We start from the raw sequence: 56,206 nt of genomic DNA on the forward strand, positions 1-56,206 counted from the left end.
GCGGCGCCCATGAGCACCCCGACCACGATGAACAGTCCTGCTGCGTCGGCTGTAGCGAGCTGCGCACGGCGGATCTGGCCCGCAGCGAAGAGGAGAGCAAGGGCGGCAAGCCCTGCCTCGAACGGCGTGACGACCGCGAACGAGTTCCAGGATGTCGGGGCCTCGGCCAGCATCGGCAACGGAACCGCAGCCAGGACCCCCACGGCAGCTATTGACGCGGCGGCCGGCACCCACGCGGGTGGCCTGGGCTCGGTAGCTGCCACTGGCCGCGGGCTGTGCTCGGGCTCGCGCGCGACGGCGGCTTCGGCTTCGGCTGCCGGTGCGGGTGTGTCTGGTGGGGGCGGCACGACTGTCGGCTGCTCCGGGGCGGCCGGTGGGGCCGGTGACGGTTGGGGCGAGGCCTCGGCGGGCCTACTAGCTCGTTCGGCCGACCCTCGTACGACACGCTGTGGGTCATGCTCAGCCATGTCGTCCAGCGCCATGCGGGCCGCGGCGCCGCGAGGGGAGTCCGCGTCGTCCAGCAACGCGGCCAGCTCCTCCACTGCACCGAGACGCACATTGGTGAATGGACTCGAGATGGCACCACGCAAGTCGGCCAACAGGTCCACCGGTTCAGGTGGGCGGTTGCTGCGGGCGAGGTAGAGGTCTCCCTGCACGTCGAAGACCCACTTGCCCGGAGTCTGCGACGGCGTGACGGCCCGCACCCGGTCGAAGGCGAAGTCGTACAACTCGTCGACCGACACGAAACCGTCACCATCCCGGTCCGCCTCGCCGGTGGCCAGACCCTCGACCAGAGCCGATGTGAACACCGACGGCTTGCCCTGGCCGGCAAGCTGGTCGCCCTCGAATGAGTACTCCATCGCGCTCGACGCCGTCAGCACGATCCGCCCGCGGCCATCGAATCGCTCCATGATGTCCATGCGCTCATCGCCGCGAGTCATCATCCCGCGCGCGAACGCGCCGCTGTAGCAGCAGTCCAGGAGCAGCACGATGCGCCGGGATCGGCTCTTCGTCATCTGCCTGTTCACGTAGTCGGCGGGCAGCGACGTGGCATCCAGGTGGCCGATCTCGGTGTCCGGCGTAGCGAAGTAGAGCCTCCCGTCCTCGTCCTTCACCCCGTGGCACGAAAGATGCAGCAGGAGAAGATCGTCAGGGCTGCGGTCATCGAAGAAGCTGGAGACCTTGCGCCGGACCACATGCTCCGGCTCGTTGAGTGACACCTCGACCTCAAAGCCTCCGATCTCGGCGTTCCGGAGCACGCCTGCCAGTTGCTCGGCGTCGGTGGCGGGCGCGCGAAGCCTGCTCAACCGCTGGTCGAGGTACGTGTCGTTCGCCACCACCAGCGCGCTGCGCCGTCCCGCGGTCATGGCACCGGTGAGGAAGCAGGTGGGTCCGGCTCCGCTGACCCGTGCAGGGCTGCGACGAACTCATCGATGAGTCGATCCTGCTGCTCCCGCGACGCCGAGTCGATCTTGAGTGTCTGGTCGCCGATGGTGAGCTCGACCGCGTTGGCCCCGCGAGTAGAGGACATCCACCCCCGTATCACCCCCACGATGGCGGTCACGGCGACCAGCGGCTCCTGGAAGGCGACAAGCAGAACCCCGATCGCCGCGACGTCGATGCCACGGGTGCCAGCAGGCGCCTCGCCCGCGCTCGCGCGTTCGACATCATCGACGCCGAGGTCCAGCAGCTCCCGGCGCAGGACCGAGCTGAGCTCATCGAGACGCTCCACATCAGGATCGTGGATCGTGATGGTCATCTGGCGACTCATCCGCGGCTCCTCGCTTCATCAAAACTCCCCCTAGGGTCAGTGTCCTCCCAGACCGGGGGCTCGTCAGCGGATTCACCGACACGGTGGCCGAGCCCGGCCACGGCGGGCTCGGCGAAGTCGTGGACGTCAGGCCATCTCGGGGACGTGCAGGTGCGCGTACGCGAGGTCGAACTCGTGCACGTCGGCGATCTCGCCGCCCGCGTCGCTCGCGGCCCGGCTGCGCATGTCGTCGGCCGCCGAGCGGCTGGCTTCCATCGCGGCGCGGGACTCCCAGGCGGTGGTGGCGCAACCCAGGCCGGACGACCGGTTCACCAGCAGGCTGGCGCTGCAGAATCCATCGGTTTGCTCGAGCTCGGGAAGGATCCCTACCCGGAAGGTCTCGGCCATGGCGTCCAGGTCACCCTGCAGCCAGCTGACTCGGGCGCACTCGCCGTGATGGCTACGGTGCATGACGACGATCTCCCACTCGTCGATCTGCATGGAGCCGCCGAGGATGTCCTTCCCTCGATCGCGTAGCGGGCGAAGCTGGTCATCGCTGGCGCGCATGGCCGCCTCGTCTTCCCACGAACTTGTTGCGATGCACTGCCCGGTCTCGCGGTCGACCAGCATCGAGAGGCCGCGACAGCCCTCGACGCTGTCGAGCATGGGCCCGACCTCGTCCTTGACGAATGCGATGCCCGCGTCGATGTTGCCGGGGTTCCCGTGGAACGTACTGGAACGTGCGTACACGGCCCGCTCCTTTCTAGAACAGGGCAGTGCCCGGACCGGCACCGCCGGTAGTTTCCTGTCTACTCCTCTGGGCGCAGGGACGCCATAGCCAAGCTCTGCGGTTCTCTCGATTCGTCAGGGGACCTCTATGCCTGGAGGGCGCGACCAGCAGCACGGGGGCTGATGTGGCCGGCCTCGACGAGCCAACGAACGGTGTCCCGCATGGATTCAGCCAGAGATCGTCCGCTGACCCCGAGTTCGTCGGACGTCGCCGAGTAGTCGACACGGGTACGTTGCGCGACGAGCCGGCAACCCTCCAACGCGTGCGGAAGGAACGACCAATCGGTGCTGTAGCCGAGCTGCAGCACCGGAAGCGCGGCCCGGAGCGGCAGGCGTACCGCGGGGAGTCGGCGTCCCGTCACGGTGCGAAGCGTCTCGTGCGGCGTTGCGACGTTCTCCCCGGGAACGAGGTAGCGCCGGCCAGGCCGCGTGAGTGCGGCGACCACCACCTCGGCGGTGTCTCGTACGTCCACCCACTGCATTTCGCCTCGTGGCCATGTGGGAAGTCGACCGAGAAGGATGTCACGGATGACCTGGTCGCTCTCGCCGAGGTAAGGGTCGTGGGGGCCCAAGATGCCGCCCGGGTAAACGATGGCGACCGGGGCGCCAGCCTGCTGTCGCTCCCGGGCCGTACGCTCGGACTCCACCTTGCTCTGGGTGTAGGGGCCGAGGATGACACCCATTGGGCTCTGGTGGTCCAGAGTCGCATCGGGTTGCAGGAGCGCAGCGATCGAGGACACGTGGACGATGCTGCGGCAACCGGCGTCGATCGCCGCGTCCAGGACCGTGGACGTGCCGATGTGGTTCTCGCGGACCATCCGGTCGGCGTCTCTGCGCCGGTACGAGAACGTGGCGGCCGCATGGATGGCTTGGTCGCAGCCGCTGACCGCTTCCTTCACGGCTCCGGCTTCGGTCATGTCGCCGCGGACCACCTGGATGCGCGGGTCGTCCGGGTCCACGCCGAGCGCCGCTAGGTTCTGGCGCAGCTTCGCGGGGGTCCGTACGAATGCACGGACCTGCTGGCCCTGATCGAGGAGGCGTTGGAGGATGTGGAGACCGAGGAACCCTGACGCTCCCGTGAGCATGACAACGCTCATGAACCGCAGTCTAAGTCCGTCCTGGCACCGCCAGCATCGCTCATGCGGGGGATCAATCGGGGGCGAACTAGCGCGGTCGCTGTGACCAGCGCGCCCGCTCGAGGACTTCGTGCGTCCGCTCGGGAGGAACCCGGTGGCTGGCGATGTCCTCGGGCCAATTGGCGACCTCGGCTTCGGCCCATTCGGCCCAGGATGCAACGAGGGCGTAGAAGTCCGTGAGGAAGGCGCCGAAGAGGAGGGTCGTGGCGCGGCGCTGGTCATGCAGCCCGTCTCCATCGGCGAACTTCTCGCCGCCCTCGATGTTGCCGACATTCATCTCCACGGCCCAGGCGCGGGCGCGGGCGATGGTGGCGAGAGCGTCGTTGCGGGTGCCGTGGTCCGCAAAGACGAGCTTGACCAGGCCTTCGAACTCGAGCGCTGGGCCGTCCCCGGGGTCGGCGAGCCACGCGGCGAGCGCGCGTCGGCCGGACGTTGTGATCGTGTACACGGTGCGTGGACGGCGGCCGACGGCGTCTTCGCGAGCGCTGGCGTACCCGTGCAGGGCGAGCTTCTTGGGCTCTTCGAACAGCTTGCTCTGCGCGCGTGGCCAGGCTCGGCCGACGCTGCGGTCCATTGCCTTGGCGAGCTCGTACGTCGAGTGCGGGCGGACAGCAAGGAGGCCGAGTACGCCGTACGTCGTGGTGGTGAGCCGTGGAAGTGCAGTTGACATGATGCTCCCTTCGGGACTAAAAGTAGCGTATAGTCTCTTTGGGACTATCCAGTGGGGGCGACGATGAATGACATGACGCTGGAGATCGACCCGCGGAACGCGGGCGCACTCCGTGAGTGGGACGGTGAGCACGGGGCCTACTGGGCCGAACATGCGGCGACGTACAACGCATCCGTGGCGCGCTATCAGCCGGTTCTGCTGGCTGCGATCGGTGCTGAGTCTGGCGAGCGGATCCTCGATGTCGGGTGCGGTTCCGGTGAGCTCGCGATCGACCTGGTGCGTGGCACGCCGGGCGTGACCGCGGTGGGGGTCGACCTGTCGACGGCCCAGCTCGAGGTGGCGCGACATCAGACGGGCGAGCTGCCGGTGACGTTCGCGCAGGCCGACGCCGAGACGCATGACTTCGGAGCAGATTCCTTCGACGTGATCGCCAGCCGTACAGGGACCATGTTCTTCAGTGACATGGCGCTGGCCTTCGCCAACCTTGGCAAGGCGACCCGACCCGGCGGTCGCCTGGTGATGCTCGTATGGCGGGGGATCGAGGACAACGAGTGGCTTCGCGAGTTCTTTGGCGCGATCGGGCGGGTTCTGCCCATGGCTCCACCGCCGGCTGATGCCCCGGGTCCGTTCTCGCTGAGCGACCCGGATCGCGTGCGCGACCTGCTCCACGGCGCAGGCTGGGACCATGTGACCTTCGCCGCCCAGGACGAGCTGATGTTCTTCGGGCCCGACGCGAAGACGGCCACCACGTTCGTGGTCGGTCAGATGAAGTGGCTGTTCGACAAGCTCGACGCCGAGGACAGGCGGCGAGCCGAGGCGAACCTGCACGAGGTGATGGCGGCACATGCCGGCGACGACGGCGTGCTCCTGGGGTCCGGTGCCTGGATCGTCAACGCCGTGTCCGGGGCCCGCACATGAAGGTCAGGGCCACCACGGCGATCGACCAGCCGGTCAGCGATGTGTTCCCCCTCATGGCCGACAACCGGAACGAGCCGCGGTGGAACAGCAACCTCAGCGACTCCGAGCTGCTCACAGCGGAGCCCATCGGCGTGGGCAGCCGCTTCAGGGCCGTCTATCGGGGCCAGGAGTGCATAGCGGTCATCGCTGAGCACGAGCCTGACCGCGTCGTGACCTTCGAGGTCGACACGAAGCAGATAGACATCACCGGCAAGATGAGCTTCTCGCCCGCGGGCTCCGGCACCCAGCTGGACGGCGAGTTCGATCTCCGCCCGAAGGGTGTGATGAGGGCGATGCTGCCCCTGTTGGCGCCGCTCGTCCGTCGGGATTTCCCCAGACAGTTCACCAACTTCAAGGCCTTCGCAGAGCAGCGCTAGCGAGTCGGTCCGTCGGCTCCCACCTCACGTTCGGGAGGTCGGAGTTCGAACATCGACGCGGTCGGTGCCCACATTATGGAGACGGTTTCGAACAGCTATAACTTCCGTCCCATGATCCTTTCGGCGAGTTCTTTCCGTTCCGGATCGTCCCGTAGATAGTCCGCGCCTTCGATGGCCTTGCCCAGCCGTAGCTGGTCCTGTGTTGAGAGGTTTGCCCAGCGCTGCTGGGTCACGAGCAGCGCCTGGTATTGCTCGTTTCCGGACTTCGAGCGGGCAATACCCTCCTCCAACCGTTCGGCTGTCGCCAGGTCGGGGTAGCCCAGCAAGAATCCGTACGCCAGCACCCTTTCGGCTGGCGACCCCCTGGTCAGCGCACGATTGACTTCAGCCTCGTCGATCGGCTGATTGAACGCGTTGCGCCGCACCAGCTCAATCAGTTGATCTTGAAGTAGCACCTTTGTCTTGTGCGACCCCTCGTCGTCGGCTAGCTGGTTGTGAACGAACGTGTATGTCGCGGCGACGCCAGCCAGTCCGGTGTCATTCAGCTCGGCGACCACCCCCGGCTTGAGCTCGCTGTCCATTGTGATGTTGATGCTCGGGGCACCCTTGTCAATCGAGAGGTCGATGTTAGTGATCCGGTCGCCAAAGAGCCCGAACACCAGGCAGGCTAGACCTACGGCGAACAGCACGCCGTAGCGGATCGTTGCCCAGTCGTACGCAACTCCGATCACGCCGGTCGCCAAGATCGCCAGGGCGACCACGATCGCGACCCACTGATAGGCCGTGATCCGCTTGCTTGCACTCATGCGGTCCCTCATCCCCGAACCGCGGCGCGTAACGCCTGTCCGTGTGGCTCCGGATGCAATGGCGACTCGCTGGTCAGGCAGTTGTGGATGAAGCCGCGCAACGCTTCTTCCGCCACCTCCGGGAGTTCCTCCCACACGAGCTCACGTCGGATATGCAGCCAGGCAGCGTCGACCGCCGGCGGCTCGCCGGGTAGCCATCCGACCCGAGACTGCCCCTGCACGACGTTCACCAACACCAGGGGCGCGATGTCGAGGGCCGTCAGGTCTCGCAGCCACCACGTCCGGTCCACGAGGGGAAGTAGGTGCAGGTCGACAAGTCGTCGAGCTCGATGGTCGAAGCCGGCCCAGCGGGGGAGGGGCACGGCGGCGAGGTGGGACCTCGACCAGGTGCCGCCGACGGTTTCCAGCGGCGAGAACGCTCGGAGCTCGGGCAACTCCTCGCGGACCAGGCTCGTCGCTTCCTGGAGGAACGGGCCCCCGTGGTGGTCGGCCAAATCGTGCAGCCAATCGCCCGACCAGACCACGCCGTTGCGGCGCCCGCCGTCGATCACGCCGCTGCACATGAGTCTGGACGCCCAGCCGACCATCGCGCGCACCTCCGCGGGAGAGTTGCCCGTCCAGGAAAGCCGGCTCTCCCACTCCAGCACGGTGGCGAATGCCAGGAACATCACCGCACGAGCTAGCTCGGTCGGCTCCTCAACGAGCTCCAGCGGACCTTCAGCCGACCAGACCTGGAACGCGGGCTGCTCCTCCAGGTAGGCGCCGCCGGGGCCGCCTTCTGCTGGCGGTCCGCCGAGGGCACCAGCGATCGCTCCCGGCGCCTCCGGCCCCATGCCGCCCGCCAGGTAGGCGAGCCGAACGAGCTCGCGGACCTGGCGGAGACTGCCGAACGCGACGTCTTGCTCATCGCGATCCAGCAACCCGGCCTGAAACCCGCTCCGAGTCGCTCGCAGAGCCGTGGAGATGCGACCCACCGGGACCGGCTCGAGGTCCGGCACGGCCATAAAGACCGTGGCGGCAGCGTTCATCGAGCCGGGGCGCCGCCTGGACGCGAAGACCTTGCCGTCATGAACCGCCCACGCATCGATGCACCAAGGGAGGTTCTCGAGGTCGCCGTCTACTTCCATTGGTAACCCCTTCCATGCTGGGTCACGACGCGCGACGGCAACCGGGTGCGGCCGATCGCTCGAGCGACACACTCCCGTCGCAACAGCCACTCGAACTCCACCGCCGAGAGGTACTCGCCGTCCTCGTCGCGGTCGCGAAGCCGGGATGCGACCGCCACCTCGTCCGGCGACTCACGCACCTCCTCAATGTCCTCCGGTCCGAACCCTCCGACCTCGGAGTTCGTCGGATCGGGCCGTAGGTGCACCTCGATGAACTCCTGGTCTTTCAGCACCGCCTCGGAGACCGTGCCAGCGGTGACCAGGCGCGCTTGGCGGGCGAGCTGAGGTAGCACGCGCATCTCCACCATCGAGTGGCGATCGTCCCGCCACACGCCCTTAAGCATCGCCACAATCGCGGCGCGGTCATCCAGTTCGCTGATCGGCGCCAGCAAGATGTCGTAGGAGTCGCGATCGAACAGGCCTGGATTCGGATCGATCTGCTCAACCTTGAGCACTAGGCAGTACTCCCCGTAGAACCGCAGCCCGACGCCCCCCAGGCCCAGGGCAGCGAAGTAAACGCCCTCCGCCGTCAACCCCCGTTCGGCGTCCTCCAGCCCCAGCGCCAGGTCGACCTCTCGTCGATCCTCCGACGGCTCAACGCGTTTCGCGCCGATGGCCGGGCGCTCGTAGAGGTTCAGGTAGCGGCCGTTCGGCAGCAGTCCGAGTAGAGCATGTGCACCGAGATTGACGAACACCCGCAGTCCGGCGTCATCATCCGAGATGGCCTGTCGCACGATCGTCCGGTTGCCCTCGGCGAACTCATCACTCGCCTCGCGGTCCATCCACTCGACGACCCGCTCGTCCCATGTCCTCGTGCTGAAGTAGACGGGGTCGTAGTCCGCGAGGCCCGCAGGGACCCCTAGATCGTCGTGCATCCGACTCTCCCGTCTCACGTATCCCTTGCAGCCAACGTTGTCGTCCGCCGTTGAACGCCAATCCCAACAGAGCCTCCGCACTGTTGGTCCCAGGTCGAGCGGTCGTCGGGAGGTGCCGGGTGGTGTGCGCCCCAACGCCAGGTGGTCGTCGTGTCGACGCAGGTACAGGCGCCTATCGCGGTGGCGGGTCCCAATGCGACCGAAGCGTCTGGCCTATCGCCAGCCGTCCTTCTCGGTATGGTCGCGAGCGGCCACGCCCTGCGTTAACCAAGGCCGCCAGAAATACGCCATTCCGGGTACTTGGTCGATCGTCTCATTCGGTCATTCGGCCGGCACGGTTTCGGAGAATGTGCCGCACTCAAGCGGCGGAAAGGCCCACCTATACCCGGGCATCACATTGGCGGCACACTTTGACCATGCCGCGTTACGTGAAACTTACGATCCAGGACGACATGACAGACGACGCGTATGCCAATCTGGCAAACACCGTTTGGATGATGCTTCGCAACACGCAATACGACTTCCACGTCGAACACGATGGGAGGACGCCCGTGGGCCGACTCAATGCTTCCTGGGCGAAATATGGCGACGACGCTGCTTGGGAGTAGCTGTTCATTCTTCGACTCCATGCGGAATGCTGCGCCCGTCGGAGCCCGTCGGTTCATTGCGGATCCGACGGGCTCCCGTCGCCTTGGGTCAGTAGTGTGCCAGGATCTGACGAACCGGATGGCCCAAGAGTTCGCCGACCTGACGAAGTTCTGACTCATCGAGCTCGTAGCGCGCGCGTGTGCCATTTAGGACACCGATTTCGAACCGCGCGAAGCCCATGGCCCAGTCGTACGCCAGTTCGTTCAGGCTGCTTGTGACACCGCAGCACGGCAGAACAACGTCCAGGTCGCTGAGGTCGCTCGATCGTTCGCCGACTACCTCGAAGACCCAGCTCACGTCGGTGACCGACGAGCAGATCGTGCATTTGAACGACGATGTGTTCACGCCCGAGTCAATCAAGGCGACGTCGTTGTGAAGCACAGCCGAAACTTCGTCCGCCGAATCTCCGGGGCGGGAGAAGAGACTAACGACGTAGGCGACTGCCAAATCGACGGACGACTGTGCAGGCTCCCACGAGGCGTCGGTCGGGATCAGTCGGATCCAGTTGTCGCTCACGACGACAGCATGACGCATGTCGGCCGGGCGGCAGCGCTCATCGCGGTGAGAGAACCAGCCGCGGCGGGATGCTGCACGGTTTGCGGAATGACCCCAGGCAATCGGGGAGCGACTACGATCACCGAGTGGATGACGTCCCGCACCCGAGTCGACTCGCGGCCTGGGTGCGAGCAACAGGTGTTCTTGCCTTGTCTGCGGATCAGCAAGCAGCCTGGCTCGACTCGCTGGGGCCCGTTGCCTCTTGGAACGTCGGTGAGCTTGGTCTGGAGTTCGACGATGGCCATCGGCTGCTGGCTCAATGGGTCGAGGCCGGTTGGGTTGACCAGAAGTCCCTCGCACCGATCGCCGCTCTGAACACACAGCTCGATGAGATGAGCGGCGAGCCCAACCCCTCCCTGTGGACCCGTGAGGCACTCGCTCAGCATCAGGCTTGGCGCGAAGTACGAGAGTTGGCGACGGCCGTCCTCATCGCGCTTGTCTAATCCTGGTCACGCCTGTAAGCGGCGGTGTGACGCAGGTTCCGCCGGCGTGGGATGCGGCAGATCCGGGGTGCGTGCACGCTCGGAGACGCCTTGTCCTGAGCGTCACCGCAAGTCACTTCGCTAGCTGTAGCTCCTCGACCCGCAGTGTCGATCCTTCCCGCAGCGGCTCCCACACACCGGTCGACTTGAAGCCGTGGACGAGATAGAGCCGGCGCGCGACCTGGTTGCCCTCGGTCACGTGCAGACGTACGCCGAGATCGCGGTCGCGGCACCAGTTCACCAGATCGGTGAGGAGTCCGGCGGCGTACCCACGGCCGCGTGCCTCGGGCGCCGTCCACATGCCCCAGACATAGGCGACGGCGCTGTCCGGGGGAGTGAAGATGCCACCCATCGCTACTCCTCGGCCGTCTTCGAGCACCACCAGGATCGGTGCTGACCCCTCGGCCCGCTGCCGCCAGAAGTCATCCGTGCGAGCCTGGGCCTCGGCGAGCGTCGTTCTGAAGGCGTCGGGCGAGTCGGCCAGCGCCCGTAGGCTGACGTTGCGAAGGAGAGACCAGTCATCAGCGGTGATGGTGCGTACCTCGACGTTCATGGCACCGAGTTGACAGCAAACCTGTCGGTACTGCCACTAGATATCGACTCGGCTCCTGGCCAGGTGGGCTTCCTGCATCTCGCGGGGGAAGCCGGCACCGCCAATGCGCCTGTGGAAGTGGCCTGAGTAGCGATGTCAGCGGCAGAGCGGCGGGCGTCGGAGTCCTGAACTTCAATCCAGGGGGAACTTGGCATCCGGCCCTGATGCCGGCACGACGAACGGCGCGAACCCGGGTGGGATCGTTGTGACCTCGAGGCCTGCGAACACGAGGGAGATGTTGTGCCCGTTCGTCTCGATCAAGGCTTCATGGAACTGCCGTCCCATCTCGGCTGACCACTCATGAGCCTCGGGGGACCCCTCGATGAGTTGCATGCCGGGGTACAACGCCTGCCACTTGACGCCCCAGACATACGCTTCACGTTCACCAGCCTGGATCCAGCTGTCGTAGTCGATCAGGTCGTCGTCCTGCGAGTAGAGCCAGACATCACGCCGGACGGCCGTGTTCACTGTGGCGCGGACACAGTGGGTGAACCGATACCTCAGGTGCTCGGGCTCGATCCCAGTGCGGGGATCTGCCGTTGCGTAGATGTACATCTCGTAATCTCGCATGTAGTCGGCGAAGCCGTGAAAGACCAATGCCTGGTCGAGCACATCATCAAACGCTTGCCGGATCTGCTGTTCGTCCACGCGGATACCCTGCACCAACCGGCGTGTCACTGCCGCAGGACTGACCGTTGCGAGAGGGTCGAGGAGGCGTCGAAGCCCTCCACGCGGCGAACTGACGCGGCGAGGTTGAGCGCGAGGTCGCCTTCATGGTTCTCGCGCTGCCGTGATGGGAAGCGGCGGTGGTTGTCGGCGCCGCGCCTGTACGAAACTGTCGGTGCGCACGCCTAGAGTTCGTCAGGTGATTACACAATGAGCAAGGACGCCGCAATGCGGGCGATGCGCGAGGCCCGGTATCGCGAAAGGCAAGATGCGTCGACCGCCGACTCGACGCCGACCAGATCGGCGGTTCGACCTGCGAAGGCCCAGGCCGCCAGGTCGGCTGCTCCGCCTTCGCCTGCCGAGGCGCTGTGTGGGCACCGTTCGATGAATGGACGCACCTGCACACGCGAGCAAGGCCACGCGGCGAAGAGCCACCGCTACTCCTAACGCGCAGCCGACTTACCACGTCAAGGAAACGCGCCCGCCCATCGATAGGAGCCGGCGCATCGGGCTCGCCGACAGGCGGCGGTATGACGCGGGACCCTTTCTGTCAGCCGGGGTTGCACGCCAGATCAAAGTTCGATGCGTAATGGCAAGATGACTACATGGCATCGGACTCCCGGATGGTGGCATTGGGTTTCGGAAAGTTCGCGCGCGCCGACCGTATCTTCGCCCTGGAGCGCATCACCGGGGAGGAACGCGGCGATGGCCGCCGCACTCGAGTCTGGATCGACGGGGTCACCGACCCCTTGATCGCGTCCAGGACCGAGATCACAATCCTTCGCGATATGGGCCAGGAGTCCGCGGTCACCGCACCCGAGCTCGACGAGGCAATGGACCTCGCCGCGCGTCTGGCGGCCGCGGCTGAGGAGGGTCGGGTGGATCTGAGCGATCTGGGTCGTCGTGCGCGACGCCTCCTCGCCACGACGACGCCATAGGAAGGGAGACCTCGACAGCCCGCCCCTTCGGTGAGTGACCCATCGCGGCGATGTAGCGCGCTCGCGGCGGTGTGACACACCTTCGACTGTCGCTGGCCGGTGGACCTTCAGAGCTCGACGTACACGTCGTCGCCCTCGATCATGACGTCGTACGTGGTCAGCGGCGATGGCTTCCTGCCGAGTGCGATCATCCTGCGCGACCAGCGCGGCATTTCCCTCCCGGCGAAACCGGGTGTCCAGTCGAGGTTCTCGCCCGATGCGAGGTCGAAGCGGGAGTTGTGCCATGGGCAGACGACCTGGCCGTCGGCGTACCTCACCCCACCTGGCCCCTTGGTGAGGGAGAGGTGTCTGGTTCCGTTCTACCAGCAGGCCGCGGCTGACGTGGCTGTCGTGTGAGGCATCAAGCCCTGTGAACAAGAGCGCAATCGCGCCGGAGTGACACACGATGCGGCGCTCACGTCAGATGTGTTGTCCTACCCCGCGTCGATGATCTCGCCGTTGCGGGGTAGACGGCCACCGAAGGTGATGGGCACAGCAGAGGCGTGCAGCACGTCCAGGCGGTCGATGGCCTGAAGGTGGACGTGCGGTTCGGTGCTGTTGCCCGAGTTGCCGCAACGTCCTAGCGTCTCGCCGACCCGAACGCGTTGCCCCTGCCGCACCTGGACACTGCCGCGTTGCAGGTGGCAAATGGCAATCACCGGTCCGTCACCCGCTTCGATCATCACGTGGTTGCCAGCCAACTGTGGCCAGCCTGCTGCTGCCCGTCGGCCCTGAGTCAGGGCATACACCACGGACGGGAGCCCACGGAAGGACGGGTGATCAGGCGCCGTGTGATGCACCCCGGCGACCACGCCATCGACAGGTGCGAGGATGGGGCGGCCGAATCCAGGAAACCGTTCTGCCGGTTCGGGGCGCAGAAGCGACCCCAACGTGATCGGTGCAGTGCGCCCGGCCTCGTCGACCGGGACGAAGTCGATCGCGAATGACGTCGCGAACAGGGCGGTGCCGTGACTGGGCACTCGATTCGCGGGACTGTTCTGGGTCAGCCAGCGGCCCTGAAACGGGTATGCGAGGTCGGCGGTCGACGTCATTCCGACTGACCGTACTCGCCTTCCGGGTGACTTGCAGCCCAGTTCCGGATCCGGAAACCGAGGTGTGATTCCCGGGGGAGGCGCAGGCCACTGGGCCTTCGCTGCCGGGCCGATTCGGCGTGCCTCGCATGCGTCATCGTGGGCGCTCAGACGCGACGGTATGACGCGGGCACAGACGCCGATGTGGGGCGGGCATTCTGGCGTGCAGCGGAGGACCTTCGACTCTGATTGCCTCGGTGGGACTGACCGATGGTGAAGGAATGGATGAGGACCTGGTAGGCGCATCGGTGGACCTGTTCTGGCTTCCGCTTGGGGCGGGAGGGCACTTCGTACGCTGGAACGGCCGCGTCTACGAATGGTGGTCAGCGCGACGCCAACATCGTGCAGCAGCGGACCTGTACCACTGCGGGCTGTTGCTCTCTCTCGACAACATCACGTACGCCGTGGAGATGGGTCCGGTGTGGAACGTCTCCGGCGCTGATCGTGGTGTCCTGGCCGAAGGGCCGGTCGGGTCGAAGTGGCTTGGCCGGTTCCGCGCATTTCGCTATGAGATGCGGTGCTGGCCCGGCGGCTGCATCCCGGACATCGCCGAAGCTGTGGACAGCCCGCTGCGGACCACTGAAGATCCGACGAGAGTTGCTGCCGTGCTCAACGTTCTTCCAGAGATACCGGTGCTGACGTGGGGGAGAGACGAGCTCGGCGCGGGCGAGATGTGGAACTCCAACTCTGCAGTCGCCTGGGCGCTGGCGCGCACGGGCCACGACATGGTCGCCATCGGGCCGCCCCGAGGAGGACGCGCACCGGGGTGGACTGCGGGGCTCGTGCTCGCGAGTCGACAGGCGGGAGCGATGCGCTCGGACTGCGAATCGCCGGCCGAAGGTCAGGGAGCAAAGGGACCCCGGGGGAGGGCGACGTAGATCTCCTCGTGACGGGGGCAACCCACTCCTTGGTCCCGCAGTCTGGGCGTCTGCACGCGGCGGAATGCCGCGCCACCTCTGCACGGGTATCTCCACGGTGCCGGTGTGCCTTGCATGAGCCGAGAGGTCAGGCGTCGACCTCGGTCAGGGTGGCGGAGGGAAGCCAGTCGGCGCCGAGGAGCTGGGCGATGGCGGTGAGGCCGGTGGTGTCGCTTCCCACCGTGGCAGAGGCCGCAGCGATCCGCTCGACCATCACCCTGCCGACCTGCTCCTCGACGGTGCCCTCGGCGTACGCGATGTGCCACGGCGAGAGCTGGTGGTCGCGGTGGGTGCGGCCGGTCACCTGCCGTCCTGCGATACCCGAGAAGCGGGCCTGGTGGAAGACGCCGACCCGCGGCTCGCTGCTAGCCCGGCGACCATCGGCGAGGGTTTCGCCGGCGTGCAGGCTGATCGAGGCGACCGTGGTGAAGACGCAGACCTTCGCCTGCCCGGTCTGGAACCGGAGCCGCTCGGCCTCTGCGTCGAACCGGTCGCGGCCGTAGATCGTGGCGACTTCGAGGCCGGAGTCACGCAGCCGGTCGGCGATCGGGTCGGCGGCGGTCGCGACGAACTCGACCGAGCATGCCACCTGTCGCTCGGCCTCGACCTGCTGGGCGATCCAGGCGACCGTGGAGTCGACGCGTATCAGCCCGGCCTTCTGCCGGAAGCGCAGCAGCGCTGCCCGCCCTTTCGCGACATTGCGGCCACGCCGGGCGATGTCCATCTCGCGGCAGAACTCTCCCCATTCGGCCTCGTACGCCGTCCGCTCCGACGGCGTGAGTGCCACCGGCATGCCGGAGATCGGCACCGGCCCCCACGGTGCCGCGCGGTGCAGCATCGCGGGCGGCCGCTCGTCCTCGAGCCAGCCGCGTACCAGCTTGAGGTCCGCGGCGCGCCGCGCCGGGTCGGCGGTCCACGTTGCGCCGTAGCGTCCGCGCTCGACCCCGACGCCGTTGCGCTCGAGCGCGGTGGCGAACGTGGCGTCGGGCTGGGTCGCCGAGGTCCACTCCTGCATCGGCTCGCCGAGGACCTGCGCATAGGCCGGGGCGAGATATGGCAGGTCGAGCGGCGTGTGTCCGGGCGTCGCGGTCGTCGCGATGACGAAGGGTGCCTTGTCGTGCGGCCGCCCGTGGCCCGAGATCCGCGCCCAGAGCTTCCACCGCTTCGTCGTCGTACGTCGCAGCGCGTGGGCCTCGTCCGCGATGATCACGTCCCACGCGTGATCCCTGACCTTCTCCAGGCGGTCCCATGTGATCACGACCCATTCGAGACCGCCGTCGCCCAGCGCCGTGATCGTGCGGCACCAGTGGCCGATCGTGATCGCGGCGGGACGGTCGGCGACGACCAGCACCCGTCGCGCACCGCGGAGGTCGCCCACCGCTGCCGCCCCGAGGACCGCGGAGATCGTCTTGCCCACGCCGGGCTCATCGGCCAGCAGGAACTGCCGCCCGCCCGCCGCAGCGCGCGCCGCGATAGCGTCAGCAGCCTCGTACTGGATCCGCCGCGGCTCGAGCGGGTCGGTCGCCTCGAGGCTCTGCGTCGGAAGGTCGGGATTGAGGGTGCTCTCGATGAACCGACCGAGCGTGTACGGACCCGGAGCGTAGGGCGCGAGGTGCGCCGGCACAGCGTGCCCGACGTACAGGTGGGTCTTGACTCCCGGGTGCCACGTGGCGCCCTCGACCTGGGTGCCGTAAGGGACGTCGAGCACCCACAGCCGCTCGCCCGGGCCGACGGCCGGCAACGGCCGCTTCGGTTGTCGCGTCCCGCTCCGGCGCGGACGCCCGCCGCGGCGACGAGCACTGGATCGGCGAGAACTGGCCACCCCCAGACGCTATCGCCTGTCGGCGAGCTGGATGTGCCAGCTGCTGTCGATGGGCGGGGCGCGCCGCTCACCTTCGGCGGCGGGGATCGTTCGTGCGCGCGGTGGCTTGTGCGCTGCGGGGGTCCTCCGGCCAGGCGTGCTTGGGATAGCGCCCGCGCAGATCAGCACGAACGCCGGGGTAGCCGTTGTCCCAGAAGGACTCCAGGTCTGCCGTGACGGCTGCTGGGCGCCGCGCGGGGGAGAGCAGATGCAGCAGGAGCGGGACCTGGCCGTTCGCGAGGACCGGCGCTGCGGTCCAGCCGAAGACCTCTTGGATTCGCACAGCGAGCACCGGTTGTTCGGCGGAGTAGTCGATCCGCACGCTCGACCCACTGGGGACCTGCACTCGCTCGGGAGCCAGATCGTCGAGCCTGCCTGCCTGCGGCCACGGCACCATCGCCCGCAGCGCGGCAGCGACGTCGACGCGACGAAGATCCTGGGCCGAGCGAACCCGCGCCAGCTGGGGCCCGAGCCACGACTGGAGGTTCTGCGTCAGTGCCACGTCGCTGACATCGGGCCACGGGTCACCGAGCGCACGGTGCAGGAAGTCGAGGCGGGCGCGCAGCGCGGTGGCCGCCTCTGACCAGGCAAAGAGAGCGATTCCCTCCCTCGCCACCGCCTCTCGGATCGCGTCGGTCACCGCGTGGGCAGGTGGATCGTTGAGCGGGACGGAGCGGAGCTCGATCGCGCCCAGCAGCGTACGTCGGCGAGCCAGCACCCGCCCTCCGGTCCAGGTGACCTCGTCCACCTCGGTCCACAGGGACCCGGCCGCCTCCAGCGCGAGGTCCTCGGTGAGCGGGGCCGCCGCCCGGATCCGGGCTTCACGTTGCCCGGGCCGCCGCTCCGCGTCTCCGACCGCGAGCCACTCCAGTCCGCCCAAGGGCCCCGAAGCACGCGGATCCAGCGCCGCGCCCGTCCCGGACACCATCAGGTAGCTCGCGGAGCTCGAACGCTTGCGCGCAATCCGGTCCGGATGCGCCAGGGCCACCACCAGCCCCACAGCCACGTCATCGGTGAGTGCTCGGCCGTCGGTGCCCTGCTTCCCGACGACCTTCTCCAACCGGGCGACCTGGCCGCGCCACGATCCTGCCCCCTGTACGGCGCGCAGCGACCGGAGCGCGGCAACCAGGTCCCCGCCGGGAGCGCGCACGTCCTCGCTCAACATCGCGACCACCTCTGAGGCGCGCCTGGCCCCGACGAGATCAGCCCCGTCGATGAGGGCACGCGCCAGCCTGGGATCGGCCGGTACGCCAGCGATCACCCGGCCCCGCGAGGTGGCTCTCCCTTCCTCGGTCATCGCCCCCAGATCCACCAGCACCTCCTTGGCTGCCGACATCGCATGCGCCGGTGGCTGGTCGAGGAGCGCCAGGTCCTGCACGTCGTCACTGCCCCAGCACGCCACCTCCAGGGCGAAGGCCGTCAGGTCGGCGGTCGCGATCTCGGGCTCCGGGTGAGCGGTCAGATGCGCGTGCTCCGCCTCGGACCAACAACGCAGCACGGCGCCCGGCCCCAGCCGTCCGGCCCGACCCGCCCGCTGCTCGGCCGCTGCCCGGCTCACCGCGACGGTGACCAGAGAAGCCAGTCCGCGACGGTGGTCAGTGCGCGGCTCGCGCGAGAATCCGGCATCCACCACGACACGTACCCCAGGTACCGTCAGCGACGACTCGGCGACCGCGGTCGAGACGATCACACGTCGACGCGGGCCTTCGCTGAGCGCACGATCCTGCTCGGCGCCGGACAGACGTCCGTGCAGGGCGTGGACGGACGCGTCCACGCCGGCAAGGCGACGTACGGTCGCCTCGACCTCCGCGACGCCCGGCACGAAGACCAGGACGTCACCCTCGTGCTCGACGAGCGCACGACTTACGGTCGCTGCGACATGGTCGTGGAAGGCCGGGGTGATGCCCCGGTCGTCGGTGCGGCGCACCCCGGCAGGTAGCGGGCACCAGACCGGTCGGACCGGGTGCAGAGCACCCAGGACGCGGATCACCGGAGCGGTGTCGTCCCCACCGAGCAGGGAGGCGGTCCGTTCGGCCTCGATGGTGGCCGACATCGCCACCAGGGACAGGTCCTCACGCAGGTGGGCCCGGACGTCGATGAGCAGCGCCAAGGTCAGGTCGGCGTCGAGGTGGCGCTCGTGCACTTCGTCGAGCACGACGGCCCCGACGCCGACCAGTTCGGGATCGTGCTGGATCCGCCGGAGCAGCAGGCCGGTCGTGACGATCTCGACACGTGTACGCCGACTGGTGCGTCGGTCTCCGCGCACGGAGTATCCGACCGTCTCGCCAACCGGTTCGCCCAGCAGGTGCGCCAGCCGACGGGCAGCAGCACGGGCTGCGATGCGGCTGGGCTGCGTGACGACGACCCGTCCGGCGACAACCTCGGCGACCGCGGGCGGGACCAAGGTCGTCTTGCCGGTGCCCGGCGGTGCGTGGACCACCGCGACTCGGCGGGCACGAAGCGCCTGGTCGAGAGCGGCCAAGCCGGCGGTGACCGGGAGATCGGGCGGCGCGGCGAGCAGATTGCGCAGAGGGTCGGACACTCCTGCAGTGTGCCTGACGTGCCTCGGCCGGTGTCGCGTCGGCGCCGAGGGCTGTCACCACGACGACGCCCGAGCAGACGAGCCCATCGTCCGACGCATCGCATCGGAGGTGACGATCTGGGACTGGTGGATGTGGGAAGCAGTACTGAAAGGGCCATGTGTCTCAGGCCCGTCGCGTCCGCAGCCGGTCGCTAACCGGTGTCCACAGCGCTCCAGCCGATCGGTGCAGCATCGGCCACTCGCACTTCCGTCCACCACCGCCTAAAACTCGACACAGTTGGTGCGCCCCACTGGCGGCGGAAGGACGCATCCTCGACCGACGTCGCGACGGCGCGAGCCCTGCGATCTCCCGAGCCTGCAGGCTCAATGCATTCCCGCACGGCGCGTCAGCCGATGACCTGGCGACCTGTGGCTGACTCCACTGAGCATGCTCAGTGGATGTACGAGCTCGCTTTCGACCACGCGTTTCGGGTGGCGGTATCCAGGTCCGGGCCCGTTGCGGAGAAGTGGTCGGTCTCATGATCTCGTCGCCGGATCGTCACCTCATAACGATCTTCATTGGCGTGGGGGCCTCGATCGCCAATCTCCACGATGAGTTCGACATCGCCCACTGTCGTGTGGACCATTGTTACGACCAGCGTGTCGTCTGCCTTCAGCTGTTGGTGAACCACGTTCCGCATTCCAAGGGCGTCCATGGGCGCCAACCCTAGACAAGCGCGGCAAAGTTTGGATCAGGATTTCGAGAGAAGTCTGAGCGCATGACCCGGCGCACCCGCGGCGGTAAGACGCGTGTTCTCCGACGATCGGGCTGTCGATCGACGTGAACTGGAAACCTTAGGGTGGACTTCGCTACGTCCCGATGACGAGATCGCGGGCCCGTCCGAGTGCGGTTTTCGGGGTGAGCTGGCTCCGCACGTCAAGCAAGTATCCGACGGCTGCCCCCTTCTTGAGGGCGGATCGTTTCTCGTGGATGGACCACCAGGCGTTTCCGACGACGACGGCGGTACCGGCAGTGAACGCTGTGGCAGGCGTCGCGCCGGCATGAGTCAGGCTGGCAGCGGTGGTCGGTGCGAGTAATGTCGATACGAAAAGTTCGCGGACCGTGGGAACTTTCAGTTGGTTCATGCCTCGCTCCAGGTTCCGAAGGGGTTGTTCGACAGTCTCCTGGACCTGCTCGGTGAAGGCCTCGATGCGGCGGATGTCGTCGGGAATTTGCGCGAGCTCGAGAAGGTCTTGCTGCATACCGTCGACGTAGGTGCGAAAGTCGGTGAGCTCCTGGGCGAGCTTGTTCCGGCATTCGATGATCTGTTCCGCGGTGATCTGGTCGAGGTCTACTGGCACGACCTGTTGCAGCGCGAGCATCACATAGGTTTCGATTCCGTCGGCGGAGGCGGCACGGTCACGGTTGGCGTGTTGCCCGAGGAGGAGGCTGAGTGCGGCTCGGACGTCATGGTTCGGGGTGGCGACGCGGAGGTCGGTCTGGTCGGTGAGCGGCTCGAAAGACGATTGGTCGCTGATCTCGCCCGCGAGCGCGGTCATATATGCGCTGGCAAGTGCTGGGTGCATGCCAATCCAGTCCTCAGGGCGTGTGAGTTGTCCGTGGAGAATCAGATGCTCGTCCTTGTGAACTTGGCCACGGCCGCGGACAGCCACCCCGCTGTCAACCAGAAGGTCGATGAGGCGGCGAGGGATCTTCTGGAAGTGGATCCATGCAAGGGCCGCGTTTTGCCACGGCTCCCACTTGTGGCGGCCGCCGGCGTGGTTGTCCGCACCGTATGCCTGCAGGAGACCGTACTGGTTGGCCACCTCATCGATGTTGGTGTGGATCGCGGACGCGAGGTCAACTGCGAACCTGTCCATGCGCCACCCTGGATCGACGTCCCGGAGGACACCCTCCTCTGCGAAGGCCTCAGCTGTCCTGCTGTCGTGCTTGGGGTAGCCCTGCGGGACGATCCGGCGGACGGACGGCCAGTAGAGCGAGGCCGCCTTCAGCCAGTTGTCGTCGCGGATGTGGATGTAGGGATAGTAGAGCGCGGCACGTTGCATGGACGGCTTCCGATCTCACGAGGATGCGGCCGACTCAATCTATGGACCGAGACGCGTCGTCCGCATCGCCATTGCGGGCTATTTACGCGGCGGATTGACGCACATTCAATGCGACGGAGCGAAGGCGCGAATAGAACGGCCAGCCAGCGCCCACCACAGCAGACGCGACGGCTCAATCGGCCGTTCGTCGCGTCCCAAGCGACGTCAGCAGCCGTTGACCGATTATCGACGATCGAGTCGCCGCTGCTCGCTCTGCGAACGAACACCCGTCTACATCGGCCACCCCCGCGACGACTACAACGGCAAATGTCCCACTGACCTGGGTATATGGGATGGAAAGCGCTGGTCACTGCCCGCGCGCCGGAGGAATCCGCGAGACCCACGTCGAGGCGTTGAAAGACAGTCTTGTTTACCTGCCCCCGCGTGGAAATAGCGCTATGATCGATCGTAGGAGCGGGGGTGCCCAGTCAGGCATTGCCTGCTGGGCAGCAGGACTACCCCCACGAACGGCGGACATCCGATGAGCACTGAGAAGATCACGACGGAGCCGAGCACCGCATCAAGGTCCAACGACGGCCCGAACCTTGACAGCGTCGCGCTTCAGCGCCTCATCGACGAAGTCCGAACGGGTGAGCCGGCCATGGTTGGGGGCAAGTATGACCGCACCCACAATCGCCACAACCGCTAGGCACCGCACCTCTGAACCACAGGTCATTGACACTGTCCTGCTGAAGACGGCCAGTCGTTGCAACTTGGATTGCACGTACTGCTACGTCTACAACATGGGCGACGACGCTTGGCGTAAACAGCCCAAGCGGATGAGTGTCGAGGTCGTCGAAGCGATCGTTGATCAGGTTTCGAGACTCAGCCATTCGCAGTCTCACCCGCTCAGCGTCGTCCTGCACGGAGGCGAACCACTCCTGCTCGGCCTTGAATCCATGGAACGTCTCCTTCATGGTCTTCGGTCCAGGAGTCGACCAGGCACGGGCCTACATGTGCAGACGAATGGGCTTCTCTTGGAGGACGATTTCATCGAGCTGTTCGTCCGGTACGACGTCGGCGTGTCGATCAGCTTCGATGGGCCGATACACGACCTGAACCGCGTCGATCATGCTGGCCGAGGAAGCCACGATCGCGTCCTGGCCGCGATCGACCGTGTCCTGAGGTATCCGGGAGGGAACCACCTTTTGGGTGGCGTCCTGGCTGTCGTCGACCTGAGGTCCGATCCTGTGGCTGTCTACGAGGCTCTCAAGGGCACGGGCACACCGTCCTTCGACCTGCTGTACCGCGACGGTAGTCACGCCGACCTGCCGTTCGGCAAGTCGGACCCGACGTCGACCGAGTACGGCGACTGGATGGTCGCCTTGACCGACGCCTATCTACGGGACCCGTCCCCTCCCCGCATCCGGGTCATCGACGACCTGCTGCGACTGATCCTTGGTGGTCGCGGCCAAAAGGAGGGCGTCGGGCTCACGGAGTACGGCATCCTCGTGATCGACACCGACGGCACCATCACCAAGAACGACACTCTGAAGGTGGCGCATGTCGGAGCGGACCGCTTCGAGGTCGCGCGGAACGTCACCGAAATCGACCTGTTGAACTTCGTCGCGACCGAGGAGTTCGCCGACTACTTCGCACTCCAGGAGCCGTCGGCGCCCGCCTGCCGGAGTTGTCCCGAGCTCGGCGTCTGCGGTGGAGGAATGCCTGCGCACCGCTTCTCGCCGGAGAACGGGTTCAACAACCCAACGATCTTCTGTGCCGACCAGCTCGTTCTCATCGGGGAACTACGGCGTCGTGTCGGAGTTCAGGCGCCTGCCCGGATCGAGCCAATATGACCGCCAAGACTCAAGCAGAAGATCATCCAAGAATGCCGGGACAGTTCCGGCTGGAACCCAGCTTCGCCGCCGAGCCGTTCCCTCATGCCGTGTTCGACGCTTGCCTGGACCCGCAGATCGCCGAGGAGATTCTCGACTGGCTCGGACGCGACGCTCCATGGAACCACGTCGAGACAGACTTCTATGAGCAGTACGAGTTCAGCTGCTATGACGCGACAGAGGACCAGGCTGCCTGGCTGACGAGCAGGGCACTGCTCGATGAACTCAGGGAGATCCTTGAGAGGACGTTCGGCTGCGACCTATCCGATGAAGTGAGCGTCGTCGCGCACAAACTAGTGAGTGGGCATCGGATCGGGGTCCACAACGATTTCATCGCCGGTGAGGAGACACACAGGTTCGTCGTACAGCTGAATCATGGGCTCGACGACAGTGCCGGGGGCTTCCTAATGCTCTTCGGCAGCAAAGATCCTGCGGATGTGAAGCGAGTGCTCCGGCCGACGAACCTCAGCGGTTTCGCGTTCGAGATCTCCGATCGCTCGTACCACGCCGTCTCGGCAGTCCACAGCAGTATCAGGTACTCGGTCATTTACTCGTTCTTTGCCCATGTTGTCTGATCGGATCAGCTCCGACCCACGCTTGTGGTTCCCCGGGATCGCATCGGAGCTCAAATGCCAATTTGCCTGTGAGTCTGGAAGCGAGGAGTTTTGCGGGTCTGACTACTCAACCGGCCGATGGATTTCACGGGACCTCAGCGTCCAGCAGATGGGCCTGGCGAGGATCGTTTCGGAGCATGGCGACATCGCCGTGGAAGTTCTTCCCGACCGGGTGGCCGCCGAGTTCGACGGACTGCCCCTCGCGAGCACCATGGATGACGACTCGATCAAACTGCTCCAAGCTGCCTTCGAACTCCTTCGAAGCGTCGAATCGCTGGGTGAAACAGTCTTCACTCTGGTGAAGAACCTGCACGTTCTCGAGTCAGACAAGGGCATGGATGTCAGCTTCAGCAGCCCGGGAGTTCCGTTCACGATCTTCGTGTCGGTGCCACACCCAGATGAGCGTTATGCCGTCATCCGGCTGGTCGAGGGCATCGTGCACGAGGCAATGCACCTCCAGCTCAGTCTGATCGAGAACGGGTGCGCCCTCGTGACTGGGAGCGAGCACTCTGCCTACTCGCCCTGGAAGCAACGGGATCGTCCGGTGCAGGGAGTTTTGCACGGGATCTACGTGTTTGCCGTGATCCTTCAGGCGCTCGACGAACTGGCAGACAGGGCACCCGAGTTTCGGGCGTACTCCACGAAGCGTCGTTCCGAGATCCTTGACGAACTGGGTGATATGGATCCGTTGGAAGACGGCCTAACGTCGAACGGGGTCGCCTTTCACCGCCACCTGATGTCAGCAGTGGCCGGCGACGCTTGACGGGGACCGAGCACGAACCCAGTCGAGCCCGCCGGCCGAGTACCCGAAGATCAGATCGGTTCAGGTAGTCGAGGCGAGGAGTTGCCGCGGCGAGCGGGCGACCCGCCAGCCGACGGGGCCCCGGCCGACCTCTGAACGTCATCGGTGACTCCGAGGAGTGTCAACGCCGTCCCGGCGGACCCGCGGAGACCGCGTGCGCAACGATGTGCTGCGCGAGTCCGCGGCGGAAGAACGCAGAACCGCCCGGACAACGGTTAGATCTGAGCGGTGGACCAATGCGGAGCCCCGAGAACTCTGCGCAACCAGACCTTCCCCGCCCCGAGGTCTTCCACGAGCAACGCGGTGCAGCGAGACTATGCACGTGGATGTCGCCGCTCTTGTTCTGTCGGGAATCGCAATCGTGCTCGCGGGGGCGAGCGCTTGGTACACAAGGTCTCAGGCCAAGTGGACCAAGCGCGGTGCCTTAGAGAGTTCCAGGTTGACCTCGATTGAGGCGGCACGTCACCACGATGAGCGCCTACCGAAGCTTGAGGCGTCCGTAGACGATGTCAACGGAGACATGGGCTTCCTCCGACTGGACGTTGTCCTAGCTTCCCCAGAGCCAATCGACAGCGTCACGGTGCGTATTCGTACATCGCAAGGGGTTCGATTCACACCCGGGGTTTTGGGAGTACCGGCCATCGGTGACGGGCTAGTCGCTCGCTCCTATTCCGGCCAGATCACGAAGTGGGCCCGATCCACCGCATGGCGCATCGAGGGCATTCCTGCCCAGCCGATGCCGGACGAGCTGACGATCGACGTGACCGCACGCGTGGGTGAAGAGGCTTGGGAGTCAACTCACCGAGTACCGATGCCCTACAGCGTGCTGGACTCGGTGCTCTAGCCCGTCGCGGGAACGGCGGCGGGTCCGAAGGTCTCGATGGGCTCTATCGTCATCGGAGCCGGAAAGACGCATCCTGCAACAGCAGCGGACAGCGGAAGACGGGTGTCGCCAAGTATCAGAGCGCCCGCTCCGTCCTCCTGCTAGTTAGAGACGCAGTCGAAGGAGGCCACGTTGTCTGAGCCGCACCGCGTTCGAGTGAAGCTCATCTGTCGCTCTGGCCACGAGCATGAGATGTGTAGGCCCACGGGCCGTGGTCTCCCACTGGAGTTGAGATGCGAGGCCCAGGCTCCACCGGGCTTCGGAGGCGGGGGTGGGTGTCCGGTTCCTCCCGACCTCGATGCGCGTGTGAGCAGCGAGCTCGGACGGAACCTGCTAGAGAGCAAGCGTCGTGGATACGTGCTCATCGAGGAGTAAGCCGTCAGCGCGGGTAAGGGGCGGTCCGGGCGCCCGGCTCGCGGCGGTGTGTCGCGGGCAATCACGGCCATGAGATCCGCAGCGCCTTTCGGAGGAGCAGCTCCGCGGGCTCATCGGTCGGGAGCGACCAACGGGATCGCAGTTGCGAGCCCTAACTTCGCCTGAGTGCTTTTCCCCTGCAATGACGTGTGAAGGTGGTATGTCTACGAATATGGCCAACGACATATCCGATGACTCGGGCTGGTCGCACGAGGACGTGTGGGCGCGCGCGGACTCGTTCGAGGGAAATCCGGTGAGTCAGCTGACCGTCCCGAGCGGTCGGTTCACTCTCATAGGTGGCACTTCCGAAAGCCCCGAAGTGGCGAACGAGTTTGGGCGTTGGCCCGTGATCGCCGACGATTCAGACGAACGGGTCGCTCTCGTCGTGGCCGGCGGCATCGCCCCGGGTGAGCCTCTGCACGAAGCTGCATGGTCGATCCCTGACGATCTCATGCTCCCAGATTCATCTACAGTGCTCGCCAGCTACGTGGGCGCAATTGGTTTCACCGCGGAATCGGAGGACGAGCGCGGTCTTCGTACGCCGCAACTTGGCGCCCTGCACGCGGTCCTGGGCTATTGGACGACCAACCGCAAGACGCCAGCCACAGTCGTGATGCCGACGGGAACAGGCAAGACGGAAACGATGCTGGCGCTCCTCGTGGCCGCGCGGCCAACGCGCGTGTTGGTGCTCGTCCCATCTGATGCCCTCAGAGAGCAAGTCGCCAGCAAGTTCGAACGACTTGGCGTGCTCCAAGAGTTCGGCATCGTGAGCGCCACCGCGCTGCGACCGGTGGTGGGGCGGGTTCGTCATGGCTTTGATGACGCCAAGACCGTGGAAGCGTTCTCGACTGCTTGCAACGTCATCGTTGCAACGCCGCAGGTGCTAGGCGCCTGCACGCCCGAGGCCCTGGAGGCGCTGCTTGAGTCGTGTTCCCACCTCTTCATTGATGAGGCGCACCACGTCGCTGCCCGGACTTGGTCGAGCATTCGGCGAGCCTTTGGTGAGAAGGATGTCGTGCAGTTCACGGCGACGCCCTTTCGCGAGGACGGCAAGGGCTTGCAAGGACGCACCATCTATGCGTTTCCACTGCGCGAAGCTCAGGCTCAAGACTACTTCTCCCGAATCAACTACACCTCGGTCATCGACTTCGAAAACGTCCACCAAGCCATCGCCGAGCAAAGCGTTGCCCGGCTGCGGGCAGATCTCGCCGCTGGCCTTGACCACGTACTCATGGCTCGCGTGAGCAGTATCGAACGCGCGAAGCTCGTCCTTCCGCTTTATGAGGCGTTGGCGCCAGAACTGAAGCCGGTGATCGTCAACAGTCAGATGACGAAGGGACACCAAACGGCAGCACTCAAGGCGCTGCGGGAGCGCGACTCACGAATAATCGTGTGCGTCAACATGCTCGGAGAAGGATTCGATCTGCCGGCACTTAAGGTCGCCGCCGTCCATGACCCTCAGAAGAGCCTCGGCGTCACGCTCCAGTTCGTCGGCCGTTTCGCACGCACCTCAACCAGCGGCAACTACGGCGAAGCAAGTGTTTTCGTCGCACGGACGGACATCGAGGTCGACAAGCGTCTGCGTGCTCTGTACGCCGAGGACTCTGACTGGAATCTCATACTGCGTGACCTCACCGAGGCGGCAGTTGAGGACCAACAGGAGGCCAGCGATTTCGAAGAGGGCTTCACTAGCCTTCCTGAGGAGGTTTCAATCCTCAGCCTGCTGCCGAAGATGAGCACCGTTGTCTACCAAGCACCGAGCGACGACTGGAATCCCGACGCCATCGTTGACTTCTTTGGCGAGGAGAACCTGCTCACGGTCCCGATCGGAATCAACAGCGAAGCAGGGGTCGCATGGTGCGTCACTGAACATCGAAAGGAGGTTCGCTGGGGCAACCTCAAGACCATCGAGGAGCTCACCTACCAGTTGTTCGTCCTCTACTTCGACAGCGTCAACCATCTCCTGTACATCAACAACTCCGCCAACGACGGCGTCTTCGAAGAGCTTGCAGAAGCAGTCGTGGGGCCCGGGGCTAAGCGATTCACCGGCTCAACCGTCTACCGAGTCATGGCCGACATCGACCGACTGGTGCCGACCAACGTTGGAGTGCTAGACGCGCACGACCAATTCAGACGCTTCTCGATGCATGTCGGCTCAGACGTTACGGCGAGCTTCTCGCAGGCTGAAGCGGGCACGAAGACGCAGACCAACATCTCTGGCGGCGGTTTCCGGGAGGGTGAACATGTCAGTATCAGCGCGTCGATCAAGGGGCGCATCTGGTCCCACGCGACTTCGCAAAGTCTCAAACACTGGCGGGACTGGTGCGACTCGGTCGGCGCAAAGTTGCTCGACGACACGATCAGCATCGAGAAGGTCATCGGACAGTTCATTCTGCCTGAGCACCTCACCGGGCGCCCAGACGGCGTACTGATCGCGGTCGAGTGGCCTTGGGCCATCCACACGATGCAGTCCGAGTCGTTGCGCCTGTCCTACCAACAAGTCGTGCATGAAGCGGTCTTTACCGACCTGGTCCCAGACACGGAAGCTGACGACGTTCTGCGATTCACTATTGAGTCCGGCTCATGGAAGGTTACTTACGAGGCAACGGTGGACGCTGGCCGGCTTCGCTATCGCTGCGTCGGTGACGACGAAGTCCTGGTGATCCGGCCGCGATCTGAGCAACCACTCAGCGAATGGCTGAACACCAACGGCCTGCTATTCATCCTTGACGGAGACCGGATCATCGAAGGCGACCTCATGTATAAGCCCACCTGGGAGAAGGATCCATACTCTCGGGATGACTTGGTTACGTTCGACTGGCACGGCACAACGCTGACCGTCGAGTCGCAGACCAAGAGCAAGCTCATGGACTCCATCCAGTTCCGAGTCATCCAAGACCTCAAAAATGAGAGCCCCGCCTGGGACGTCATCATCGACGATGACGGATCCGGCGAGATTGCCGATGTTGTAGCTATGAGAATCGACGAGCACGGGTTACTAGTGCGCCTCGTCCACTGCAAATACTCGAAGGACGGGAAGCCGGGCGCGCGGGTCGACGACCTCTACGAGGTCTGTGGTCAGGCGCAGAAGTCGATCATGTGGCGACGCAACGATCTGCGGGCCTTCTTTAAGACGCTTGATGATCGTGCGCGTAAGAAGCAGGGTCGGACCGGCGTGAATCCATTCGAGGTCGGCGACATCAAGAAGCTGTACGAGATCCGCGAGCGATCGCTGATCCTCAAGCGACGCATGGAGATGGTCATCGTTCAACCAGGTCTGTCGGTAGCGCGAGCCACCACGCAGCAGTTGGATCTCCTAGCGTCCACGCAGGCTTACCTCAGGACTACTATCAACGCTCCGCTGAGCGTCTGGTGCAGCGCGTGACGGAGTGAACGGACGACGCCATGGCGCGCCATTCTGGGCGATCAGACGCGGCGGCAAGACCCCAACTTGAGCTGCGCCGGGTTGCGGGAGATCCAGACCCCTTCCTGTGCCGTCTACAGCTGGTCACGCTTGCAGCGGGGCGCACAGCTCGTAGTCCACTCGGCACATCAGGTCGGTTCCCGAGGAACTGGTGTGAGACCGCCGCCTGGCAGGGAGACCCACATTCGTCCCGACGGGCCTGTCAGTTGCCAGGCTTCGTAGTGGGCATCAAAAGGAACGTGCAACTTGGCGCCTGTGTCGAAGACGAGTCGCAAGGAACCGCTCTTGTAGGCCACGCCGGAAAGGACTCGAGCACCAGCAAGGGATCTCAGCATGTCGAACGCCGTGACGGCTTCATCGTCGATGAAGCTGACCGCGAGCCCATCGTTCTGGACAATTTCTGTCCGGCCTTCGATAGTCAAGGTGTTGCCTCCGCTAAAGGACACCACCACGCTGTACTCGTTGGTCGCAACGGACTCCACGGTGGTGTCTCTCAAGCCAAGCCACCACCGATCATCGAGTTCTCGCTCGTCCTCACTTCCCACGACTGGGAGTGTGGCACGGGCGAACGAGCACAGGTCCGCAGAACCCCGATCCGGGCGCTTGGGCCGCGTAATAGTGGGCGAAGTGACGCACGCGGAGGTCGCCCGCGCGTTGACCGTGGCACCTAACCTGGCTGTGTGAGGAGAACAGGCGGCCGGTCGGCGCGGGTGGAGGACGTGCACGACCTTGCCCTTGGCATGCCCCACGTCCGCGTATACGCGGGCACCCAGAACAGGCCCATCTATCAGGTGGGTGGAAAGTCGTTCGTCTTCTTCCGGAATCCGCGTCCTGACGCGTTCGACCCGGACACCGGCCAGCGTTACGACGACGTCATCGTCTTCTGGGTGCCTAGCGAGGGTGACAAGCTGGCGATGGTGCAGGACGAGTCCTCGCCGTTCTTCACCACTCCGCACTTCGACGGCCACCTGTCGGTTCTAGTCCGAGCGAGCCGGCTTGGGGAGATCAGCTATGACGAGCTCGCTGAGGTCGTACAGGAGGCTTGGCTTTCGCGCGCGTCAGCTCGCCGAAGAGCGACCTGGCTCGGGGAGCACCTACCGGACTAGCGCGAGGACTCGTTGGCGGCGCCATGACGCAGGCGTCGGCATGGCCCCGACCGCACAGACGGCGGGCCGGGGCTCTATGCATCAGCCGTCGGCCGGGGCAGCACGGCGATCGCGCGGCCGTGGCTGACCCCCAACTTGGGTGATCGGGCACGCGGCCCAGGAGGAAGTGGCCGGGGGAGGAGTGGCGCTGACGCTCGCCCTACGGACCGCACGATCATCGATCCAGCCGGTGCCTCAGCTTCTTAGGAGCGCAGAACCGGTAACTCTCGGTCACCAGCTCGGCCACCTCTTCCCAGTCTGTATCGCCGTCGAGCACCATGCCGACGACGGTGGGCGACCACGGAGGCTGGTAGAACGGTGGCCCGGCGTGGACCAGGGCCAGCAGTTCGTCGCCGGAGGATCGGAAGGTCAGCACCGTGGTGGGCTCGGTCACCCCGGTCATATCGCGGTACGCCGACGTGTACCCCTCTTGGGCGACCAGGACGTGAGCGAAGGTCTTCTTCCTGACTCGCCACCTGACGCCGGTCCAGGCATCCTCCTCGTAGGCGTCGGGAAGTGACAACGCGGTCGACGCAACCTTGGCGACTACGTCGGCGGCGGGCTCGATGCGCGGCGGCCGGGACATGCCGCAAGTCTGTCAGCGACTGCGCGGATGACGGCGAGGGTAGGTCCTTGCGACGCGACCTGTGCGGAACGAGAGAGCAGTCTGGAGCTGTGTGCTCGGCCCGCGCGCCCAGGACGGTTCGTCTCTCAGGCGAAGCGCGTCGCGATCCCGGGGTAGTCGAGGACGAGCCCATACTTGTCGTACACCAACACGGCGTTGAAACCGCCTTCGGAGTGGTAGTCGAGCCGGTGGTCGTCGAGGCGTCGGTAGGACTGGTCGAGGCGTCTGACCTGAAGGTCAAGTGCCTGGACGTAGGCGGCGGGCGCGGTGACGACGTCGCCTAGCGGTAGGTCCAGCCGGTGGACGGGAAGGGTATTGGTGCAGGCAGAGGCCTCGAGGTCGACGTCGTAGAGCCCGTCGAGCTGGGGCGCCGACCGGCCATCGACGGTCCAGGAACCTTTGCCGTCGGAGACAAGTACAGTGGATCGTCGCCCGCGAGCGGTGTCATTGTGGACGTGGACTTCGCGCGTACGCCAGAGGGCATCAACCGAGATCTCATAGTGGACCGCGTAGGCCTGGCCCGCCTCGACGGCTGAGGTGTATCCACGGATGCCGGAGGCGTCTCGATAGACGACCTCGAACCCGTCGACGGCGTCGACGAACTGCCACGCAGCGAACGGCGGGAGCTCCTCGTATGCCATGTCGGGAGTAAACCAGCAAACACCCAAGCGAGGTGGCGCATCTTGTGGGCGGTATGTCTCGCCCCGTCACGCACACGATCTCGGCGAGTCAGAGCTTCAGCCGTCGAATCCTTCGACCAGCTCAGCTGGGGCAGCGGCGAGCCAGGCGTCGACCAGTAGGTCGCGAAGGTCCCCTGGGGCGATGACGCTGAGCTCGATGAGCAGGGCGGGATAGTTGTTGAAGTGCGGGATTGTGAACACGCCGTCGATACCGGCGGCGAGGACGCCTTCCTTCTCGTGCAGGTTGGCGGTGTTGACCGCGAGGATCGGCGGGGCGGGCGGGGTCTGGTCGCCGAAGCGCTTGATGTCGGCCTTGCTGAATGGGCGTAGCCAGGCGAAGCCCTTGCCGCGTACGGACCAGGTCGGGTGCCCGTAGCGCTCGCCCTCGGCGACCTCGGGCAGCTCGCCGATGATCCGAGCCACGTCTTGGAGCGTTGCCATGTTTGGAGCGTAGTTCGTGGCGCTGCTCGATCGGGCTGGATCGACCAAGCCGCTGGGTAAGGTCGGGTCGGTGACGTCCATGGTCGACTCGGTCGTGTCTCAGCTGTTGCGGACCCGCGCTGTCGTACGTGCGCCGATCTGGCTCTATCGACACCGAGCCGGGTGGCTCTTCGGATCGCGGATGTTGATGCTCGAGCACATCGGACGCCGATCAGGGGTCCCACGGTATGTCTGCCTCGAGGTCGTCGAGCGGCCGAGCGCGGACGAGATCGTGGTGGTGAGCGGCTTCGGCACCGGGGCGCAGTGGTATCGGAACCTCCTGGCCGAGCCTGCATGTCGCGTCAGCATCGGAAAGCGTACGAGCGTCGCGGTGCACGCGACGTTACTCTCAGATGAGGAGTCCGCTGCGGTGCTGGGTCGCTATCAGAAGGCACACCCGAAGGCCTGGCGGCGCCTGCGCGGTGCGATCGAGACGGCGGCCGGTCACGAGGTCGAGGGCCTGCCGATGGTGAACCTGAGACTGCTAGGAGACTGAGATGCGTCGCAAGTGGCTGTGGTTGATGAAGAACACGCTCAACAAGGTGACGACGCGGGTCGCTCGCTCCGGACACGGGCCGTTCTCGCTCGTGCGTCACGTCGGCCGGAAGTCGGGGAAGACGTACGAGACGCCGATCGTCGTCGCGCGAGTGCCGGAAGGGTTCATCGCGGAGCTGACGTACGGCGAGGACGTCAACTGGTACCGCAACATCGTCGCGGCCGGAAGCTGCGAGCTGTTCGTGGACGGGCAGTGGCACCAGGTCTCTGCGGTCGAGCCCTATTCGTCAGATGACGGCCGAGACGCTTTCGGCTTTCCGGCAAAGCTGGTGCTGCAGGTGCTGCAGAAGCACGAGTTCAGGCTGCTGCGTACGGCCTGATCAGGGGTTGGGATCGAGGTGGGGGAAGTTGCGGTTGAGGGCCCAGTCGATCCTCACGCGCTGGCTCCGGTCCATCTGAAGGCTGGGGACGATCGTGGGATACACCCATTCGGCGTGGGTGTTCTCAGCCGACGGAGTGGGCTCGCCGGCGAGGTAGCGGCCGGCGTAGATGATGGAGCACTGCTGGCGTACCTCGCCGTTGGTGGTGTTCTCGATGCGATGGCGCGGGTCGGTCCAGATCCCGACCAGGCCGGTCACCTCGATGGTGATGCCGGTCTCCTCGAACGTCTCGCGGACCGCGGCCGCGGTCAGAGACTCGCCGGGCTCCATCGCTCCGCCGGGCATCGTCCAGTTGCCGGTGTCGTCGCGGCGGATCAACAGGATCCTGCCCGGGTCGTCGAGCACGAAGGCCCCGGCACTGGGTCGGATGCTGTTCACCTCGGGGGCCGAGGGATCGTTGTGCCAGTCGACTCGTCGGGCCATGCGGCTCCCGCCAGGGGCGCGAGGGCGTGGCGGATGTACAGACGTGTCTAATGTCGGCCGAGATCCCACGGTGGCGAGCATAGCCGAATTTGCCGAGGTCAAACGCACGCAAGCAGGGCTGTGCCGGCCACGAGTTCGACGCCGAAGTAGAACCAGATGGGATAGAAACGTACGGGGGTATCGAGCAGGCGCGAGATGAGTCGGCCGGCGGCCATCCCGATCAGGGCGAGGCCGACGGTGGTCACGGCGCCGGTCCGGATGTCGCCGATGTCGAGCGCCGCGGCGCCGAGCACGGCGGCCATCGCGATGCCGAATCCTCCGTAGACCGCGCGGATCTCGGAGCGGGACTCGGGCGTCTTCGCCGACAGGTTGAACGGGGCGGCGAGTGCGCCCGGGGTGACGAGGGCGTACGTCCCCATCGCGAGGAAGAAGACGCCGATGACGGCGATGGTCAGACTGGCCACGGTGTTCACCGTGGGATCATGACGCGCATGGCGACCGAGCCGCTTCCGGATTCGTGCTGCGCCGACGCGCGGCCGACGGTCTGGCTTTGGTCAGGGCACGCGGCGTACCGGGGCCCGTCGCTGCGTCTGGGCACCCATTCCGGGTCGGTGACCTGCTTCGCGCTGGGCCTGGACGCTCCCTTCCTGCTGCGATCAGGTCCGGCGGAGCCACGGCGGGTGCGGAGCGCGCTGATCCCTGCGCGTACGTCCCATCAGATCGTCGTGGGGGAGGAGCAGACGATGCTGTTCTTCTACGTCGACCCAGGCGCATCGGGGACGGCCCACCTGTTGGGGGCGATGACCGATCGGGCGGGCACGATCGCGTACGACCATCGCGACGAGGCGGCATTGCTCGCCGACTGGAGGCAGGGGCCGGTCACGGATCCGGAGGTGCTGCGGCGACGCCTGCTCGATGCCGGTGAGGCGAACCCGACCGACGAGCGGATCCGCGTCGCCATGCAGCTCCTTCGCGACCGACCTGGTGAGCGGGGGAGCGCGGCGGAGATGGCGGCCGCGGTCAACCTGTCCCAGTCCCGCTTCCTGCACCTGTTCTCGGCCCACTCGGGGACGAGCTTTCGCCGCTACCGCCTCTGGGCCAGGATGCGGTACGCGGCAGCGGCCGTCAGCCAGGGCGCGGATCTCTCCACGGCCGCCAGCGACGCGGGGTTCGCCTCACCGAGCCATTTCAGCGACACCTTCCGGGCGATGTTCGGGCTCACCGCCACGCAGTTGCTCTCCAATCAGCTCCGGATCGTGGTGATGGCTCCGCCGGCCCAGGCGGCTGACTAGCTCGTAACGGCGCCGACTGCGGCAGATTGCACCGTACGCCGGTACTTGCCGAGCACTCCGCGCTGATACTTCGAGGGAAGTGGCTCCCAGCCGACCTTCCGCCGCTCGAGCTCCGCGGGTTCCACCTCGACCTCGAGGGTGCGGTTGACGACGTCGAGGACGATGGGGTCGCCGTCGCGGACGAAGGCGATCGGGCCGGCATCGACGGCCTCTGGGGCGATGTGGCCGACGCAGAGGCCGGTGGTTCCCCCTGAGAACCGGCCGTCGGTGATCAGTAGGACATCCTTCCCCAGGCCAGCGCCCTTGATGGCTCCCGTGATGGCAAGCATCTCCCGCATGCCAGGGCCGCCCTTCGGGCCCTCATTGCGAATGACCACGACGTCGCCCGCGACGACGAGCCCCGCTTCAAGGGCGTCCATCGCGGCCCGCTCCCCGTCGAAGACTCGGGCAGTGCCGCGGAAGACGGTGTCGTCGAAGCCGGCCGTCTTGACGACAGCGCCCTCGGGGGCGAGCGAGCCCTTCAGGATGGTGAGACCACCGGTGCGGTGGATCGGCCGCTCGAAGGAGTGGATCACGTCGTCATCGAGCGCGGGCGGGCTCAGCTCCGCGAGGTTCTGTGCCATGGTCTTCCCGGTCACCGTGAGGCAGTCGCCGTGGAGCAGGTTTGCGTCCAAGAGCGCCTTCATCACGACCGGGATCCCGCCGATCTTGTCGACGTCGTTCATGACGTACTTGCCGTAAGGCTTGAGGTCCGCAAGGTGCGGGACCTTTTCTCCGATCCGGGTGAAGTCGTCAAGAGTCAGGTCGACCTCAGCCTCGTTGGCGATGGCCAACAGGTGCAGTACGGCGTTGGTGGAACCGCCGAGGGCCATCACGACGGCGATGGCGTTCTCGAAGGCCTCCTTGGTCATGATCTGGCGCGCGGTGATGCCCTTGCGCAGCATCCCGACCACCGCTTCGCCCGAGCGGTGGGCGAAGCCGTCGCGGCGTCGGTCGACCGCGGGCGGCGCGGCCGAACCGGGCAATGACATGCCAAGCGCCTCAGCGACGGCTGCCATCGTGTTGGCGGTGTACATACCCCCGCAGGCGCCCTCCCCAGGACAGATCGCCTTCTCGATGCGGGTGACCTCATCGCGACTCATCTTCCCCGCGATACATGCCCCGACCGCCTCGAAGGCGTCGATGATCGTGACGTCGCGGCCGTCGACCTGCCCGGGCATGGTCGAGCCGGCGTAGAGGAAGACCGATGCGAGATCGAGCCGGGCAGCCGCCATCAACATGCCGGGCAACGACTTGTCGCAGCCCGCGAGCAGCACGGAGGCGTCGAGCCGCTCGGCGCTCATCACGGTCTCGACCGAGTCGGCGATGATCTCGCGCGACACCAGCGAGAAGTGCATGCCCTCGTGGCCCATCGAGATTCCGTCGGAGACGGAGATGGTGCCGAACTCCAGCGGGTAGCCGCCAGCCGCGTGAACGCCGTTCTTCACCGCCTTCGCGAGCCGGTCGAGGGACAGGTTGCAGGGGGTGATCTCGTTCCACGACGAGGCGACGCCGATCTGCGGCTTTGCGAAGTCGTCGTCTCCGAGTCCGACGGCCCGCAACATGCCTCGGGCAGCGGTGGCTTCCAGGCCATCGGTGACGGCGCGCGACCTGGGCTTGATGTCAGGTGTGTCGGGGCTGAGTGAGTTCACATGTACGAGGCTAACCGTGTGGTGACCGCGACGAGGCGGGCATCACTAGCCCGGCGTTGCGCGAATCAGGGCACGCGCTTGTAGAGGATGGTCTCTTCGACTTGGGTTCCGCCGGTGATCAGGTAGTTGTCGGAGTAGGCGATCGGCTCGCGGTCGTCCTCGGTGGCATCGACCGGGAAACCGAGTTCGCCGTTCTCCAGATCTGCGAACTGCTGTCCGATGGGATCGATCATCGCCGTCTGAACCATCGCGTAGTCGTCCTCCGTCACCATCGGGTGGTCGATCTCGAGCCTTTCGTTGGGATGGAAGGCGACTTTTCGCGGCTTGGACTCCCCGTCCTTGGCGACGTACAGCGTCTGGGGTCCGTCCTTGTCCTTCTCCGTGGCGATCCAGGCGACGCCATGGCTCTTGGCCTCTGGCACCTCGTTCACCCAGCCCCCGCTCAGGAAAGGTGGGTTATCGGCATCCAGCTTCGCGACCCGACGGCCGGTGGCTGCCTCGTAGACGCCGTCGTGGGGACCGATGTCTGGAGACTCCGACTGGCGGACGAGCAGCCAGTCCTTCGACAGGTCCGCGACGTTCGACTTCCACGTCGTCTTCCATGCGTCCTCACCGGTTTCCGCCTCGACTCCTGCCAGAGGCTCGTTGCGGCGCGCCTCCTGCTTGGCCGGGATCGTCCCGACCACGTGGCTCCGGGTGACATACCTACCGAGGAAGCCGTCCTTCTTCCAGCGCACCTTGCCCGTCTCGGCGTCCACCGCCACTGTCTCGGCACGGTGAAGGATGTTCGGTTTGATCTTGGCGTTCGGATCGTTCAGCGAGGACAGGTCGCCGTCGGACCAATAGCTGTGTGCCGAGTAGACAACCGTGTCGCCCACCGCACCCACGATGTCGACGACCGTTCGGGCGCTTCGCCCGCCTGGGCCGCTCCCTTTCGGCTCCCAGACCGGGTGCTGCGCAACCCACTTGGCTTCGCCGGTTTCGCTGTCGAGCGCCACGAAGCCGTAGTTGCTCTCGGCGCCGGCGGAGGAACTGAGAGGTACGTACGCCATTCCGTGCGAGACGAGCAGACGACCGCGACCCATGAACATGCCTGACTCCACGACCGAGGGAGGGATGTCCTCCTCATCGATCTCCCACTTGACCTTCCCGGTCGCGGGGTCGATGCCGGTGACCACGCTGAGGTAGTTGACGTCGGGATGTGTCCGAGCCTGGATCAACAGGAGCGAGTCGTCGAGGTAGAGCGTGTCGCCGAAGACGTACTGCTGCTTGACCACCTTCATCGCTGCGAGGTCCACGATCTCCTCGTACTCCGGCGTCTCGCGTGGCTCGGCCTGCTTCGATGCTGACGACTCGTCGCCGCTGGAGCCGCCGGATCCGGACGAACCGCAGGCGCTGACCGCCATCGCCAGTGCGGCAAGACCTCCGCCGATCTTGAAAGCCAACCCACGCATGTGATCCCCCGAGTACGTAACCGTAGGCATCCGGCGTGCCCATGGCGCAACGTAAAGGGTCGACTCGAGATGGTCAAGCGATCTGAGCTGTGTCGCCGAGCTCCTCACTCACATCGTCCAGGCCGGTCGGCAGGGACTCGATGTACTCCTCAGTCGGCCCGAAGTCGGGGTCCGGATGGACCTCGACGTACGTCGCGGGGTGGGTGAGGTCGAGGACGGAGATCTGGTTGGCGCCGGTGTGCCAGAGGGGAGCGGGGGCGTAGAGGCGGCGTTGGGGTCCGCGGCTCCACAAGCGGCCGAGCAGGGTGCCGTTGAGCCAGACGAAGCGGTCTCCGTCACCGGGGGCGGCGAGCCAGCCGTCGGCGGGCGCCTCGGCGTCCATGACGGCGTGTGCGAGGCCGTCGAGGCCGTCGAGGTCGTCGAGGCCCCAGCGGTCTAGGGGTGCGAGGTGGTGGTCCCAGCCGTGGACGAGGCGCCGGTCGACCTGGACGCCGCCGAGGATGCCTTTGTGCTCGCCGAGCAGCGGGCCGTAGTTGACGCAGCCGAGCGCCTCGACGACCAGGGTCAGCTCGGCAGCCCTACCGAGGCCGGGAAGGGTCAGCACCGCGGCTTCGGCGTCGTCGCGCTCGAGCAGGCCGAGCGCGCGCCCGTCCAGGAAGACGTACGCCCTGTCATGCAGCCCCCGCACGGTGAGATGGACGTCGTGGCTGGGGAGCGTGACCGTGGAGCGGTACGTCACCAGGCCGGCGTCGACGCCGAGCTCCTCGAAGCTCAGCGGCCCCGCGGCGCGCGTCGCGGGCGAACGGGACACCAGGGACAGCAGGTCTGCGCCGGGGGACACCGGCGCGGAGGAGAACGCGTGACGGGGACCAGTCGGCGGCAGCGCGGGCAGCTCGTCGACCGTGCGCCCCGTGGCGGGCGCCAGGATGTCGCGGTAGAGCCGGAACTTCTCCGAGACCCGGCCGTCCTCGCCGACCGGCGCGTCGGAGTCGTAGCTGGTGACGGTGGGCTGGATGCGGCGACCGTCGTGGTTGGCGCCCGCCCAGAGGCCGAAGTTGGTGCCGCCGTGGGCCATGTAGACGCTGACCGAGCCGCCGAGATCGATGATCTCGCGCAGCGTCGCGGCGGCGCTCTCGGGGGAGCGTACGTGGTGGTTCTCGCCCCAGTGGTCGAACCAGCCGTTCCAGAACTCAGCGCACAGGAAGGGCTCGCCGGGCCGTCGCGACCGCAGCATCGCGTGGGCCTCCTCGGCGCGACTTCCGAAGGTCGCCGCGGCGAGCGTGTCCTCGACCATGCCGGCGTCGAGCATGACCTCGGTCGGGCCGTCGGCGGTGTAGAGGAGTTCGGTGATGCCACGGTCGAGCAGTCCCTGCCGCAGCCAGGTGAGGTGGGCGGCGTCGTCGCCGTAGGAGCCGTACTCGTTCTCCACCTGCACAGCCACGACCGGCCCGCCGCGACCGGCCTGGAGCGGGACGAGCTGGGGGAGCAGGACGTCGAACCAGCGTGAGACGGCGTCCTGGTAGACCGGGTCGCTGCTTCGCGGCGCCCTGGTGCGTGCGGTCAGCCACGACGGCAGCCCGCCGTTGGTCCACTCGGCGCAGATGTAGGGGCCGGGTCGCACGATCACGTCGAGCCCTAGGTCGCCGGCGATCGTGATGAAGCGGGCCAGGTCGCGCGGCCCGGTGAAGTCCGGGGAACCCTCCTCCTGCTCGTGGAAGTTCCAGGCGACGTAGGTGTCGATCGTGTTGAACCCGGTGGCGGCGACCCGGCGCAGCCGGTCCTCCCACAGGTCCGGGTGGATGCGGAAGTAGTGGATGGACCCGGACAGGATCCGGTGGGGGACACCGTGCTTCAGGAACTCGCCGTCGCGCCAGGTCAAAGTGGGGATCACCCTCCCGAGGTTATGACAACTTTTGCGCAGAACGTAGCCAATCCGCGCAAAACTCTGCATGATGGACGGACCTCGTCAGGCCCACCCCCACCCTCGGGAGTCACGATGCCGAAGCGTTTCCCCACAGCCCTCCTCGCGTCCGTGACGGCCTTCGCCGGCGTGGTCGCCATCGCGCCCGAAAGCCATGCCGCCCCCGCGGGCGGCTTCACGCTGACCTCGCCCGTGCTGAGCGTGCACGTGGCCGAGGACTTCCCCGCCGTGCTCGGCTACCGGCACACCGCCGGCGGCGAGATCAGCGGTGCCGCGACGCCGCCCACCGCCGTACGGATCAACGGCACCGCCCACACGGCGCATGTGACCGGCACCCAGGTCGACGCCGACACCGCGACCTACCGGCTGACCTTCGCCGACCTGCCCGGCGTCGAGCTCGACGCGAAGCTCGAGGTGGCCGGCGACGTCGTCATCTTCGCGGTCACCAAGGTGACCGACACCGCCGAGCACCGGGTCGGCACCCTCGACATCCCCGGACACGACCTCCTCTCGGTCAGCTCGGACCAGGCCGGCGCGACCGTGAACACCGCCGTCGTGAGCGCGGACCGCACCACCAACGGAGACACCCACACCGAGGTCACCGCGGACCTGGCTACGACCGAGAGGCCGGTCGGATCCGCGTACGCCATCGTCGACACCGACCAGCTGGCAGCCGCGATCGAGACCAACTCGGTCTACGACCAGAGCAGCGGCGACGCGACGAGGGAGCGCGGCCGGATCTGGCGCAGCGTGAGCGTAACCGACAACGGCCGCCGCGTCGGGCTGTGGAGCGGCCAGTGGACCTACCGGGCGACCGGCTCGCCCTACACCGAGGAGCTCCCCTGGGCGAAGGTCACCATCACCCCCGACGCCAACGGTGACCAGGCCGTCGACTGGCAGGACGGCGCGATCGCGCTGCGTGACATCCAGCGGCCGATGAACGGCGCGGAGGAGACACCAGAGCGGGTGGTCACCCACATCCCGTTCAACTTCGCCAGCCAGGCGACGCATCCGTTCCTGCGTACGCTCGACGACGTCAAGCGGGTCTCGCTGGCCACCGACGGGCTGGGACAGCTGGCGGTGCTGAAGGGGTACGGCTCCGAGGGCCACGACTCCGCGCACCCCGACTACGGCGGCAACTACAACACCCGCGCCGGTGGGCTCGACGACCTCAACACCCTGGTCCGTGCGGGCGAGAAGTGGGGCGCCGACTTCGGCGTCCATGTCAACGCGACCGAGGCCTACCCCGAGGCCAAGACCTTCAACGAGACCCTGGTCAACGAGAACAGCCCCGGCTGGGACTGGATCGACCAGTCCTACTACATTGACCAGCGCACCGACCTCGCCACCAAGAACATCGTCGACCGCTTCGCCCAGCTGCGCCGCGAGGCGCACCCGAACCTCGACTTCCTCTACATCGACGTCTACTACTCCTTCGGCTGGCTCCAGGAGCGCCTCGCCCGCGAGCTGCGCGGGCAGGGCTGGAACATCGGCACCGAGTGGTCCTACCACTTCGAGGAGGACGCGCTCTGGTCCCACTGGGCCAACGACGAGTCCTACGGCGGAGCCACCAACAAGGGCCTCAACAGCCAGATGATCCGGTTCGTACGCAACGGGCAGAAGGACACCTGGAACCCGGACAAGCTGCTCGGGCACACCGAGATCGTCGAGTTCGAGGGATGGACCGGCGAGAACGACGTCGACGCCTTCTACGACAACATCTGGCAGACGAACCTGCCGACCAAGTACCTGCAGAAGAACCCGATCCTGCGCTGGAGCCGCGACGAGATCGTCCAAGACGGCGGCGTACGCGTGGTCAACACAGGCCAGACCAAGGCGACCCGGAAGATCTACCAGGACGGCGACCTCGTGCTCGACGGCGACGCCTACCTCCTCCCCTGGAAGGAAGAGCAGCAGGACGGGGCGAAGCTCTACCACTACAACGCCGACGGCGGGCGGACCACCTGGGACCTGACCGACGCCTGGAGCCAGAGCGGCCGGCTCAACGTCTACGAGCTCACCGAGCAGGGCCGGGTCGCGGCGGGCAGCGTCCCGGTGCGCAGCGGCAAGGTCACCCTCGAGGCGGAGCCGGGCACGGCGTACGTCCTGACGAAGGCTCCCGACAGCTCACCCGAACCGCAGTGGGGTCAGGGCAGCCACGTCGTCGACCCGGGCTTCAACGCCGGCGACCTCGACGCCTGGCACCCGAGCGGCCCGGCCACGACCGGGCGGACCTCGACCGGTCAGCAGGTCGCCGTCCTCGGCGCCGGTGAGCGGGCCGCGATCAGCCAGCGCCTCCAGGGCCTGCGCAGCGGGCGCAACGCCCTGGGCGTCTGGGTGGAGGTCGAGCCCGGCCACAGCCGCGCGACCTCGGTCAGCGTCACCTCCGGCGGGAAGACCTACACCAACAGCGTCGAGCGATCGACCGCGAAGAACCTGGTCGCCGCCGACGAGCTGCACAGCACGTACTTCCAACGTGTCGAGGTCCCCTTCGATGCCGGCCGCGACGGCACAGCCACCGTCAGGATCTCCGCGGCGGCAGGCTCCGGCCGCGTCCGCCTCGATGACGTACGTGTCGTCCCGGTCAAGCGTGACCTGCGGGCCGAGCCCGGGGCGAAGGTCGTCGTGAAGGAGGACTTCGAGGAGGTCGTCCAGGGCTGGTCGCCGTTCGTCAAGGGCACCTCGGGCGGCGTCACCGACCCGCGCACCCACCTGGCCGAGCGGCACGAGCCCTACACGCAGAGCGGCTGGAACGGCAAGGTCACCGACGACGTGATCAGCGGCGACTGGTCGCTCAAGTCGCACGCCGAGAACGGCGGCCTCGTCTACCGCACGGTCCCGCAGACCGTACGTTTCGAGCCCGGCCACCGCTACCGGGTCTCCTTCGACCACCAGGCCGAGCGGGCCGAGGACTACGAGTGGGTCACCGGCTACGACTCGGTCGCGAGCGGCGAGCCGCGCACAATCGAGGTCGGTGCTCGCCCGATCGGCAAGCAGGTCGAGACGACCCGGTTCAGCGAGGAGTTCGTGGCCGGCGGCTGCGGCGACTATTGGGTCGGACTGCGGACCGCCGACGACAACGGCGCGAACGGCGACATCAGCATCGACGACTTCACCGTCGAGGACCTCGGTGCGGCCGCCGACCTGCCGGCCTGCGCGACCCTCGCCGTCGACGCCGGGGAGGAGAAACTGCTGCCGGGTGCAGCCAGCGAGGTCACCACGACGCTGACCAGCGACGAGGCGTCGGAGACCGGCGCCGGGACGGTCGGTCTCGAGGTGCCGGAGGGCTGGACGGCGGAGGCCACCACGCCCGCGGCCTTCGACTCGCTCGCTCCAGGCGCGAGCCACTCGGTGACCTGGAAGGTCACGCCGCCCGCCGACGCGGCCGAGTCGAGCTATCCGCTCACCGGCTCCGCGACGTACGACTTCGGCGGCGAGACGCGCACGGTGACCCGCTCGGTCACGGTGCAGACCGCGCCGCCCCCGCCGACCGCGGACACCTACGCCAGCGATCTCGGCTGGATCTCGGCCACCAACGGCTGGGGACCGGTGGAACGCGACACCAGCGTGGGGGAGAACGGTGCCGGCGACGGTGGGCCGATCACGCTCGCCGGCAAGGTGTACGCCAAGGGGCTGGGCACGCATGCGGTCTCGAAGGTGCGCTACTACCTGGCCGGCAACTGCACCAGCTTCACCGCCGACGTCGGGGTGGATGACGTACAGACCTCGCGCGGCTCGGTGAGGTTCTCCGTCGTCGCGGACGGGGCGACGGTCACCGAGACCGGCACCCTGGGGCCGGCCAGCGCCACCGTTCCGATCACCGCTGACGTCACCGGTGCCGACTATGTCGATCTGGTGGTCGGCGATGCCGGCGACGGGAACGGCAACGACCATGCCGACTGGGCCGACGCGACCTTCCACTGCGGGTCCTGAGGGGCCGGAACTGCGTAGGCTGTCCGGGACGCAGGAAGGGGCCCTATGAGGCAACAGCGACTCAACCAGCTGCTCGAGCTGATCAGCGAGCACGGGCACGTGTCGATCGCGGAGGTGGAGAGCGCGCTCGGCGTCTCGGCGGCGACCGCCCGCCGCGACATCGGGCACCTCGCCGAGCAGCGGCTGGTCACCCGGACACATGGCGGCGCGACCGCGCTCGGCTCGGCGTACGAGCTGCCGCTGCAATACAAGATCGGCCGCCAGGCCGACGCGAAGCAGGCGATCGCGACCGCGGTGGCCGACCTGCTCGTGCCGGGCGAGACGGTTGCGCTCAACGGCGGGACGACGACCAGCGAGGTGGCGCGCGCGATCGGGCGCCACCCCGATCTGGCCGAGGACGACAGCATCACCGTCGTCACCAACGCGCTCAACATCGCCTACGAGCTCTCGATCCGGCCCAACGTCAACATCGTGGTGACCGGTGGCGCGGCTCGTACGCAGTCTTACGAGCTGGTCGGTCCGCTGAGCGAGGGGGTGCTGTCGAAGGTCCACATCGACACCGCGATCCTCGGCGTCGACGGCATCAGCACTCGGGCCGGGCTCACCACGATCCATCCGGCCGAGGCCAAGATCAGCGCCGACTTCATCGCGGCGGCGCAGCGCACCATCGTCGTGGCCGACAGCACCAAGCTCGAGCATCCGACCTTCGCGCGCATCGGCGACCTCTCCGGCGTCTCCATGCTCGTCACCGACCGGGTCGTGCCCGAGGCGCTCGCGAAGGCACTGGCCGAAGGCGGGACGGAGATCATCGTCACGAGTGAGCGATAATGATCGTTTGAAGTGATTGTTTGACAAAAACGCGCAGCGCGTTGGATGATTCGAGTCCAGCCGGCAACACAACGGAGGGTGACCCGCGCCATGACCGCATCCGCACCGACGACGCATCTCGCAGCCGAGATAGCGACGCAGCCTGCCAACTGGATAGCGGCCAGAGGCACCGCCGAACGAGCCGCCGATGCCCTGCCGAAGCCGGGGGAGAAGGTCGCGGTCGTCGGGTGCGGGACCTCGCTCTACATGGCGCAGGCGTACGCCGCGCTCCGCGAGGAGCAGGGCGACGGCATCACCGACGCCTGGACGCCGACCGAGGCCCGAATCGACCGGGGCTACGACCGGCTGCTGGCGATCACCCGGTCCGGGACCACGACCGAGGTCATCGACCTGCTCGCTCAGGTCCGCGGCAGGATCCCGGCGACGGTGATCTCGTCCTCACCCGGGACTCCGGCACTCGAGCTGGCTGAGCCGATCCTCATGCCCGAGGTGGACGAGAAGTCGGTGGTCCAGACCCGCTTCGCGACCACCGCGCTCGCCATGCTGCGCTGGCACCTCGGTGAGGACCTGAGCCTGGCCGCCGAGCAGGCCCAGCAGATCATCGACGCCGGCGAGAGCGCGTACGGGCCGGCGCTGACCGCTGAGCAGCTCACCTTCGTCGGCCGCGGCTGGACCAACGGCGTGGCGCAGGAGGCGGCGCTCAAGCTGCGGGAGTCCGCGCAGCTGTGGACCGAGTCCTACCCGATGATGGAGTACCGGCACGGTCCGCTCTCGATCAGCGCCCCCGGCCGCGTCGTGTGGGCCTTCGGCGACCTGGTGCCGGGCTTCGCCGAGGACGTCGCCGTCACCGGCGCCGACCTGGTGCACCACGAGGTCGACCCGCTCGCCGAGCTCGTGCGCGTGCATCTGCTCTGCGTGGAGCGGGCCCGTCGCGCCGGTCTCGACCCCGACGAGCCGCGCAACCTCACGCGCTCGATCATCCTGAGCCCGGCTGCTGCTCCTCCCGAGTGAAGCGATGAGGGAGTCTCCTATCGAGCGGGCTCTCGCCCTCGCGTTCGACGTCGGCGGCACCTCGGTGCGTGCCGCCGTGGTCGGCGCCGGTGACGTGTCGTTGGCGGAATCGCGGGTGGCCACCCGCACCGGTCTAGCTGTGCTCGACGACATCGCGCAGCTGGGTGAGCAGCTGCTCGCCGGCCTCAGCCCCGTGGCCCGGAACCAGGTCGCCGGGGTCGGGGTCGCCTTCCCCGGCCTGGTCGACACGGAGTCCGGGACCTCGCTCAAGGCGGTCAACCTCGGTCTCGTCGACACCCCGGTGGCAGCGCCGCTGTCCGAGCGCCTCGGCCTTCCGGTCGCGGTCTCGCACGACACGGCCGCCGCCGCGGGTGCGATCTGGGTCGACGCCGGCTCGCCGGCCTCCGCACTCGTCGCGGTGCTCGGGACGGGCGTCGCTGCGGTGACGTACGTCGAGGGCAGGCCGATCGCCGGCGTCTCCGGTCAGGCTGGTGAGCTCGGCCACCTGGTGGTCGACCCGGCCGGGGCCCTGTGCACCTGCGGGCTCCACGGCTGCGTCGAGACGCGCGCGGGCGCTCGGAGCATGCTGCGGCGATATGCGTCGCTGGGCGGCTCCGGGGTCACCGGCGTCGCCGAGCTCGTCGCCCGGGTCGAGCACGATCCGCGTGCCGCCCGGGTCTGGTCCGAGGCGATCACCGCACTCGCCGACGGCTTCCTCGCGGTGGGAGCGCTGCTCGCCCCCGGCGAGATCATCCTGGGCGGCGGCGTCGCCGAGGCCAGGGGATACCTGCTCGAACCGCTACGGGTCCGGATGCGCGAGCGCGCCGGCGTGACGGCGGTTCCGCCCGTACGTCTCTCCGCCCTCGGGGGCCGAGCCGGCCTCGTCGGCGCCGCCCGGCTGGCCCTGGCCCCGATGGGGCAGAAACCATGATCCTCACCGTCACGCTCAACCCGGCGATCGACGTGACCTACCGGCTGCGTCGGCTGACCGTCGGCGAGGTCCACCGGGTCACCGAGGTCACCACCCGGCTCGGCGGAAAGGGCGTCAACGTCGCCCGGGTGCTGCACCAGCTGGGCGAGCCGACCCATGCGGTCGGTCTCGCCGACGACGACTTCGCCGAAGCCCTCGCGCGGGAGCTGCCCGCGACCTTCCTGCCCGAGCTGGAGGGTGTACGCCGCACCGTGGTCGTCGTCGCCGACTCGACGACCTCGCTGTGGGAACCGGGCCGGCAGGCCGCCCCCGGAGCCGACCAGCGACTGCTGGACCTGCTGGCCGACGGGATCGGCGACGCCACGGCCGTCGTCGTCTCCGGCAGCCTGGCTCCCGGAGTGCCCACCGACCTCCCGGCGCGGATCGCACGGCTCGCGGCAGCCGCTGACGTACCGGTGCTCCTCGATCTCGACGACGCTGCGCTGGCCGCCGCGGTCGGCACCGGCGCCGTCCTGACTCCCAACGAGGACGAAGCCACCCGCCTGCTGGGCCGGCCCCTCGACGACCCCGCCGCCGCGGTCGCAGAGCTCGCCGCCCGCCACGGCGGCCCCGTCGTGCTGACCCGCGGCCACCACGGGCTGATCGCGTACGCCGACGGCAGTGGCTGGGAGGTGCGCCCGCCAGCCGGGGTCACAGGGAACCCGACCGGCGCTGGCGACGCGACCGCCGCCGGGCTCGCCCGCGGGCTCGCTAACAGCAGGCCGTGGCCGGAGATCCTTCGCGATGCCGCCGCGCTCGGCGCCGCCGCGGTGGTCACGCCGGTCGCCGGCGAGATCGACCCCGACGCGTACGCATCGTTCCTGGCGGACGTCAGGGTCAGCCGAATCGACCACGAGGAAGACTGACATGCCCCTGGTACCGATGTCGCTGCTGCTCGACAACGCCCGCGGCACCGGCCGCGGCCTGGGTGCGATGAACGTGATCCAGCTCGAGCTGGCCGAGGCGATCGTCGCCGGCGCTGAGCAGGCCGGCCGCCCGGTGGTGCTCCAGATCTCCGAGAACACCGTCGACTACCGCGGCTGGCTGGCGCCGTTGCTGCGGGCGAGCATCGCGATCGCGGAGAGCGCCACGGTGCCGGTCTGCGTACATCTCGATCACGCGACCCGCGTCGAGCTCGTCGAGGAGGCCGTCGAGCTGGGGTGCCCGTCGGTGATGTTCGACGCCTCGAAGCTCGACTACGACTCGAACGTCGCCGCTACCGCCAAGGTCGCGGCCTGGTGCCACGAGCGTGGCGCCTCCGTCGAGTCCGAGCTCGGCGAGGTGGGCGGCAAGGACGGGGTGCACGCGCCAGGGGTCCGCACCCAGCCGGCCGAAGCGGCGGCATACGTCGAAGCCACCGGGGTCGACGCGCTCGCGGTCGCGGTCGGTTCCTCGCACGCGATGACGACGCGTACGGCCTGCCTCGACAACGAGCTCATCACCCGGCTCGCCGATGCCGTCGACGTGCCGCTCGTGCTGCACGGCTCCTCCGGGGTCCCCGACGAGGGCATCGTCGCGGCCATCGCCGCCGGGATGACCAAGGTCAACATCGCCACCCACCTCAACGCGACCTTCACTCGCGCCGTCCGCGCGGCGATCGCCGACGAGGCGAAGGTCGACCCGCGCAAGTACCTCGGCGTCGGCCGCGATGCGGTGGCCGGCGAAGCCGCCCGTCTGCTCACGCTGATCGGCGGACCAAGGGTGGACCGCGCAGTGTGACCTGCGTTACAGTCGCCTCCAACTTGCGATTGATTCTGACTCTTTAGGGCGTGAGGCGATCATGTTCAATCACTCAATCCGACGCTTGTTGGTCCCGGGGGTGGCTCTCGCCGCCGCTCTGGTCGCGCTCAGCCCGGTCAGCTCTGTGGCTGCCGAGCCGAGCGAGCTCGGCGACGTCACCGGCTTCGAGCGCGACGGCGACAGCTACACCTTCGAGTCCGGCGAGGCCGCACTGCGCGTGACCTTCGAGGACGCCGACATGGTGCGCGTACGCCTGGCCCCGAACGGCGAGTTCACCGACCCTGCCAACGACGACCCCACCGAGCCTGGCGCTCCCGACGCCGACATCGTCGTCAAGCGCGACTACCCCGGCGGACAGTCGGAGGTGAAGGAGACCGGCGCGGCGTACGTCATCAGCACCGACGAGGCCGTGCTCACCGTGACCAAGCAGCCGATCACCCTGCGCCTCACCGACCCGGACGGGAAGGTGCTGATGGCCGAGGCCTCGCCGCTGACCTGGGACGAGAAGAGCACCGCACAGCACCTGGAGCGCGGCGCCGAGGAGCAGTTCTTCGGCGGCGGCATGCAGAACGGCCGGTTCAGCCACCGCGGCGAGACGATCAAGATCTCGCGCGACTTCAACTGGAACGACGGCGGCAACCCGAACGCGGTGCCGTTCTACGTCTCCTCCCGTGGCTACGGGGTCCTGCGCAACACCTTCGCGGCCGGCAGCTACGACTTCGGCGCGCCGACCACGACCACCCACGACGAGCAGCGCTTCGACGCCTACTACTTCGTCGGTGACGCCGAGCGCGTCATCGACTCCTACACCGAGCTGACCGGTCGGCCGGTCGCGGTTCCGATGTACGCCCTGGAGGTCGGCGACGCCGCCTGCTACCTCCACAACGCCAACCGTGGCGAGCGCGAGACCCTCCGTGACTCGACCGCGATCGCGGAGGGCTACGCCGAGCACGACCTGCCGCTGGGCTGGATGCTGGTCAACGACGGCTACGGCTGCGGCTACGAGGACCTGGCCGAGACCGGCGACATGCTGAACGACCACGGCGCCGAGCTCGGCCTGTGGACCGAGGACGACCTGACCGAGCAGGAGACCGAGGTCAAGGCAGGCGTACGCGTCCGCAAGACCGACGTCGCCTGGGTCGGCCCGGGCTACCGCTTCGCGCTCGACGCCTGCGAGCAGGCCCGCGACGGCATCGAGACCAACAGCACCGACCGCTCGACCGTCCTCACCGTCGAGGGCTGGGCCGGCACCCAGCGCTGCGCCGCGGTCTGGAGCGGCGACCAGTCCGGAAGCTGGGACTACATCCGCTGGCAGATCCCGACGTACGCCGGTTCCACCATGTCCGGCCAGCACCTCGCCACCGGCGACGTCGACGGCATCTTCGGCGGCAGCGCCGAGACGTACGTCCGTGACATGCAGTGGAAGATGTTCCTGCCGATGACCTACCTGATGAGCGGGTGGGCGGCCTCGGACAAGCAGCCGTGGCGCTACGGCGAGCCGTACACCTCGATCAACCGGAAGTACCTGAGCCTGCACGAGCGGCTGCTTCCCTACTTCTACACGCACACGATGCGGGCCAACCGCAACGGCGTGGGAGCGGTCAAGCCGCTCTACCTCAACTACCCCGAGGACCCGAAGACCTGGGGCGACGCGGTCAAGTACGAGTTCCTCGCCGGTGACGACTTCCTGGTCGCGCCGGTCTACGAGGACGCCACGACCCGCGACGGGATCTATCTCCCCGAAGGCACCTGGGTCGACTACTGGAGCGGCCGGGTCCAGCAGGGACCGACCACGATCGACGGCTACAAGGCTCCGCTGGACACGCTGCCGCTCTTCGTACGCGCCGGCGCGGTCGTGCCGCAGTTCCCCGAGGGCACGCTCGACTGGCAGCAGGGCAAGAAGTCGGGCCGCCTCGACCTGGACATCTACCCGCAGGGTGCCTCGTCGTTCGTGAACTACGAGGACGACGGGCGCAGCCAGGCGCACGCCTCGGGCGAGTCCGCCACCCAGAAGTTCGAGGTCAACGCCCCTGAGCAGGGTCGCGGCCGGGTCGTGGTGCGGCTGGGCGAGGTCGATGGCTCGTACGCCGGCAAGCCCGCCTCGCGCGAGTACGGGCTCAGCGTGCACTCCGATGCCGAACCGGGCAGCGTGGAGCTGTCCGGCGAGGAGCTGCCTCAGCGGGGCTCGAAGGAGGAGCTGGAGGGCGCGGCGACCGGATGGTTCCACGACTCTGCGGCCGGTGTGACGCATGTGAAGACCGGGAAGCTGTCCACCTCCTCGGGGGCTGTGGTCGCGCTGAACGGGTCCTCGGCGGTCGGCGGTGGCCACCCGGCCGACCGCAACGTGACCCTGGACGCCGCCACCGCCGCGATCGCGGTCGCCGGCGAGGCCTCGGAGGTCAGCGCCACCTTCACCAACGACACCGGCTCCCGCGTCCAGCTCGACTCGATCACGGCCGCCGCACCTGAGGGCTGGGACGTACGCCCGGGTGCTGCAGTGTCGGGGTCCCTCGCGCCCGGTGCCTCCCGCACCGCGACGTTCAGCGTCACGCCACCGGCGGACGCCTCACCCGGCCGGGTCAAGATCGACACGACCGCGACCTACGTCGCCCACGACCGGACGTACGCCGTGACCGACTCAGCCACGACCACGGTCGCCCATCCGGACCTGGCCTCGGCGTTCAACAACGTGGGCGTCACCAGGGCCGAGGATCCCGGACCGGGCGACATCGACGGCGGAGGCAGCAGCTTCCTCGCCGGCAAGCTCGCCGAGAAGGGCGTCACTCCCGGTGCGACGGTGAACGCGAACGGCTTCGACTTCATCTGGCCGGACTCGGAACCGGGCACCAAGGACAACGTCGCCTCCGGCGGCGAGACCATCCGGATCAGCGGCAAGGGCAACGCGCTGGCCTTCCTGGGGACCGGCACCAGCCTCTCGGCAGCAGAGAAGGCGACCGTGCACTACACCGACGGCACCTCGAGCACCGGGACGCTCGGTTTCCCCAACTGGTGCTGCGCGGCGACCGACAGCTATGGCGCCAAGGTGGCAGTCACCACGCTCGGGAAGAACACGCCGAGCGGACCGGCGTACCCGACTGTCTCCTACCGCCTGTTCACCAAGACCCTGCGCACGGACCCGGCCAAGGAGATCGCCGCGGTCACGCTTCCCTCCAACGCCGCGGTGCACGTGTTCGCGATGACGGTCGGCAACGAGGAGATCGTGCCGCCGGCGTTGGCGGACGGCCAGTACTCGCTCGGCAACGTCGGCTCCGGGCTCGCGCTCGACGCCGCCGGTGCGACCAGCAACGGTCAGCTGACCACGTCGGCCGTCGGCGCGGCGGCGTCGCAGAAATGGGTGGTCACCCGGAACGAGGACGACGGCAGCTACCAGCTGAAGAACGCCGGCACCGGTCTGTGCGCCGACGTCGCCTACAGCTCGAAGACGAGCGGCGACCCGGTCGTGGAGTACACCTGCACGGGCACGCCCAATCAACGTTGGGTGATCGCGGCCGACGGTGCGGCACTGAAGGTCTCGGCCAAGCACAGCGGTCTCAGCCTGGCGGCCGGCGCCAACGGGCTGGTCGTGCAGCAGACCGACACCGCGGCGGCGTCGCAGCGCTGGCGCGCCACCCCGAACTAGGCCTACCCGGTCGCACTGCTTACATGGCCTCATGAACCGCGCGACGCGGTGACCGAGGACGGTGATGAGCAGTGCGACCAGGCAGTCGCCGCGAGGTGGTGCTCTGCGCTGTCTTCGTGCTGATCGCCCTGGGCTGGATCGTCACCGGGCTCCGCGCCGACTCCGGAGAGCTCCACGAGGCTCCGGTGGTCCTGGTGGGTCCCGATGTCGTCACCGTTCCGCTCGTGAAGCAGGTCAACGCGGTCCCGGGGCGTCCGTTCTCGGCGGGCGCTGTCGACAGCCGGGCCGAGGCGGCAGCGCTGCTGGAGCGCGGTGACGTCGTCGCGGAGCTCGACATCGACCTGTCCGGCATCCAGGACGAGCTGCGTCTGGCCACCGCACACCGGCCGGCGCTCGCACGTGCGATCCAGGCCGAGGTCGAGCGGATCGAGAAGACCCGGGGACGTACGGTCGTGCTCGCTGCGCCGCCTGATCTGCTCGAGGCGCGGCCGCTGTCCTGGGTCACCTTCGCGACCGCGCTGGCCGGCTTCCTGCTGGTGTGCGTCGTCTCGCTCGTGTGGGGCCCGTTCGCCCGTACGCTGCCTCGGCTCCTGGCGCGGCTGACCGCCCTCGCCGCGCTGGCGTTGGGAGCGGGCATCTGCGGTTGGTTGCTCGCCGGGCCGGCACCGGCGGGGGAGCGCATGCTGGTGGCGTCGGTGCTCGCTGCCACGGTGGTCGCCGCGGGTGCGTTGACCTTCGCCTGCGAGATCATCGGCGGGTTGCCGGGGTTGCTGCTCGCGGCGACGTTGATCGTCGCCGGGCCCGTACCTCTCCTCCTCGCCGGGGACCGGCTGCTGCTCGCGGACGTGTGGGCGATCGGCTCCGGATGGACGATCACCGGTGCCGGCGAGTCGCTGTTGTGGGCGGCGACCGGGGACGGTGTCACCGGGATCGCTCAACCGGTGGTGACCATCGCGGGGTCGGCGCTGCTCGGTCTGGTGGTGCTGGTGGCGATGCGGTGGCTGGTCAGGGTCGACGTCGAACGCCCGGGCGCTCTCGCGGAGGTGCGGTCGTGGCGGCGAAACCTCGGTCTGGTCCTGGCCTCGGCCACCTGCCTGACGATGCTCGCGACCGCGCTGACCTCCGCGCTGCACAGCGAAGCCGTGCCGCGCCCGCTGGCCAGCCTCGCCTCGACGACCCAGTGCGTCCCCGCGGGCCCTGTCGAGGATGTCGGCGATCTCAACCGGATTACCAGGCTTCGCGCCGAGCCGGCGCTCCAGGGCGGCGACGTGGGGGTGAGCGCCCATCTGAGTGACGGGCGGAGTATCTGGATGTTCGGTGACACGTTGCGGGCCAAGAAGTTCTCCGGTGCCGGCTTCGTACGTAACTCGATGCTGCTCGTCGAGCCCGACTGCCTGCAGGTCGTCCTCCCGGAGTCCGGTGGCGCCATCATCCCCGATCGGAAGGACGGCGTCGGCTACTGGCCGATGTCGGTGACCACGCTCGACAAGCCGGGATACGCGCTCGTCATGGTGGCCGCGCAGCGGGTGCGTACGACCGACTCCGACGACGCGTTCGGCTTCGAGGCGCTCGGCCCGGCCATCGCCCAGTTCGTGGTCCCGGACGGGGGCGTCCCGCAGCTGATCGCGGTGACCGACATCGGTGCCGACGACGCCGACACGCGCCGGCCGATGTGGGGCGCCGCGGCGGCAGAGTCGGGGGAGTGGCTCTACCTCTACGGCACCGCCCGCGAGCCCGACCCGCCGCTCGGCACCGGCTTCGCCCTGCACGTCGCCCGCGTCGCACCGGACCATGTCGCCGACCTCGACCGCTGGACGTACTGGGACGGCAGCGGCTGGAACAAGCGCCCCGGCTCCTCGAGCGAGCTGATCCCTGCGGCCGACGGCGTCTCCCAGACGTTGAGCGTCTTCGAGCGCGACGGGCGCTGGTACGCGTTCAGCAAGAGCGACGAGTTCCTCGGCGACGACCTCGTCTTCTGGACCTCGCCGTCACCGACCGGCCCGTTCCGGGCGCAACCACCGGTCGGCACCCTTCCCTCCGGAGTGGCACGCGGCGAGCTCCGCTACATGCCGCTGGCCCACCCCGACATCCTCGAGCAGCCCGGCTCGGTGATCGTCTCCTACAGCCGCAACAGCACCGACTTCGGTGCGGTCCTGCGCAACCCGCTCCTGTACCGGCCGAAGTTCATCCGGGTCGACCTTCCCGGCCACTAACGGAGCCGGCGCCTGCGGCCGAGACGTGGATCGCCGGCGCGAATCAAGATGTCCTGGATGGTGAAGTTGGCCGCGATCGCCTCGCGCAGCGTCTCCAGGTTCTCGCGGATCGCCCGCATCTCCTCCCGCGGCTGCCGGTGCCGGAGATAGACCCGGATGCGACGTACCTCGTCGTCTCGGGTGGGGTTGTCCCGGCCGAGCTCGTCATGAAGGTTGTCGATCATCACTAGGCGCGCGTGCAACGTCGGCCGGAGCGTCGGCCAGCGGATCCCCTTCTCGTCGACCTCGACGCTCGTTGTTCCCAGGGGAAGGTGGCCGAGGTCGAGCGCGCGCGAGAGCACGTCCAACGCGGAGGTCTTGACACCGAGGAGGAAGTCTAGGGCGACGAAGGACCGACCGTCGAGCACCTTGAGCTCCCAGTCCAGCTCCCGGAGACGCTCGGTGATCACCCGGATGTCGGAGATCTGCTGCGGCACCAGCTCGAGCAGCGCCCCACGCGCCGTGTCGAGCTCCATGTCCGAAGCCCGGTCATAGCGCTCCATCTGGGTCACGATCTCCTCGGCCCGCACGAGCACGTCATTGATCTGTACGTAGAGGAGGAACAGATCCGCTCCGAGATATGCCGCCTTGTCGCGTTCGTTCCTGCTCACGATGCCCGGAACGGCCTTGAGAACCACGTCGACGATCAGCTTGACGAACTCGATCATGCGGCGATGGTAGGGCGCCACTCCCTCGTGACGCCGACGTTTGTCGTCAGGTCAGGTTCATCTCGGGCATCCAGCTCTCTCGGAGTCGACCTTTGAGGGCGTGAGCCTCGTCGCGTGTCTCGCACTCGAGCCAGCTGACCTCGGCGGTCGCGAACCACGCGGTCACGACAGCGATCTGCTCTGCGGTCATCAGCGTCGGTCGGCTGCGGGCGTGCTTGCGGGTAACGCCGAGCGTCTTGACTGCGACGGAGGCACGAAGGGTGCTGCGGCTCCGGTCCAAGGAGGTGCTGAGGTGCGTACCGATTCGCCTCCGCAGGTTGCTGGCCTTTCCCACGTAGACGCACTCGCCGTCGTGGAACCAGGCGTACACGCCCGGAGAACGCGGGATCTCACCGCGGGACAACGTGCCTGTGGTGAAGCGCGTGACGGATAGCAGCGCTGTCCACTCGGGGCCCGCGCTCATGGGACCAAGCCGGCGGGGCTCTTGACGGGTGACGACCAGTCCTGGCCTCGCAGAGTTCCGTCAGCAGTGACCATGACGAACTTCAGGCGCCGGGCGAGGTCGCTCTGCAGGCCCATGATCGTGTTGAAGAAGGTCTTGGCTGTTCGTTTGGTAGGCGCATACTCGGCAAGCATTGGCAGGAGGAGCGTCTCGAACGCCGCTGATTCGATCCAGTCGACCTCGGCGCGGAAACCGAGCAGGGCTCGCACGCCCGTCTTCTCGACAAACGCGCGGGCTTGCTTCTCGTTGGACGGCGTAAGGCATGAGCCGAGGTGGATGTAGCAGTTGGTCGCAGTCTCACCGAGAATTTTGGCCAGGTCGTCGAGACTGGTGTCGTTGCGGTTCGACCAGCTGAGCGAGCCCTTGTAGCCGTGAGCCGCCAGGTAGAGGACGGGGTAGTCGTCGTACCGGGCTTGGCTCCATAGGTTGAGGTAGTGCTCGACCTCGCCGGTAGTGGCGACCTTCCGATGGATCGCCTTAATCGCGCGGAGGCGCTCCAGTAGTTCTAGGACGGGCAGGACACTGGTGCGTTTGCGCAGGTCCGCGTCCCACTCACCTTCCAGGCAGAAGACGCCGTTGGTCGCCATCGTTCCCTCCTCCAAGTCGTGGCGACTCTAGAAGGAGTGACGAGCGCAAAGGTGCGTTCTGAGGCACCTACCTTGCATTCGGTAGATCGTGAGTAATGGGGCCTTGATCAGAGTGAACCTGGGTAGGTCTATCCGAACGTGTGTCGGATAGACCTACCCATGTTCACTAGACGTCCTGATCGGAGCAGCCGACGAGCGCTGACCTGGGTCCGGCGTCAGCGGGCGAGCGTGTGGAGCAGACCCGTGACGGCGGCCGCGGCGGCATCGGCGTCTTGGGCGCGGATGGCGTCGAAGACGGCGACGTGCTCGTCGGCGATCTCGGGCGTCTCGTCGACGAGGTGGATGGTCGCGCGCAGGGTGTCCTCGAAGCCGGCGTAGAGCTCGATGAGGAGCGGGTTGTGGGTCGCGGTGACCACGCCGAGGTGGAACTCCGCGTCGGCCTCGGCGAAGGCGTCGGCGTCCCCGGCCGCGACGGCGGTGGCGCGCCGTTCCATGATGGCGGTGAGGGATCGAAG

The 56,206-nt window shown here is 67.2% G+C and carries 54 protein-coding genes (2 of these 54 cut by a window edge); 24 read left to right on the forward strand and 30 right to left on the reverse strand.

Going from position 1 to position 56,206, the window contains the following annotated elements:
- From ABTW65_RS24705 to ABTW65_RS24725, 5 genes are all read right to left on the reverse strand, one after another.
- Nucleotides 1-1,367 carry the 5' portion of a caspase family protein gene (locus tag ABTW65_RS24705; RefSeq protein WP_350665097.1) on the reverse strand. It extends 553 nt beyond the left edge of the window, so 1,367 of the gene's 1,920 nt are visible here — the first part of the coding sequence; the start codon lies at nt 1,365-1,367; the stop codon falls past the left edge of the window.
- Nucleotides 1,364-1,771: a hypothetical protein gene (locus tag ABTW65_RS24710; protein ID WP_350665099.1), complete on the reverse strand. Its 408-nt coding sequence runs from the start codon at nt 1,769-1,771 to the stop codon at nt 1,364-1,366. Before ABTW65_RS24710 ends, ABTW65_RS24705 begins: the two co-directional genes overlap by 4 nt.
- A gap of 126 nt (nt 1,772-1,897) precedes the next feature.
- Complete coding sequence (locus ABTW65_RS24715) at nt 1,898-2,500, reverse strand: antibiotic biosynthesis monooxygenase family protein (protein WP_350665101.1); 603 nt, start codon at nt 2,498-2,500, stop codon at nt 1,898-1,900.
- Nucleotides 2,501-2,625: 125 nt separating this feature from the next.
- Complete coding sequence (locus ABTW65_RS24720; RefSeq protein ID WP_350665103.1) at nt 2,626-3,636, reverse strand: SDR family NAD(P)-dependent oxidoreductase; 1,011 nt, start codon at nt 3,634-3,636, stop codon at nt 2,626-2,628.
- Nucleotides 3,637-3,703: 67 nt separating this feature from the next.
- Nucleotides 3,704-4,345, reverse strand: coding sequence for a PadR family transcriptional regulator (locus ABTW65_RS24725; RefSeq protein ID WP_350665105.1), 642 nt, complete (start codon nt 4,343-4,345; stop codon nt 3,704-3,706).
- Nucleotides 4,346-4,417: 72 nt separating this feature from the next.
- On the opposite strand from ABTW65_RS24725, the gene ABTW65_RS24730 reads away from it, so the two are divergent.
- Nucleotides 4,418-5,263, forward strand: coding sequence for a class I SAM-dependent methyltransferase (locus ABTW65_RS24730; RefSeq protein WP_350665107.1), 846 nt, complete (start codon nt 4,418-4,420; stop codon nt 5,261-5,263).
- Nucleotides 5,260-5,679 carry an SRPBCC family protein gene (locus ABTW65_RS24735; protein ID WP_350665110.1) on the forward strand — a complete coding sequence of 140 codons (420 nt, stop codon included), beginning with the start codon at nt 5,260-5,262 and terminating at the stop codon, nt 5,677-5,679. Before ABTW65_RS24730 ends, ABTW65_RS24735 begins: the two co-directional genes overlap by 4 nt.
- Before the next feature lie 95 nt (nt 5,680-5,774).
- Here the strand turns inward: ABTW65_RS24735 and ABTW65_RS24740 are convergent, their stop codons facing one another.
- Genes ABTW65_RS24740 through ABTW65_RS24750 form a run of 3 tightly spaced genes read right to left on the reverse strand, consistent with a single transcriptional unit; the run spans nt 5,775 to nt 8,526 of the window.
- A complete protein-coding gene (locus ABTW65_RS24740; RefSeq protein WP_350665112.1) occupies nt 5,775-6,485 on the reverse strand; it encodes a hypothetical protein in 711 nt (236 codons plus the stop codon).
- A gap of 8 nt (nt 6,486-6,493) precedes the next feature.
- On the reverse strand, nt 6,494-7,612 hold the full coding sequence (locus tag ABTW65_RS24745) for a hypothetical protein (protein WP_350665114.1): 1,119 nt from the start codon (nt 7,610-7,612) through the stop codon (nt 6,494-6,496).
- Nucleotides 7,603-8,526, reverse strand: coding sequence for a hypothetical protein (locus ABTW65_RS24750; protein ID WP_350665116.1), 924 nt, complete (start codon nt 8,524-8,526; stop codon nt 7,603-7,605). The genes ABTW65_RS24745 and ABTW65_RS24750 overlap by 10 nt, the downstream gene beginning before the upstream one ends.
- 416 nt (nt 8,527-8,942) lie before the next feature.
- Between ABTW65_RS24750 and ABTW65_RS24755 the strand changes: the two genes are divergently transcribed.
- Nucleotides 8,943-9,134 carry a hypothetical protein gene (locus tag ABTW65_RS24755; RefSeq protein WP_350665119.1) on the forward strand — a complete coding sequence of 64 codons (192 nt, stop codon included), beginning with the start codon at nt 8,943-8,945 and terminating at the stop codon, nt 9,132-9,134.
- An 88-nt stretch (nt 9,135-9,222) separates the two neighbouring features.
- Here ABTW65_RS24755 and ABTW65_RS24760 read toward each other — a convergent pair whose 3' ends face one another.
- Nucleotides 9,223-9,690 carry a hypothetical protein gene (locus ABTW65_RS24760; protein ID WP_350665121.1) on the reverse strand — a complete coding sequence of 156 codons (468 nt, stop codon included), beginning with the start codon at nt 9,688-9,690 and terminating at the stop codon, nt 9,223-9,225.
- Nucleotides 9,691-9,815: 125 nt separating this feature from the next.
- On the opposite strand from ABTW65_RS24760, the gene ABTW65_RS24765 reads away from it, so the two are divergent.
- The gene (locus ABTW65_RS24765) at nt 9,816-10,172 is read left to right on the forward strand and encodes a hypothetical protein (protein ID WP_350665123.1); all 357 of its coding nucleotides are present in this window, start codon (nt 9,816-9,818) and stop codon (nt 10,170-10,172) included.
- Nucleotides 10,173-10,284: 112 nt separating this feature from the next.
- On the opposite strand, the gene ABTW65_RS24770 is transcribed toward ABTW65_RS24765, so the two are convergent.
- Together ABTW65_RS24770 and ABTW65_RS24775 are read right to left on the reverse strand one after the other, a co-directional pair.
- Nucleotides 10,285-10,764, reverse strand: a complete 480-nt coding sequence (locus tag ABTW65_RS24770; RefSeq protein WP_350665125.1) for a GNAT family N-acetyltransferase — start codon at nt 10,762-10,764, stop codon at nt 10,285-10,287.
- A gap of 171 nt (nt 10,765-10,935) precedes the next feature.
- Nucleotides 10,936-11,451, reverse strand: a complete 516-nt coding sequence (locus tag ABTW65_RS24775) for a YxiG-like protein (protein WP_350665127.1) — start codon at nt 11,449-11,451, stop codon at nt 10,936-10,938.
- Nucleotides 11,452-12,074: 623 nt separating this feature from the next.
- Between ABTW65_RS24775 and ABTW65_RS24780 the strand changes: the two genes are divergently transcribed.
- Nucleotides 12,075-12,407 (forward strand): hypothetical protein, encoded by a 333-nt coding sequence (locus tag ABTW65_RS24780; RefSeq protein ID WP_141793738.1) that lies wholly within the window; start codon nt 12,075-12,077, stop codon nt 12,405-12,407.
- Nucleotides 12,408-12,514: 107 nt separating this feature from the next.
- Here ABTW65_RS24780 and ABTW65_RS24785 read toward each other — a convergent pair whose 3' ends face one another.
- Nucleotides 12,515-12,724 (reverse strand): Rieske (2Fe-2S) protein, encoded by a 210-nt coding sequence (locus tag ABTW65_RS24785; RefSeq protein WP_350665130.1) that lies wholly within the window; start codon nt 12,722-12,724, stop codon nt 12,515-12,517.
- 156 nt (nt 12,725-12,880) lie between these two features.
- Nucleotides 12,881-13,498 carry a M23 family metallopeptidase gene (locus ABTW65_RS24790; protein WP_350665132.1) on the reverse strand — a complete coding sequence of 206 codons (618 nt, stop codon included), beginning with the start codon at nt 13,496-13,498 and terminating at the stop codon, nt 12,881-12,883.
- Nucleotides 13,499-13,758: 260 nt separating this feature from the next.
- On the opposite strand from ABTW65_RS24790, the gene ABTW65_RS24795 reads away from it, so the two are divergent.
- Entirely contained in the window at nt 13,759-14,415 is a 657-nt protein-coding gene (locus tag ABTW65_RS24795) for a hypothetical protein (protein WP_350665133.1), read from the forward strand.
- 127 nt (nt 14,416-14,542) lie between these two features.
- Here ABTW65_RS24795 and ABTW65_RS24800 read toward each other — a convergent pair whose 3' ends face one another.
- The 4 genes from ABTW65_RS24800 to ABTW65_RS24815 all read right to left on the reverse strand — a co-directional run bounded on the left by ABTW65_RS24800 (nt 14,543) and on the right by ABTW65_RS24815 (nt 20,903).
- Nucleotides 14,543-16,276, reverse strand: coding sequence for a DEAD/DEAH box helicase (locus tag ABTW65_RS24800; protein ID WP_350665135.1), 1,734 nt, complete (start codon nt 16,274-16,276; stop codon nt 14,543-14,545).
- Nucleotides 16,277-16,343: 67 nt separating this feature from the next.
- Entirely contained in the window at nt 16,344-18,857 is a 2,514-nt protein-coding gene (gene hrpB / locus ABTW65_RS24805) for an ATP-dependent helicase HrpB (protein ID WP_350665137.1), read from the reverse strand.
- A 431-nt stretch (nt 18,858-19,288) separates the two neighbouring features.
- Nucleotides 19,289-19,552: a hypothetical protein gene (locus ABTW65_RS24810; protein WP_350665139.1), complete on the reverse strand. Its 264-nt coding sequence runs from the start codon at nt 19,550-19,552 to the stop codon at nt 19,289-19,291.
- Nucleotides 19,553-19,706: 154 nt separating this feature from the next.
- Nucleotides 19,707-20,903, reverse strand: a complete 1,197-nt coding sequence (locus ABTW65_RS24815; RefSeq protein WP_350665141.1) for a DUF6236 family protein — start codon at nt 20,901-20,903, stop codon at nt 19,707-19,709.
- Nucleotides 20,904-21,423: 520 nt separating this feature from the next.
- On the opposite strand from ABTW65_RS24815, the gene yhhA reads away from it, so the two are divergent.
- The 6 genes from yhhA to ABTW65_RS24845 all read left to right on the forward strand — a co-directional run bounded on the left by yhhA (nt 21,424) and on the right by ABTW65_RS24845 (nt 28,875).
- A complete protein-coding gene (yhhA, locus tag ABTW65_RS24820; RefSeq protein ID WP_350665143.1) occupies nt 21,424-21,591 on the forward strand; it encodes a YhhA family cyclophane-containing RiPP in 168 nt (55 codons plus the stop codon).
- Nucleotides 21,560-22,738: a cyclophane-forming radical SAM/SPASM peptide maturase YhhB gene (gene yhhB, locus ABTW65_RS24825; protein ID WP_350665146.1), complete on the forward strand. Its 1,179-nt coding sequence runs from the start codon at nt 21,560-21,562 to the stop codon at nt 22,736-22,738. Before yhhA ends, yhhB begins: the two co-directional genes overlap by 32 nt.
- A complete protein-coding gene (yhhC, locus tag ABTW65_RS24830; RefSeq protein WP_350665148.1) occupies nt 22,735-23,352 on the forward strand; it encodes a cyclophane-containing peptide 2OG-Fe(II) oxygenase YhhC in 618 nt (205 codons plus the stop codon). The genes yhhB and yhhC overlap by 4 nt, the downstream gene beginning before the upstream one ends.
- Before the next feature lie 148 nt (nt 23,353-23,500).
- The gene (locus ABTW65_RS24835) at nt 23,501-24,154 is read left to right on the forward strand and encodes an aKG-HExxH-type peptide beta-hydroxylase (protein WP_350665150.1); all 654 of its coding nucleotides are present in this window, start codon (nt 23,501-23,503) and stop codon (nt 24,152-24,154) included.
- A 361-nt stretch (nt 24,155-24,515) separates the two neighbouring features.
- The gene (locus ABTW65_RS24840; protein WP_350665152.1) at nt 24,516-25,037 is read left to right on the forward strand and encodes a hypothetical protein; all 522 of its coding nucleotides are present in this window, start codon (nt 24,516-24,518) and stop codon (nt 25,035-25,037) included.
- Nucleotides 25,038-25,662: 625 nt separating this feature from the next.
- On the forward strand, nt 25,663-28,875 hold the full coding sequence (locus ABTW65_RS24845; protein WP_350665154.1) for a DEAD/DEAH box helicase: 3,213 nt from the start codon (nt 25,663-25,665) through the stop codon (nt 28,873-28,875).
- 167 nt (nt 28,876-29,042) lie between these two features.
- On the opposite strand, the gene ABTW65_RS24850 is transcribed toward ABTW65_RS24845, so the two are convergent.
- A complete protein-coding gene (locus tag ABTW65_RS24850) occupies nt 29,043-29,459 on the reverse strand; it encodes a DUF6188 family protein (protein WP_350665157.1) in 417 nt (138 codons plus the stop codon).
- A gap of 135 nt (nt 29,460-29,594) precedes the next feature.
- Between ABTW65_RS24850 and ABTW65_RS24855 the strand changes: the two genes are divergently transcribed.
- A complete protein-coding gene (locus tag ABTW65_RS24855; RefSeq protein ID WP_350665159.1) occupies nt 29,595-30,020 on the forward strand; it encodes an MmcQ/YjbR family DNA-binding protein in 426 nt (141 codons plus the stop codon).
- 214 nt (nt 30,021-30,234) lie between these two features.
- Here the strand turns inward: ABTW65_RS24855 and ABTW65_RS24860 are convergent, their stop codons facing one another.
- The 3 genes from ABTW65_RS24860 to ABTW65_RS24870 all read right to left on the reverse strand — a co-directional run bounded on the left by ABTW65_RS24860 (nt 30,235) and on the right by ABTW65_RS24870 (nt 31,805).
- Nucleotides 30,235-30,645, reverse strand: coding sequence for an MmcQ/YjbR family DNA-binding protein (locus tag ABTW65_RS24860; RefSeq protein ID WP_350665160.1), 411 nt, complete (start codon nt 30,643-30,645; stop codon nt 30,235-30,237).
- 125 nt (nt 30,646-30,770) lie between these two features.
- Nucleotides 30,771-31,325, reverse strand: a complete 555-nt coding sequence (locus tag ABTW65_RS24865; RefSeq protein WP_350665162.1) for a putative glycolipid-binding domain-containing protein — start codon at nt 31,323-31,325, stop codon at nt 30,771-30,773.
- Nucleotides 31,326-31,421: 96 nt separating this feature from the next.
- Nucleotides 31,422-31,805: an MmcQ/YjbR family DNA-binding protein gene (locus ABTW65_RS24870; RefSeq protein WP_350665164.1), complete on the reverse strand. Its 384-nt coding sequence runs from the start codon at nt 31,803-31,805 to the stop codon at nt 31,422-31,424.
- A 16-nt stretch (nt 31,806-31,821) separates the two neighbouring features.
- Here ABTW65_RS24870 and ABTW65_RS24875 point away from each other — a divergent pair, with 16 nt between their 5' ends.
- Both ABTW65_RS24875 and ABTW65_RS24880 read left to right on the forward strand, forming a co-directional pair.
- Complete coding sequence (locus ABTW65_RS24875; RefSeq protein WP_350665166.1) at nt 31,822-32,340, forward strand: nitroreductase family deazaflavin-dependent oxidoreductase; 519 nt, start codon at nt 31,822-31,824, stop codon at nt 32,338-32,340.
- Nucleotide 32,341: 1 nt separating this feature from the next.
- Nucleotides 32,342-32,719, forward strand: coding sequence for a nitroreductase family deazaflavin-dependent oxidoreductase (locus tag ABTW65_RS24880; RefSeq protein WP_350665168.1), 378 nt, complete (start codon nt 32,342-32,344; stop codon nt 32,717-32,719).
- Here the strand turns inward: ABTW65_RS24880 and ABTW65_RS24885 are convergent, their stop codons facing one another.
- Together ABTW65_RS24885 and ABTW65_RS24890 are read right to left on the reverse strand one after the other, a co-directional pair.
- Nucleotides 32,720-33,202, reverse strand: coding sequence for an NUDIX hydrolase (locus tag ABTW65_RS24885; protein ID WP_350665170.1), 483 nt, complete (start codon nt 33,200-33,202; stop codon nt 32,720-32,722).
- A gap of 98 nt (nt 33,203-33,300) precedes the next feature.
- Nucleotides 33,301-33,666, reverse strand: coding sequence for a DUF4345 domain-containing protein (locus ABTW65_RS24890; protein WP_350665173.1), 366 nt, complete (start codon nt 33,664-33,666; stop codon nt 33,301-33,303).
- An 18-nt stretch (nt 33,667-33,684) separates the two neighbouring features.
- On the opposite strand from ABTW65_RS24890, the gene ABTW65_RS24895 reads away from it, so the two are divergent.
- The gene (locus tag ABTW65_RS24895) at nt 33,685-34,494 is read left to right on the forward strand and encodes a helix-turn-helix transcriptional regulator (RefSeq protein WP_350665175.1); all 810 of its coding nucleotides are present in this window, start codon (nt 33,685-33,687) and stop codon (nt 34,492-34,494) included.
- On the opposite strand, the gene ilvD is transcribed toward ABTW65_RS24895, so the two are convergent.
- The 3 genes from ilvD to ABTW65_RS24910 form a co-directional block, all read right to left on the reverse strand.
- Nucleotides 34,491-36,185, reverse strand: a complete 1,695-nt coding sequence (gene ilvD, locus ABTW65_RS24900) for a dihydroxy-acid dehydratase (RefSeq protein ID WP_350665177.1) — start codon at nt 36,183-36,185, stop codon at nt 34,491-34,493. The genes ABTW65_RS24895 and ilvD overlap by 4 nt on opposite strands.
- A 65-nt stretch (nt 36,186-36,250) precedes the next feature.
- Nucleotides 36,251-37,639 (reverse strand): outer membrane protein assembly factor BamB family protein, encoded by a 1,389-nt coding sequence (locus ABTW65_RS24905; protein ID WP_350665179.1) that lies wholly within the window; start codon nt 37,637-37,639, stop codon nt 36,251-36,253.
- Nucleotides 37,640-37,712: 73 nt separating this feature from the next.
- Entirely contained in the window at nt 37,713-39,530 is a 1,818-nt protein-coding gene (locus tag ABTW65_RS24910) for a glycoside hydrolase family 35 protein (protein WP_350665181.1), read from the reverse strand.
- Between the two features lie 105 nt (nt 39,531-39,635).
- On the opposite strand from ABTW65_RS24910, the gene ABTW65_RS24915 reads away from it, so the two are divergent.
- From ABTW65_RS24915 to ABTW65_RS24950, 8 genes are all read left to right on the forward strand, one after another.
- Nucleotides 39,636-43,493 carry an endo-alpha-N-acetylgalactosaminidase family protein gene (locus ABTW65_RS24915; RefSeq protein WP_350665183.1) on the forward strand — a complete coding sequence of 1,286 codons (3,858 nt, stop codon included), beginning with the start codon at nt 39,636-39,638 and terminating at the stop codon, nt 43,491-43,493.
- A gap of 45 nt (nt 43,494-43,538) precedes the next feature.
- Nucleotides 43,539-44,321, forward strand: coding sequence for a DeoR/GlpR family DNA-binding transcription regulator (locus tag ABTW65_RS24920; protein WP_350665185.1), 783 nt, complete (start codon nt 43,539-43,541; stop codon nt 44,319-44,321).
- A 90-nt stretch (nt 44,322-44,411) separates the two neighbouring features.
- Nucleotides 44,412-45,332 (forward strand): SIS domain-containing protein, encoded by a 921-nt coding sequence (locus ABTW65_RS24925; RefSeq protein WP_350665187.1) that lies wholly within the window; start codon nt 44,412-44,414, stop codon nt 45,330-45,332.
- A 4-nt stretch (nt 45,333-45,336) separates the two neighbouring features.
- The gene (locus ABTW65_RS24930) at nt 45,337-46,263 is read left to right on the forward strand and encodes an ROK family protein (protein ID WP_350665190.1); all 927 of its coding nucleotides are present in this window, start codon (nt 45,337-45,339) and stop codon (nt 46,261-46,263) included.
- Nucleotides 46,260-47,168 carry a 1-phosphofructokinase family hexose kinase gene (locus ABTW65_RS24935; protein ID WP_350665191.1) on the forward strand — a complete coding sequence of 303 codons (909 nt, stop codon included), beginning with the start codon at nt 46,260-46,262 and terminating at the stop codon, nt 47,166-47,168. Before ABTW65_RS24930 ends, ABTW65_RS24935 begins: the two co-directional genes overlap by 4 nt.
- Nucleotide 47,169: 1 nt before the next feature.
- The gene (locus ABTW65_RS24940) at nt 47,170-48,021 is read left to right on the forward strand and encodes a class II fructose-bisphosphate aldolase (protein WP_350665193.1); all 852 of its coding nucleotides are present in this window, start codon (nt 47,170-47,172) and stop codon (nt 48,019-48,021) included.
- A gap of 100 nt (nt 48,022-48,121) precedes the next feature.
- Nucleotides 48,122-51,682: a TIM-barrel domain-containing protein gene (locus ABTW65_RS24945; RefSeq protein WP_350665195.1), complete on the forward strand. Its 3,561-nt coding sequence runs from the start codon at nt 48,122-48,124 to the stop codon at nt 51,680-51,682.
- 71 nt (nt 51,683-51,753) lie between these two features.
- A complete protein-coding gene (locus ABTW65_RS24950) occupies nt 51,754-53,895 on the forward strand; it encodes a DUF5005 domain-containing protein (RefSeq protein ID WP_350665197.1) in 2,142 nt (713 codons plus the stop codon).
- Here ABTW65_RS24950 and ABTW65_RS24955 read toward each other — a convergent pair.
- From ABTW65_RS24955 to ABTW65_RS24970, 4 genes are all read right to left on the reverse strand, one after another.
- Nucleotides 53,892-54,602 carry a hypothetical protein gene (locus ABTW65_RS24955; RefSeq protein ID WP_350665199.1) on the reverse strand — a complete coding sequence of 237 codons (711 nt, stop codon included), beginning with the start codon at nt 54,600-54,602 and terminating at the stop codon, nt 53,892-53,894. The genes ABTW65_RS24950 and ABTW65_RS24955 overlap by 4 nt on opposite strands.
- Before the next feature lie 46 nt (nt 54,603-54,648).
- The gene (locus tag ABTW65_RS24960; protein WP_350665200.1) at nt 54,649-55,065 is read right to left on the reverse strand and encodes a GIY-YIG nuclease family protein; all 417 of its coding nucleotides are present in this window, start codon (nt 55,063-55,065) and stop codon (nt 54,649-54,651) included.
- Nucleotides 55,062-55,691: a DUF6642 family protein gene (locus ABTW65_RS24965; protein ID WP_350665202.1), complete on the reverse strand. Its 630-nt coding sequence runs from the start codon at nt 55,689-55,691 to the stop codon at nt 55,062-55,064. The genes ABTW65_RS24960 and ABTW65_RS24965 overlap by 4 nt, the downstream gene beginning before the upstream one ends.
- Before the next feature lie 215 nt (nt 55,692-55,906).
- Nucleotides 55,907-56,206, reverse strand: the final stretch of a protein-coding gene (locus ABTW65_RS24970) for a FadR/GntR family transcriptional regulator (RefSeq protein WP_350665204.1). 357 nt of this gene lie beyond the right edge of the window; the window shows 300 of its 657 coding nt (coding positions 358-657); its start codon lies beyond the right edge, outside the window; the stop codon is at nt 55,907-55,909.

Origin of the sequence: Nocardioides sp. NPDC127503, from assembly GCF_040302165.1 — a bacterium.
Lineage (GTDB): Bacteria > Actinomycetota > Actinomycetes > Propionibacteriales > Nocardioidaceae > Nocardioides.

What these genes read in the sequence shown, in the direction of transcription:
- ABTW65_RS24935 (WP_350665191.1), top strand. Translation starts at nt 46,260, where the DNA reads ATGATCCTCACCGTCACGCTCAACCCGGCGATCGACGTGACCTACCGG.
- ABTW65_RS24795 (WP_350665133.1), top strand. Translation starts at nt 13,759, where the DNA reads ATGGATGAGGACCTGGTAGGCGCATCGGTGGACCTGTTCTGGCTTCCG.
- ABTW65_RS24915 (WP_350665183.1), top strand. Translation starts at nt 39,636, where the DNA reads ATGCCGAAGCGTTTCCCCACAGCCCTCCTCGCGTCCGTGACGGCCTTC.
- ABTW65_RS24750 (WP_350665116.1), bottom strand. Translation starts at nt 8,526, where the DNA reads ATGCACGACGATCTAGGGGTCCCTGCGGGCCTCGCGGACTACGACCCC.
- ABTW65_RS24905 (WP_350665179.1), bottom strand. Translation starts at nt 37,639, where the DNA reads ATGCGTGGGTTGGCTTTCAAGATCGGCGGAGGTCTTGCCGCACTGGCG.
- ABTW65_RS24870 (WP_350665164.1), bottom strand. Translation starts at nt 31,805, where the DNA reads ATGGCAACGCTCCAAGACGTGGCTCGGATCATCGGCGAGCTGCCCGAG.
- ABTW65_RS24710 (WP_350665099.1), bottom strand. Translation starts at nt 1,771, where the DNA reads ATGAGTCGCCAGATGACCATCACGATCCACGATCCTGATGTGGAGCGT.
- ABTW65_RS24895 (WP_350665175.1), top strand. Translation starts at nt 33,685, where the DNA reads ATGACGCGCATGGCGACCGAGCCGCTTCCGGATTCGTGCTGCGCCGAC.
- ABTW65_RS24790 (WP_350665132.1), bottom strand. Translation starts at nt 13,498, where the DNA reads ATGACGTCGACCGCCGACCTCGCATACCCGTTTCAGGGCCGCTGGCTG.
- ABTW65_RS24780 (WP_141793738.1), top strand. Translation starts at nt 12,075, where the DNA reads ATGGCATCGGACTCCCGGATGGTGGCATTGGGTTTCGGAAAGTTCGCG.
- ABTW65_RS24885 (WP_350665170.1), bottom strand. Translation starts at nt 33,202, where the DNA reads ATGGCCCGACGAGTCGACTGGCACAACGATCCCTCGGCCCCCGAGGTG.
- ABTW65_RS24745 (WP_350665114.1), bottom strand. Translation starts at nt 7,612, where the DNA reads ATGGAAGTAGACGGCGACCTCGAGAACCTCCCTTGGTGCATCGATGCG.
- ABTW65_RS24865 (WP_350665162.1), bottom strand. Translation starts at nt 31,325, where the DNA reads ATGGCATACGAGGAGCTCCCGCCGTTCGCTGCGTGGCAGTTCGTCGAC.
- ABTW65_RS24730 (WP_350665107.1), top strand. Translation starts at nt 4,418, where the DNA reads ATGACGCTGGAGATCGACCCGCGGAACGCGGGCGCACTCCGTGAGTGG.
- ABTW65_RS24960 (WP_350665200.1), bottom strand. Translation starts at nt 55,065, where the DNA reads ATGAGCGCGGGCCCCGAGTGGACAGCGCTGCTATCCGTCACGCGCTTC.
- ABTW65_RS24880 (WP_350665168.1), top strand. Translation starts at nt 32,342, where the DNA reads ATGCGTCGCAAGTGGCTGTGGTTGATGAAGAACACGCTCAACAAGGTG.
- ABTW65_RS24930 (WP_350665190.1), top strand. Translation starts at nt 45,337, where the DNA reads ATGAGGGAGTCTCCTATCGAGCGGGCTCTCGCCCTCGCGTTCGACGTC.
- ABTW65_RS24725 (WP_350665105.1), bottom strand. Translation starts at nt 4,345, where the DNA reads ATGTCAACTGCACTTCCACGGCTCACCACCACGACGTACGGCGTACTC.
- yhhA (WP_350665143.1), top strand. Translation starts at nt 21,424, where the DNA reads ATGAGCACTGAGAAGATCACGACGGAGCCGAGCACCGCATCAAGGTCC.
- ABTW65_RS24860 (WP_350665160.1), bottom strand. Translation starts at nt 30,645, where the DNA reads ATGTCCCGGCCGCCGCGCATCGAGCCCGCCGCCGACGTAGTCGCCAAG.
- ABTW65_RS24810 (WP_350665139.1), bottom strand. Translation starts at nt 19,552, where the DNA reads ATGGACGCCCTTGGAATGCGGAACGTGGTTCACCAACAGCTGAAGGCA.
- ABTW65_RS24940 (WP_350665193.1), top strand. Translation starts at nt 47,170, where the DNA reads ATGCCCCTGGTACCGATGTCGCTGCTGCTCGACAACGCCCGCGGCACC.
- yhhB (WP_350665146.1), top strand. Translation starts at nt 21,560, where the DNA reads ATGACCGCACCCACAATCGCCACAACCGCTAGGCACCGCACCTCTGAA.
- ABTW65_RS24965 (WP_350665202.1), bottom strand. Translation starts at nt 55,691, where the DNA reads ATGGCGACCAACGGCGTCTTCTGCCTGGAAGGTGAGTGGGACGCGGAC.
- ABTW65_RS24835 (WP_350665150.1), top strand. Translation starts at nt 23,501, where the DNA reads ATGGGCCTGGCGAGGATCGTTTCGGAGCATGGCGACATCGCCGTGGAA.
- ABTW65_RS24815 (WP_350665141.1), bottom strand. Translation starts at nt 20,903, where the DNA reads ATGCAACGTGCCGCGCTCTACTATCCCTACATCCACATCCGCGACGAC.
- ABTW65_RS24920 (WP_350665185.1), top strand. Translation starts at nt 43,539, where the DNA reads ATGAGGCAACAGCGACTCAACCAGCTGCTCGAGCTGATCAGCGAGCAC.
- ABTW65_RS24845 (WP_350665154.1), top strand. Translation starts at nt 25,663, where the DNA reads ATGGCCAACGACATATCCGATGACTCGGGCTGGTCGCACGAGGACGTG.
- ABTW65_RS24735 (WP_350665110.1), top strand. Translation starts at nt 5,260, where the DNA reads ATGAAGGTCAGGGCCACCACGGCGATCGACCAGCCGGTCAGCGATGTG.
- yhhC (WP_350665148.1), top strand. Translation starts at nt 22,735, where the DNA reads ATGACCGCCAAGACTCAAGCAGAAGATCATCCAAGAATGCCGGGACAG.
- ABTW65_RS24755 (WP_350665119.1), top strand. Translation starts at nt 8,943, where the DNA reads ATGCCGCGTTACGTGAAACTTACGATCCAGGACGACATGACAGACGAC.
- ABTW65_RS24925 (WP_350665187.1), top strand. Translation starts at nt 44,412, where the DNA reads ATGACCGCATCCGCACCGACGACGCATCTCGCAGCCGAGATAGCGACG.
- ABTW65_RS24770 (WP_350665125.1), bottom strand. Translation starts at nt 10,764, where the DNA reads ATGAACGTCGAGGTACGCACCATCACCGCTGATGACTGGTCTCTCCTT.
- ABTW65_RS24955 (WP_350665199.1), bottom strand. Translation starts at nt 54,602, where the DNA reads ATGATCGAGTTCGTCAAGCTGATCGTCGACGTGGTTCTCAAGGCCGTT.
- ABTW65_RS24740 (WP_350665112.1), bottom strand. Translation starts at nt 6,485, where the DNA reads ATGAGTGCAAGCAAGCGGATCACGGCCTATCAGTGGGTCGCGATCGTG.
- ABTW65_RS24720 (WP_350665103.1), bottom strand. Translation starts at nt 3,636, where the DNA reads ATGAGCGTTGTCATGCTCACGGGAGCGTCAGGGTTCCTCGGTCTCCAC.